The organism is Pseudomonas sp. 3B-A001-10F (genome assembly GCF_056313565.1).
Genome location: NZ_JBQYFW010000026.1, coordinates 1 through 56,291, shown reverse-complemented (window position 1 = coordinate 56,291; position 56,291 = coordinate 1). Strand labels below are relative to the sequence as shown.

Below are 56,291 nucleotides of genomic sequence, written 5' to 3'. Positions count from 1 at the left end.
ACGGTGCGAGGTGGTATCTATGTAATGCCTTGCCCTTGCGCTTTCTCCGTAGGCTGATTTTTTCAGCCTACGGTCAAGGAAGACGCGATGCCCCCTACCAATCCCCTGCTACAACGCTGGCAACTGCCGGCCTGGTCCGACGTAAAGGCCGAGCACCTGGCACCCGCCATCAATGCCATCGTGGCCGATAACCAGCGGATCATCGCCGAAGTGATCGCCACCCAGACCGACCACCCCAACTGGGATGATCTGGTGATAGCCGTCGCCGAAGCCGACGCACGGCTCGCTGAAACCATGGTTCTCATCGACGTGCTCTCGACGGTCAAAAGTGCTGATGTCGACTGGGTAGAGCAGAGCGCCCTGTGCAGTATTACTGCGGCACGCTATCGGGTGCAGAAGTCTGCCAACCTGGAGCTCTATCACACCTATCAACGTCTGCAGCAGAGTTCGATCGCCGACAGCTTCGATGACTTTCGCAAAGCGTCGTTAGCCAAGACCCTGCGCTCTTTTCGTCTGTCGGGCATCGAATTGCCCGCCGAACAGCGCCAGCGTTTAACCTCGATAAACCTCGACATCGAGCTTCAGGAGCAATTGTTCCAAATCAATCTGGAGCGCAGCAATGCCGCCTGGAGCAAGCAGATTGACCAATCGGCGACGCTCGACGGCCTGTCAGCCGCGTTCAAGGATCGGCTGGCGCTCAATGCGCGTCGAACGGGAAAAAGCGGCTGGTTGCTGACGCTGGATCGCAACACTTACGAATACATCATGAAAAATGCGCGAGACCGGAGTTTGCGCGAAGAGTATTTCCGCGCTTATTGCACCCGGGCCTCGGATCAAGGACCGCATGCTCTTCAGTTCGACAACGGTCCGGTTTTGCAAAAGTTACTCGGGTTACGCCATGAAAAAGCCAGGTTGCTGGGTTTCGAGAGCTTCGCCCAACTGCGGCTTGCAAATCACATGGCCACCTCACCCACTCAGGTCGAACATTTTTTAAAGCAACAGATCGAGCAAAATCGTGCCGCACTGGATCAGGACATGCAGGCGCTGCAAGCATTCGCCGCAACGCAGGGCGTCGCAGAACTGCAGGCCTGGGATTTCGAGTTTTTTGCTGAGCAATTACGCCAGCTACGCTCGGCGAGCACACTGAAAGGACTTCGCGAGTATTTCCCGCTAGATGAAACGCTACGCCGGTTCTGCCAGTTCAATGAATACCTGTTCGGTATCAAATTGGCCGAGCAACAAGACCTAAGCAATTGGCACGAGGAGGTGCGGCTGTTTGAAGTCAGCGAATACGATCAGGTGATGGGGTACATCTACTTTGATCCGTTTCATCGTGAGGACGGCCCCGACTTTGCCTTGACCAATACCGTGCGCAACCGACGAATCAATGCCGAGGGCCGGCCGGCCCTGCCGATTGCCATCCTTCACTGCAACTTCCCGCCCGCGACCAGCGAGTATCCCTGCCTGCTTTCACACAAGAACCTGCGCGTGCTATTCCACGAGTTCGGGCATTGCCTGCAACAGGTGCTGACCCGCTCGCCCCACCACAACCTGTCGGGGATCTCGCAACTGGCGCGCGATACAGGTGAGTTCGCCGGGCAACTGTTCGAGCAATTGAGCCTTTCAGAGGAACTGCTTCAGTGGCTGTCAGCACATTACAAAACCCGCGCGCCGCTAAGCCGCACACGGCTAACGTCAGCACTGGCCGCGATCGCGACGCACACCAGTCGCGATACCGCCACGCTGCTGCTTGAGTCTTTACTCGATCTTGAATTGCACCGTAGCGAGGAAAATGGCCGAAACGCGCAATCGTGCTTCGAAGCGGTGCTGCAAAAAATTCCGCAGCTGCAATTACCCGCCTATTGCCGCTTTGCCAACAGTTTCGATTATCTGGTGACCGGTTACGAAGCCTCGGTCTACGCCTACAAGTGGTCAGGCGTATTGGCCAGCAAAGCGTTCAAGCGCTTTGGGCGTGATGGGATATTCAATACGCAAACCGGCCGGGAACTGCGTGAAGCGTTCTTCTCCGGTGATTCGACTTCGCTGCTCAGCGCGCTGGAGACCTTTATGGGTCAGCCGGTGGCTGCTGATCTGGCAGCGCAACCGGACTGACGCGCCGATCACTCAATGTGGGCGGACTTGAACCAGCTTTTCATTGAACAGGTGGCGAAAGCACTGGTACTGCAATCGCCATTGACCAACGCCGTGCGCAATTTTTCGACATCCACCTGCGTCATGTAACGCACACCATCCTTGAAATGAATACTGTCGCCAAAACCGCCTTGGGTCATCTCGCTCAAGGCATCCTCTTTGCTCCACCCCTGAATCACCACTCGATACATCGCCGCCATCAGTCCGGTGCGGTCGGAACCGTGCTTGCAATGCATCAGCACCGGGCCATTGGCTTCGGCAGCCTGAATAGCCCGCAGGGTCTTGAGTACATCGGCGTCGTCAACGTGATTGGTGCGATAGGGAAGTTGCACCTGATGAATGTCGGGGTCAGACAACCAGTCGTCCGCTTCTGGCAGAAAGTTGATCACCGTGGCGACCTTGAGACTTTTCAGCAGCGGCACCGCGCCGTCATCCGGCAAGGCGCTGCGATAGAGCAATGGCGACAGCTGGAACAGGTTGTATTGCACTTCGACCGGTTGCGCCCACTCAGTCGGACGAACCGTCGATGCCGTCGCCGCCTGGGCCGGTATCCAGGGCAACAGTGCTAAAAAAGCTATACACAAAGCAGGAAAAAAACGCACTCGGGACATGCTGGTTTTACCGTGTCGGGATTCATCGATGAGGGGGAAACGCAGCTTCGGCGTTGCGCGGTCAAAGCCCTGTGAGGCGCCTGTCAAAGAAACGTGAATCCGCACGCTTTCCAGCACTGCCGTAAAGAAAACCAGTGTTTTTTCCGCTGAATCGGTTTATCCGGAAGCTTAGCCTGCTACCATTTGTCACATCATGTTGCAGACGCGTCCCCTTTTTCCGGGTCAGACCGGATCCGTCGCGACGAAAAATCCTCAAGCCGCTCGCAGAAGCGGCTGTCCTCTAATGCCTGATGAGGTGCACTCCAATGTCTGATGAAGATCGAGACAACCCGCGGCGTGAGTTTTTGCGCAAATCCCTGACCCTGATCCCGGTTGTCACCCTGGCCGGCACCGGTCTGGGCAGCAGCGTCCTGCAAGCAGCGCCTGAAGCGGCGCCGGATGCGCCCGCGCCGCAACCGGTTCACGCTGATGCCAGCGTCTACCAACCGAGTTATTTCACCGCCGAAGAGTGGGCGTTCATCAATGCCGCCGTTGCTCAACTGATCCCCAACGATACTCAAGGACCGGGCGCGCTCGAAGCCGGTGTGCCGGAATACATCGACCGCCAGATGAACACGCCGTACGCCGCCGGTGCGCTTTGGTACATGCAAGGCCCGTTCAATGCCGACGCCGCTCCGGAAATGGGTTGGCAGAGCAAACTGGTGCCCAAAGAGATCTATCGACTCGGCATCGCCGCCACGGATCAGTGGGCAAAATCCCTCAACGGTAAAGTATTTGCTGAGCAAGACAGCGCTACCCGAGACGATTTGCTCAAGCAACTCGAAGCTGGCAAGCCGCAATTCGATGCGGTTCCGGCAAAGATTTTCTTCAATCTGCTGCTGCAAAACACCAAGGAAGGGTTCTTCTGCGACCCGATCCACGGTGGCAACAAAGGCATGGTCGGCTGGACCATGATCGGCTTCCCCGGCGCCCGCGCCGATTTCATGGATTGGGTGGAACGTAACGAGCAATACCCCTTCCCGGCAGTTTCGATTCGCGGCGAGAGGGCGTAAGCATGGCAACGGTAATGAAGAAGGTTGACGCAGTGATCGTGGGTTTCGGCTGGACCGGCGCGATCATGGCCAAGGAGCTGACCGAAGCGGGTCTCAACGTGCTGGCGCTGGAGCGCGGGCCGATGCAGGACACCTACCCGGACGGCAACTATCCGCAGGTGATCGACGAACTCACCTACAGCGTGCGCAAAAAACTCTTTCAGGACATCTCCAAAGAGACCGTCACCATTCGTCATAGCGTCAACGACATCGCCCTGCCGAACCGCCAGTTGGGCGCGTTTCTGCCGGGCAATGGTGTTGGCGGCGCCGGACTGCACTGGTCGGGCGTGCACTTCCGGGTCGATCCGATCGAGTTGCGCATGCGTAGCCACTACGAAGAGCGCTACGGCAAAAGCTTTATCCCCAAGGACATGACCATCCAGGACTTCGGCGTCAGCTATGAAGAACTGGAGCCGTTCTTCGATTTCGCCGAAAAAGTCTTCGGCACCTCGGGCCAGGCCTGGACGGTGAAAGGCCAATTGGTCGGTCAGGGCAAGGGCGGCAACCCGTACGCGCCGGATCGCTCCAACCCGTTCCCGCTGGAAGCGCAGAAGAACACGGTGTCCGCGCAGCTGTTCGGCAAAGCGGCTACAGAAGTCGGCTATAAACCTTACAACCTGCCTTCGGCAAACACCTCCGGACCGTACACCAACCCGTACGGCGCGCAGATGGGCCCGTGCAACTTCTGCGGTTTTTGCAGCGGCTATGTCTGCTACATGTATTCCAAAGCCTCGCCGAACGTGAACATTCTGCCGGCGCTGAAACCGCTGCCTAATTTCGAATTGCGGCCTAACTCGCACGTACTGCGGGTCAACCTCGACAGCACGAAATCCAAGGCCACCGGCGTGACCTACATCGACGGTCAGGGTCGCGAGATCGAGCAACCGGCGGATCTGGTGATTCTCGGCGCGTTCCAGTTGCACAACGTGCGGCTGATGCTGCTGTCCGGGATCGGCAAGCCGTACGACCCGATCACTGGCGAAGGCGTGGTCGGGCGTAACTTCGCTTACCAGAACATGGCGACCATCAAGGCATTCTTCGACAAGGACACCCACACCAACAACTTCATCGGCGCCGGCGGCAACGGCGTGGCGCTGGACGACTTCAACGCCGACAACTTCGACCACGGCCCGCACGGCTTCGTCGGCGGCTCGCCGATGTGGGTCAACCAGGCTGGCAGCCGGCCGATTGCCGGCACTTCGAACCCGCCGGGCACACCGGCGTGGGGCAGTGCGTGGAAACGCGCGACCGCCGATTACTACACCCACCAGGTGTCGATGGACGCCCACGGCGCGCATCAGTCCTACCGTGGCAACTACCTCGATCTCGATCCGGTGTACCGCGATGCCTACGGTCTGCCGCTGCTGCGGATGACCTTCGACTGGCAGGAAAACGACATCAAGATGAACCGCTTCATGGTCGAGAAAATGGGCAAGGTCGCCGAAGCGATGGGCCCGAAAGCCATTGCGGTGATCGGCAAGAAAGTCGGCGACCACTTCAACACCGCGTCTTACCAGACCACGCACCTCAACGGTGGCGCGATCATGGGTACCGATCCGAAGAAGAGCGCGTTGAACCGTTACCTGCAGAGCTGGGACGTGCACAACGTCTTCGTTCCGGGCGCCTCGGCGTTCCCGCAGGGCCTGGGTTACAACCCGACCGGGCTGGTTGCCGCACTGACCTACTGGTCGGCGAAGGCGATCCGCGAGCAATACCTGAAAAACCCCGGCCCGCTGGTTCAGGCTTAAGGAGCGATGACCATGAAAAATCTCGTTATCGCGACTCTGGCGCTGCTCGGCAGCGCCGCAATCCATGCGGCTGAAGTTGATCAAAGTTTGATCAAAAAGGGCGAATACCTCGCCCGCGCCGGTGACTGCGTAGCCTGCCACACCGCCAAGGGCGGCAAACCGTTCGCCGGTGGCCTGCCAATGGAAACGCCGATCGGCACGATCTACTCGACCAACATCACCCCGGATAAAACCGGCGTCGGTGAATACAGCTTCGAAGACTTCGATCAGGCCGTACGCCATGGCGTCGCCAAAAACGGTAGTACGTTGTACCCGGCGATGCCGTATCCGTCCTACGCGCGTGTCAGCGAAACCGACATGCAAGCGCTGTACGCGTATTTCATGCACGGCGTAGAACCGGTGGCGCAGGAAAACAAGGCCAGCGACATTCCGTGGCCGTTGAGCATGCGCTGGCCGCTGATGGGCTGGCGCTGGATGTTTGCGCCGAAGGTCGAGGATTACAAATCGACGAGTGCCGACCCGGTGATCGATCGTGGCGCGTATCTGGTCGAAGGCCTCGGCCACTGTGGTGCCTGCCATACACCACGCGCGCTGACCATGCAGGAAAAATCCCTGAGTGCGGCCGACGGCACAACCTTCCTCGCCGGCAGTGCGCCGCTGGAAGGCTGGATCGCCAAGAGTCTGCGCGGCGATCACAAGGATGGCCTCGGCAGCTGGAACGAGGAACAACTGGTGCAGTTCCTCAAGACCGGGCGCAGCGACCGCAGCGCGGTGTTCGGCGGCATGAGCGACGTGGTCACCCACAGCATGCAATACATGACCGATGCCGACCTGACCGCGATTGCCCGCTACCTCAAATCACTGCCGGCCACTGATCCGAACGATCAACCGCATCAGTACGATGAAAAAGCCGCCAAAGCCTTGTGGAACGGTGACGACAGTCAGCGTGGTGCTGCGGTGTACATCGACAACTGCGCGGCGTGCCACCGCACCGATGGTCACGGCTACACCCGGGTGTTCCCGGCGCTGGCGGGCAATCCGGTGCTGCAATCGGAAGACCCGACTTCGTTGATTCACATTGTGCTCAAGGGCGGTACGTTGCCGGCGACGCACACGGCACCGTCGACGTTCACCATGCCGGGCTTTGCCTGGCGCCTGTCGGACCAGGAAGTGGCGGATGTGGTGAGTTTCATTCGTGGCAGTTGGGGCAACAAAGGCGCGCCGGTTGACGCTGAAGATGTAGCCAATCTACGCAAGAACGATATGCAAACGACTTCCGGGGATGATTTGGGGCAAGTCACCACGCATAACTGACGGACCTGATTGATACTCCGCTGGCACGGTTCGACTTTTCGTGCGGTGCCAGCGGACGGTCAACGCTTGGACTGAAAGCCTTTGAACTGCGCAAATGCATCGGCCAGTTGCAGATAGAGCTTCTCGTCATATTTGTCGATGTCGCCATCACCGTCAGCATCGACGGCGTCTTCGGAGATCACGTCATAACGACCATTGGCCTGCGACGACGAAGCAAAAAGCGCATAGTCGTAATCCATCATTTCGGTCGCGTCCTCGCTGTAGTGATAAAAAGCGATTTCCGGACTTGCATCCCGATCCATATCCGCGATTTCCAGCAGTATTCTGATAGCCATGGATGAAACCCTGCAGATTGATTGCGTGCTTGAGATTAGGTTTGGCGAGAATTCCGGTCTACTGTCAAAGCTGACAGGGTGTATGCCCAGCCAGTCCTTTACCGGCCACCTGCCATTTACCGTCTTTTCTTCTAAAACAATAAAGTCCTGCATGAGTCGTCATGCAGGACTTTATTTTCATTTGCTGTGAGACTCTTGAATTTTCAATTACGGATTAACGATACTTACATAAGCCCTGGCCAGTGCAATCAACTTCGCTTTGTCGTCGTTATCAATATCGCCATCACCGTCCACATCTTTCTTGTTGGTGCGAACAGTGAACGTTTTGCCACGGTCGCTGGACACCGCCACTACGTAGATCGAGTCGACCAGCGCCTCGGTAGGCAGTTCCTGTTCGGCGTTCCAGCCCAGTTCCTTTCGCGCCAGTTGCATCGAAACAATGGTGTTGGGTTCCGATGCATTGGGTTGCATCATTTGCACAAAGACACCGCGTTGATTGAGGTAAGACATGAATTAAATCCTTTTAATTTAGTTATCGAACAAGTGCCACTCGGAGTAGCCAAGGCTATCTTTGATAACTTGTCGCGACAATCGAACATATGTATCTCGGGTTGTACTTCAGCTCTGCACCTATATATAAATTTTGGAACTCAACAAGTATCCCATCGCTGAACGGTACTGGATCAACGTGGGCTCGCTCATGTACTGTATGCATATACAGATCAGGAGCCTGCCCAATGATCAACCCTCTTCCCCTGCGCGGTCGCGGCACCGCCAGCAACCCGCACAACCGCTTCGCGCCGAACCGTTCGGTGGCCGAGGATGACGGCTGGTATCAGGAGGTGCCGCTGACCCAAGGCACCGAGGTGATGATCGAAACCGCGAAAACCATCATTACCCGCAATACCTCTCCGGATCTGCCCTTCGACCGCTCGATCAATCCCTACCGTGGCTGCGAGCATGGCTGCATCTATTGCTACGCACGGCCCAGCCACGCTTATTGGGACATGTCGCCAGGGCTGGACTTCGAAACCAGGCTGATCGCCAAGACCAACGCCGCCCAAGTGCTGGAGGAACAGCTCGGGAAAAAAGGCTATCAATGTGCGCCGATCAACCTGGGCTCCAACACCGATCCGTATCAGCCGATCGAGCGCGAACACAAAATCACCCGGCAGACCCTCGAAGTGCTTCTGCGCTATCGACATCCCGTGACCATCGTCACCAAAGGCTCGCTGATTCTGCGCGATCTCGACCTGCTGACCGAGTTGGCCGAGCAACGCCTGGTCGCGGTGATGATCAGCCTGACCACGCTCGATGACGAGCTCAAACGGATCCTCGAACCGCGCGCTGCTGCCCCCAAAGCGCGATTGCGCGCCATTCGGGTCATGCGCGAAGCAGGCATACCGGTCGGCGTGCTGTGTTCGCCGATGATTCCGATGATCAACGACAGCGAGATCGAAAACCTGCTTAACGAAGCCCACGCGGCCGGAGCACAAAGCGCTGCCTATATGATGCTGCGCTTGCCGCTGGAGGTGGCGCCGCTGTTCGAGGAGTGGCTGGCGGCGCACTATCCGCAACGCGCCGCGCATGTGCTGAGCCTGATCCGCCAGAGTCGTGGCGGCGAGCTCTACGACAGCCGTTTCGGCGCACGCATGCGCGGCGAAGGGGTGTTCGCCGACCTGCTCGCGCAACGATTTGCCAAAGCCATCAAGCGTCTGGGCATCAATCACCGCGAAAGCTACAACCTCGATTGCACTGCCTTCTGTCCGCCGGGTCGCCAGATGTCGTTGATTTAGCGACAATTGGCCTATGGTTGAGGGGTTGGAATCCTTCCGCCGAAATCACTCAGTCACGTTTTTTGTGACCTGGAACACACGTGCTAGAGCGTTTGATTCAGTTTGAGTTAAGTTTCGGCGGCTACCTTGTTCATCGAGTGACTGACGGGTCGGGATGACCCGGATGTTTTAAACAGCCACTGGCTTCATACCGGAATACATGGGAACGACTCCCCTAATCCGCCAAAGAGGATGAATCATGAGTGACAAGGATAAACAGCCGTTGGCTGCGTCGGCGCAAACCCCTGAAGCGGAATCCGCCGATGCAGCGCTGCGACAGATCGTAGACGGCTTTTTGCATTTTCATCATGAGGTCTTTCCCCAGCAGGAAGAACTCTTCAAGAAACTCGCCACGGCCCAGGCGCCAAAGGCGATGTTCATCACCTGCGCCGACTCGCGCATCGTCCCTGAGCTGATCACCCAGAGCTCGCCGGGCGATCTGTTCGTGACCCGTAACGTCGGCAACGTTGTCCCGCCTTACGGCCAGATGAACGGCGGCGTTTCCACCGCGATCGAATACGCGGTGCTGGCGCTGGGCGTGCAGCACATCATCATCTGCGGCCACTCCGATTGCGGCGCCATGCGTGCGGTGCTCAATCCGGACAGCCTGGAAAAGATGCCGACAGTCAAAGCCTGGCTGCGCCACGCTGAAGTCGCGAAAACCATGGTGCACGATAACTGTCACTGCGCCGACGAAAAAGAAAGCATGCCGATCCTCACCGAGGAAAACGTCATCGCCCAATTGCAGCACTTGCGTACCCATCCTTCGGTAGCCTCGCGCATGGCGAACGGTCATCTGTTCATCCATGGCTGGGTCTACAACATCGAAACCAGCGAAATAAAAGCTTACGACGCGGATCAGGGACGTTTCCTGCCGCTCGATGGTAGCCATCCGATTCCGGTGGCGACGCCCAAAGCGCGCTTCTAAATCTTCCTAAACATCTGTGTGGTTTGACGCCGGCCGCTGTTTCAGCGGTTCGGCGAAGCCATGCCTGAAGAAAACTTCGGGAGAATCGCCATGCGTGCGGCTCAATTGAAAGCGGTGTTGCCACGGGAGTTGCTCGCTTCAGTGGTTGTGTTTCTGGTCGCGTTGCCGCTGTGCATGGGTATCGCGATTGCGTCAGGGTTGCCACCGGCCAAAGGTCTGATCACCGGGATCATCGGCGGTCTGGTGGTTGGCTGGCTGGCGGGTTCGCCGTTGCAGGTCAGCGGGCCGGCGGCGGGTCTGGCGGTGTTGGTGTTTGAACTGGTGCGCCAGCACGGTATTGAAATGCTGGGGCCGATTCTGCTGCTCGCCGGTTTCCTGCAACTGGTGGCCGGGCGCTTGAAACTCGGTTGCTGGTTTCGGGTCACGGCGCCAGCGGTGGTTTACGGGATGCTGGCGGGGATTGGCGTATTGATCGTGCTGTCGCAGGTGCATGTGATGCTCGATGCGTCACCGAAGCCTTCTGGCCTGGATAACCTTACGGCGTTCCCGGCGGCAGTGGCGCAGGCCTTGCCGTCGTTCGGCTGGCAGGCCGGACTCCTCGGTCTGTCGACGATTGCGGTGATGTGGCTATGGGAAAAATTTCGCCCGCATTCGCTACGTTTCGTGCCCGGTGCATTGCTCGGCGTGGGTCTGGCGACAGCTGCCAGTCTGCTGCTGGCGTTGCAGGTCAAACGTGTTGAAGTACCGGCGAATCTGGCCGAAGCCATTGATTGGCTGAAACCGGCGGACCTGCTCAGCCTGGCCGATCCTACGCTGCTGATCGCCGCGTTCGCCGTGGCGTTTATCGCCAGCGCCGAAACCCTGTTGTCCGCCGCTGCGGTGGATCGTATGCACAGCGGCGTGCGTTCGGACTTCGACCGTGAGCTGTCGGCGCAAGGTGTCGGCAACATGCTCTGCGGTCTGCTCGGGGCACTGCCGATGACCGGGGTGATTGTGCGCAGTTCGGCCAACGTCCAGGCCGGCGCGACCACGCGTTACTCGACGATCTTCCATGGTCTGTGGCTGCTGGCGTTCGTGCTGTTGCTGTCGAGTGTGCTGCAAAGCATTCCGGTGGCGAGTCTGGCGGGTGTGCTGGTGTACACCGGGTTCAAACTGGTCGATCTCAAAGCGTTTCGAGGTCTGGGTCGTTATGGGCGGATGCCGATGTTCACCTATGCGGCGACGGCGCTGTCGATCATCTTCACTGACCTGCTGACCGGGGTGTTGATCGGTTTCGGTCTGACGATGTTGAAACTGGCGTTCAAGGCTTCGCGATTGAAGATCAGCCTGATCGATCTGCCGCAGGACGGCGAGATGGAGTTGCGTCTGGTCGGCGCGGCGACATTCCTCAAAGTGCCGGCGTTGACGCAAGTGCTGGGCAGTATTCCGCAAGGCACCAAGGTGCATGTGCCGCTCAATAACCTGAGCTACATCGACCATTCGTGTCTGGAGTTGCTGGAGGAGTGGGGCCGGGCGAATGTGGCGAAGGGCTCGAAGCTGTTGATTGAGTCGCGCGGGTTGAAGCGCAGGCTTGAAGGCAGGGTGCGGACCAATACCGGAATCGGTGCGGCCGGCTAAAAAGGCCATGTTGCGATAAACCTTGTGGGAGCGAGCCTGCTCGCGAAGGCGATGTATCAGCCAACAGAGATGTTGAATGATCGACCGCATTCGCGAGCAGGCTCGCTCCCACATTGGATCTATGGCGTATGAGGATTACGCGGCAGGCTGGTCCAGTTCCAGGCCCACACCCAGGCGTCGGCTCATGCATGGCCAGCGTTTCCACGCGGCGCCGGTGTCCGGGCTGCTGAGTTTGTCGCGGTAGACCTCTACCGACTCCAAGGCAAAACTCTCGTCGTTGAGCATCTCGTCGATGGCGTGATGCACCGCTTCGTCCAGTTGGTTGGCAAATTCCTCACCGATCAATTGGTGAGCAATCAAGTTAGCGACCGTCATGTCCAAGGGGATCAGTGGCTGGCCGAAATGCTTGATGTACAGGTCGTTGACCTCTTCAACAAAACGGTGCGCCAGATAGGCTTCGTCGAGCAGGCTGTCCAGGCCAACGTGCCCGGCCATGATGGCTGGCGGCTGGAGGAAATACTGCTCGGCGATTTTCAGCACCGGTTTGATCTGCGATTCGATTCCCGCTTCCCTGGCAACTTCATTGGCTGCATCCAGCAGGTCTGGCACTTCATCAATGTAGGCGGCGACAAAACGCGTCAGCACACCGTTGGCGTCGGCTTCCGGCAATTGGATCGCCGGGTGTAAATGAGGCAGCTTGCTTTCCAGCTGACGGGTCAGCAGGCCGGTTTCTTTTTCGTGTTGTTGGGCTTTTTGGATCTGCTCGCGCAATGCGGCGGTGTTCATGAAAACTCCAGGAAACAAGGCAATGAAATAGGGAAGACATAACTTAGCTGGCTTACGAAAAATGCTAAGACGCATTTGTCATAATTATTTCATCCTTGATGCACCTGCGTTATATCGGTTTGCCACCACTCGTCTGCATCCTTCTCCATTCGTGCCCTTGAACGCAAGTGCCAGCTGTTTCAGCTGATTTACGTGCGCACATTGCAATTTCCCGTCGCTGTCTATACTCGCCATTGAATGGAGTTAGCTGATGACGCCCGACTGCACCCGCAGCAAGGCCCGGCGATTCAAGTTCGTAGTCTGATGCAGCCGCTCCCTTGCCGCAGGCGAAAGCCGGCGGGATAACAAGAACGATAAGGGGAACCCGCAATGATGCGACATCCACACGTCTGGATGGGCCTCCTGTTGTGGTCGATTTTCAGTCCGGCACACGCTGCCTGGACTGTGAATATGGCGCCTGGAGCGACTGAAATCAGTCACGCAGTATTCGACCTGCACATGACCATTTTCTGGATCTGTGTGGTGATCGGGATCATCGTCTTCGGCGCCATGTTCTGGTCGATGATGGTGCACCGCCGTTCTACCGGGCAGGTCGCCGCAAAATTCCACGAAAGCACTACCGTCGAAATTCTCTGGACCGTCGTACCGTTCCTGATTCTGGTGGCGATGGCCGTACCGGCGACCGCCACCTTGATCAAGATGTACGACACCAGTGAGCCGGATATCGATATCCAGATCACCGGTTACCAGTGGAAGTGGCACTACAAATACCTGGGCCAGGACGTCGAGTTCTTCAGCAACCTGGCCACCCCCGCCGAGCAGATCCACAACAAGGAAACCAAGAGCGAGCATTACTTGCTCGAGGTCGACAAGCCGTTGGTGCTGCCGACCGGCGCCAAAGTGCGCTTCCTCGTGACTTCCGCCGACGTCATTCACTCCTGGTGGGTGCCGGCCTTCGCGGTGAAACGCGATGCGATCCCGGGATTCGTCAACGAGGCGTGGACGCGCATCGACAAGCCCGGCATTTACCGTGGCCAGTGCGCCGAACTGTGCGGCAAGGATCACGGCTTCATGCCGATCGTGGTCGAGGTCAAGGACAAGGCCGACTACGACAAGTGGCTCGCCGAGCGCAAAGCCGAGGCCGCGCAGCTTAAAGAGCTGACCAGCAAGGAATGGACCCTCGACGAACTCAAGGAGCGCGGCGACAAGGTCTACCACACCACCTGCGTTGCCTGTCACCAGGCTGAAGGCCAAGGCCTGCCACCGATGTTCCCGGCGCTCAAAGGCTCGAAAATCGCCACCGGCCCGATCAAGGATCACCTGAGTATTGTCTTCCACGGCAAGCCCGGTACCGCCATGGCGGCGTTCGGCAAGCAGCTGTCGGAAGTCGATATCGCAGCGGTCGTGACCTACGAACGTAACGCCTGGGGCAACAACAAGGGCGACATGGTCACGCCAAAAGAAGTGCTGGAGCTGAAACAGGCGGAAAGCAAATGAGCCGGTCTATCGCGTACTTCGTGAACCGGCCGGGGCAACGCGCCCCGGCCCGCCCCGTCCACTCACGTAAAGGAGACCGGCCATGAGCGCTGTCATTGATGACCATGGTCATGCCGACCACGCCCACGGCCCCGCCAAAGGCCTGATGCGCTGGGTGCTGACCACCAACCACAAGGACATCGGCACGCTGTACCTGTGGTTTGCGTTCTCCATGTTCCTGCTCGGCGGCACGTTCGCGATGGTGATTCGCGCCGAACTGTTCCAGCCCGGATTGCAGATCGTCGAACCGGCGTTCTTCAACCAGATGACCACCATGCACGGTCTGGTGATGGTCTTCGGTGCGGTGATGCCGGCCTTCGTCGGCCTCGCCAACTGGATGATCCCGTTGATGATCGGCGCGCCGGACATGGCCCTGCCAAGGATGAACAACTTCAGTTTCTGGCTGTTGCCGGCTGCGTTCCTGATCCTCGTGTCGACCCTGTTCACCCCCGGTGGCGGGCCGAACTTCGGCTGGACGTTCTATGCGCCGCTGTCGACGACCTACGCGCCGGAAAGCGTGACCTTCTTCATCTTCGCCATCCACTTGATGGGGATCAGTTCGATCATGGGCGCGATCAACGTGGTCGCGACCATCCTCAACCTGCGCGCCCCCGGCATGACCCTGATGAAAATGCCGCTGTTCGTCTGGACCTGGCTGATCACCGCGTTCCTGCTGATCGCGGTAATGCCGGTGCTGGCCGGGTGCGTGACGATGATGCTGATGGACATCCACTTCGGCACCAGTTTTTTCAGTGCTGCCGGTGGCGGTGACCCGGTGCTGTTCCAGCATGTGTTCTGGTTCTTCGGGCATCCCGAGGTGTACATCATGATCCTGCCGGCCTTCGGCGCGGTCAGCTCGATCATTCCGACCTTCTCGCGCAAGCCGCTGTTCGGCTATACCTCGATGGTCTACGCCACGGCGAGCATTGCGTTCCTGTCGTTCATTGTCTGGGCGCACCACATGTTCGTGGTCGGCATTCCGCTGGTGGGCGAGCTGTTCTTCATGTACGCGACGCTGTTGATCGCGGTGCCAACCGGGGTGAAGGTGTTCAACTGGGCCAGCACCATGTGGCAAGGCTCGCTGACCTTCGAGACGCCGATGCTGTTTGCCGTGGCGTTCGTGATCCTGTTCTCCATCGGCGGTTTCTCCGGACTGATGCTGGCCATCGCCCCGGCGGACTTCCAGTATCAGGACACCTACTTTGTGGTCGCGCACTTCCACTATGTGCTGGTGCCGGGGGCGATCTTCGGGATCTTCGCCTCGACCTACTACTGGCTGCCGAAATGGACCGGTCACATGTACGACGAAACCCTCGGCAAGCTGCATTTCTGGCTGTCGTTCGTCGGCATGAACCTGACCTTCTTCCCGATGCACTTCGTCGGCCTTGCGGGGATGCCGCGGCGGATTCCGGACTACAACCTGCAGTTCGCCGACTTCAACATGGTCTCGTCGATTGGCGCGTTCATGTTCGGTGCCACGCAGATCTTCTTCCTGTTCATCGTGATCAAGACCATTCGCGGCGGTCCGCCAGCACCGGCCAAGCCTTGGGATGGTGCGGAAGGTCTGGAGTGGAGCGTGCCGTCACCGGCGCCTTATCACACCTTCACCACACCGCCGGAAGTGAAATGAAACGCCTGACTTTTGTAGGAGTGAGCCTGCTCACGATGGCGGTGTGTCAGGCACACCGCGGTGCACCCATCGCGAGCAGGCTCACTCCTACAGGGTTTGGTGGGGAGGCATGAACCATGGCTGATTCGATCTCGATGAAAAAACTCGTCACCCGCCTGCTCGGCGTGGTGGTGGCGATGTTTGTCTTCGGTTTTGCCTTGGTGCCGATCTACGACGTGATGTGCAAAGCCTTCGGCATCAACGGCAAGACCGCCGGGCAGTACGAGGGTGAGCAGGTGGTCGACACTTCGCGCCAGGTGCGTGTGCAGTTTCTGTCGACCAACAACGTCGACATGCCGTGGGACTTTTACCCCAAGCATGACGAACTCACCGCCAACCCCGGCGCGGTCAACGAGATGATCTTCATCGCGCGCAACCCCACCGACAAACCGATGAGTGCGCAAGCCGTGCCGAGCATCGCACCGAGCAGCGCCGCGGCATATTTCCACAAGACCGAATGCTTTTGCTTTACCCAGCAGGTGCTGCAGCCCGGTCAACAGATCGAGATGCCGGTGCGCTTCATTGTTGACCGCGACATGCCCAAGGATGTGAAGCACCTGACGCTGTCCTACACGCTGTTCGATATCACCGCCCGACATCCGCCGGTGGCTGTAAACACTGGCGGTTGAGCGTGCCCGATAAGGAGAACAATAAATGGCAACTCATGAGCATTATTACGTTCCGCCGCAAAGCAAATGGCCGATCATTGCCACCTTCGGCATGGCCATCACCGTTTATGGTCTGGCCGTCTGGTTCAACGATCTGAAGGCGACGCGCCCGGAATCCCACGGCCCGTACATCTTTTTCGTCGGCAGCCTGTTGCTGGCGTACATGCTGTTCGGCTGGTTCGGGGCGGTGATCAAGGAAAGCCGCGCGGGGCTTTACAGCGCGCAGCTGGATCGCTCGTTTCGCTGGGGCATGAGTTGGTTCATCTTCTCCGAGGTGATGTTCTTCGCTGCCTTCTTCGGCGCGCTGTTTTATGTGCGGCACGTTTCCGGACCAGCACTCGGCGGTGAAGGCACCAAAGGCATCGCGCACATGCTGTGGCCGAACTTCCAGTTCACCTGGCCGCTGCTGCACACGCCGGATCCGAAACTGTTCCCGCCGCCCAAGGACGTCATCAGCCCGTGGGGCCTGCCGCTGATCAACACAATCCTGCTGGTCAGCTCCAGTGTGACCATCACCATCGCTCACCATGCCTTGAAGAAGGGCCATCGCGGCGCGCTGAAAATCTGGCTGGCGATCACCGTGCTGCTCGGCTGCGCGTTTCTCGGTTTCCAGGCTGAGGAATACATTCACGCCTATCACGAACTGGGCCTGACCCTCGGTTCCGGTATTTATGGCGCGACGTTCTTCATGCTCACCGGTTTCCACGGCGCCCACGTGACCATCGGCACGATCATTCTGTTTGTGATGCTGATGCGCATCATGAAGGGCCACTTCGACAACGAGCACCAGTTCGGTTTCGAAGCGGCGAGCTGGTATTGGCACTTCGTCGACGTGGTGTGGATCGGGCTCTTTATCTTCGTTTACGTGCTCTGAGGACCAGAGCTACCAAGGCGCATGCGAGACCAGTTGGCCGCTGTAAAAGCCCCAGGCGATCAAGCCGACGGTGGCAGCGGCCAATGCCACCCGAACACTCAAGGCGATGACCAGGCGATTCGAGCTGCTGTCGTCCTTGACCAGGAAAAACAGGCCGCTGAACAGGCTGATCACCGTGGCAATCAGCATCAGGACGATGGCTGTTTTGAGCATGGGAAGAACTCCGGGGGACAGGCGATGCAGTTGAGTATAGCGATCGCAACGACTGACTTTGTGGCGCAGCCATGAAGCGCTTTCGCCCGGGCGTGATACCGACCGTGGTGGTGGCGTTGTTGCTGCCGTTGCTGGTTTCGCTAGGCTTCTGGCAATTGAGCCGGGGTGCCGAGAAAACCGCTCTGCTCACCAGCTACGCCGAACGCCGCGCGGCCGAACCGATGGCCAGCAGCGAACTGCTCAATAGCGCTGATCCGGCTTATCGCCGCGTGCATCTGCACGGTCAGTTCGATGCTGCGCACAGTTTGCTGCTGGATAACCGCCAGCGTAACGGCAAGGTCGGCGTCGAGTTGTTGCAACCCTTTCAGGATCAACGCACCGGATTGTGGCTGCTGATCAATCGCGGCTGGCTGCCGTGGCCGGATCGCCGCGTGCCCCCACAATTCACTACGCCCAGTGAAGCGTTGAATGTCGATGCCTGGGTCTACGTCGCCCCCGGCGCCACTTTTCAACTTCATGCCGATCCGGTCAGCAACACCTGGCCGCAAACCATCACTGCCGTCGAACCCGCCAAGCTGTGGAAAACCCTTGAGCGCGACGGCTTTACCTACGAATTACGCGCCGAACCCGGCCCGGCCAGCTACGAGGCCGATTGGCCGGTGGTCGCCATGGGCCCGGAAAAACACCTCGGTTACGCCGTGCAGTGGTTCGCCATGGCCACCGCCCTGCTCGGCCTCTACGTCTATTTTGGCTTGCACAACGCAAAGGAGAAACACCATGGGAACGGCCATGAATCCACCCAGCATGTCTGAGGCGAAACCTGCCGCCACCCGTCGTCGCGGGCGCATTCAGTTATTGCTGATTGTGCTTGGCGTGATCGGGCCGATGGTGCTCGCCACCGGCATGTACAAATTGCAGTTCTGGGTGCCAGAAGGTCGCAGCTATCACGGCGAACTGATCGGCAACGGCCAGACCCGCGCCGACCTCGGCGTGCAAGCGGAGGAAGAGCGCTGGCAGATACTGGTCACCGCACCGAAAGACTGCGCGGTGGACTGCCAGCAACTGGTGTATCTGGCGCGACAGATCCAGATCGGCCTCGGTCGCGATGCCGGCCGCGCAAGCCACGCCCTTGCTGCTGCGCAACCGGTGAGCGCTGATTACGACGCCAAGCTGAGCCGCGAATATCCGCAACTGCAACGCTACCCGCTGGACGCCGGTCTGTTCAGCAAGACAACCGGCGACAAAGCCACGCCGCAACTGTGGATCATCGACCCTCACGGCAATCTCGTACTGCGTTACGAGCCGAATGTAAAAGGCAAGGATCTGCTCAACGACCTGCGGCACCTGCTGAAACTGTCGAACATCGGATAAGGGCATCGTCATGGCCAAACCTGGATTTCGCCTCGCGCTGTTTGCCACCCTGCTGGCACTTATTGTGGTGCTGCTCGGCGCCTACACGCGCCTGACCCACGCCGGCCTCGGCTGTCCGGACTGGCCGGGCTGCTACGGGTTTATCAGCGTGCCGAAAAGCGAAGCCCAACTGGCCCATGCCGAACTGCATTACCCCGACTCGCCAGTGGAGGCGCACAAGGGCTGGAACGAGATGATCCACCGCTACTTCGCCGGCACCCTCGGCCTGCTCATTTCGATTCTGGCCGGACGCGCGTGGGTTAACCGTCGTCATCCGGGTCTGCCGTTGAAGCTGCCGTTGTTTCTGCTCGCGGTGGTGTTCGCGCAAGCGGCGTTCGGCATGTGGACGGTGACGCTCAAACTCTGGCCGCAAGTGGTCACCGGGCATTTGCTCGGCGGTTTTGCGACGTTGAGTTTGCTGTTTTTGCTGACCTTGCGACTGTCCGGCGTGCTGCCGGCACTGACCGTGCCCAAGCGTTTGCAGTATTGGGCGACAGCGGGATTGTTGTTGGTGATTGGCCAGATCGCGCTGGGTGGCTGGGTCAGTTCCAACTACGCGGCGGTGGCCTGCATCGATTTCCCGACCTGCCACGGGCAATGGCTGCCACCGGCAGATTTCGCCAATGGCTTTCACCTGACTCAACACATCGGCCCGAATTATCTCGGCGGACAACTCGACAGCGATGCACGTACGGCGATTCACCTGACTCATCGTATCGGCGCGCTGCTGGTGACGCTGGTGCTGCTCGGCCTCGCCTGGCAATTGAAAGTGGTTGGCATGACGCGGTTGGCCGGTCTTGTGTTGATCGCCCTCGCGGCGCAGATCACCCTCGGCATCAGCAACGTGCTGTTCCATCTGCCCCTGCCGGTGGCAGTCGCGCATAACGCTGGCGGCGCGGCGTTGCTGCTGACCATGGTGCTGGTCAATTACCACGCGCGCACCAGCCTGGTCCGGGTCAAACAACCGGTGCTCGCGCGCTGGCGCCTGAGCCCGCGCAAACACGCGGCCGCGCCTATCACCATAAAAGGAGAAACACCGTGGCGATTCTGATTGGCGAGCGCCCGCATCAGGCGATCTGGCGTGATTATCTGGAGCTGACCAAACCGAAAGTCGTGGTGCTGATGCTGATCACCTCGCTGGTTGGCATGTTCCTCGCGACCCGCGCCGGGGTGCCGTGGACGGTGCTGGTGTTCGGCAATCTGGGGATTGCCCTGTGTGCCGGTGGCGCGGCGGCGGTCAACCATGTGGTCGATCGGCGCATCGATGCGGTGATGGCGCGCACACACAAACGGCCATTGGCGGAAGGCCGGGTGTCGCCTGCGGCGGCGCTGACCTTTGCACTGGTGCTGGCGCTGCTCGGGCAGGCCTTGTTGCTGACCTTCACCAACCCGCTGACGGCTTGGCTGACCCTGGCTTCGCTGCTCGGTTACGCAGTGATCTACACCGGTTTCCTCAAACGCGCGACGCCGCAGAACATCGTCATCGGTGGCCTCGCCGGTGCTGCCCCGCCATTACTGGGCTGGACCGCAGCCACCGGCCACGTCAGCGCCGAACCGTTGTTGCTGGTGCTGATCATCTTCGCCTGGACCCCACCGCACTTCTGGGCGCTGGCGATTCATCGCAAGGAGGAATACGCCAAGGCCGACATCCCGATGCTGCCGGTCACCCACGGCGAGCACTACACCAAGGTGCACATTCTGCTCTACACCTTCGCGCTGCTGGCGGTGAGTCTGCTGCCTTACGTGATTCACATGAGCGGCATGCTCTACCTGATTTGCGCCCTCGCCCTCGGCGCAAGGTTTCTGCAATGGGCCGTGGTGCTGTACCGTGGCACTCGGCCGCACGCGGCGATCAACACCTTCAAGTACTCTATTTGGTACTTGTTTCTGCTGTTCATTGCCCTGCTCGTAGACCACTACTTACTGTTGAACCTATGACTCGAACCCAGAAAACCGTCTTCATCCTCGTCGCCGTGATCGCGCTGATCCTGGGACTTACCGTCAACAAAGTGCTGAGCGGCAAGGGCCAGGGCGACCCGACTGCGTTGATCGACGCCGGCATTATTCTGCTGCCGCAGAGCCGCAATCTGCCGGACGTGACGATGACCGATCAGGACGGCAAACCGGTGGCGATCAATGAGCTCAAGGGTAAGTGGAGTCTGCTGTTCTTCGGCTACACCTTCTGCCCGGACATCTGCCCGACCACACTGGCGCAACTGCGACAGATCAAGAGTGAACTGCCCAAGGACGCTGTGGACAAGTTGCAGATCGTGCTGGTCAGCGTTGACCCGAACCGCGATAACCCGAAGCAGTTGAAGCAGTATCTGGGCTACTTTGATCCGCAGTTCATTGGCCTGACGCCGAATTCGATCGAAGAGCTGCAGAAGGTGGCGAATGCGGTGAGTATTCCGTTTATTCCGGCGGATACGAGTAAGCCGAATTACACGGTGGACCATAGCGGCAATCTGGCGGTGATCGGGCCGGATGGCATGCAGCGTGGGTTTATTCGAGCGCCGTTGAACAATGCCAAATTGGTTGTGCAACTCCCGGTCATGCTTAACCGTAAGTGACAGTTTAAAAGCCAAGAGCCCCTCACCCTAACCCTCCCGAAACGTCGGACCGCCCAGAGGGAGAGGGGACTGAATGGGGGATGGTGAAGAAATACGCCGACCTGTAAGCGCTGTGCTGAATCCACAATCGCCAAGAACGTTCAGGTCGATGTGCTGTGTCGAATCCATGATCGACTGGATCTTTCAGGTCGATGTATGACGCCAGACACCTCGGTCGGCCCCCTCTCCCTCCGGGAGAGGGCTGGGGTGAGGGGCTGCTCCACAACAGCTCTAAAGCCAAACACCAGACACAAAAAAGGGGACGCACATGGCGTCCCCTTTTTCATTGCAGCCATCCAAATCAGAACGCTGGCAATACCGCGCCTTTGTACTTCTCGGTAATGAATTGCTTCACTTCCGGGCTGTGCAGCGCAGCAGCAAGTTTCTTCATCGCATCGCTGTCCTTGTTGTCCGCGCGGGACACAAGGATGTTCACGTACGGCGAGTCATTACCTTCAATCACCAGCGCATCCTTGGACGGATCGAGCTTGGCTTCCAGCGCGTAGTTGGTGTTGATCAGCGCCAGATCGACCTGGGTCAGCACGCGCGGGATGGTCGCGGCTTCCAGTTCACGGATCTTCAGGTCTTTCGGGTTGGTCGCGATGTCTTTGACGGTCGACAGGATGTTGGTCGGATCCTTCAGCGTGATCACGCCAGCCTTGGCCAGCAGCAACAGGGCACGGCCGCCGTTGGTGGCGTCGTTCGGGATCACCACGTTGGCACCGCTTGGCAGATCCTTCAGATCCTTGAGCTTGCTCGAGTAAGCGCCCAGCGGTTCCAGGTGCACACCGGTCACGGCGACCAGGCTGGTGCCTTTGGCCTTGTTGAACTCATCGAGGTACGGCTGGTGCTGGAAGAAGTTGGCGTCCAGACGCTTTTCCGCGACCTGTACGTTCGGCTGAATGTAGTCGGTGAAGACCTTGACCTTCAGATCCACGCCTTCTTTGGCCAGCGCCGGTTTCACGAACTCGAGGATTTCCGCGTGCGGCACTGGAGTGGCGGCAACGGTCAGGGTTTCGGCGTGGGCCGAGAATGCTGCAACGGCAGCAAAAGCAGCGATCAGTTTTTTCATTCAGCTAACTCCTTATGAGGCGCCCGTCTGGCGCCTGCCAGCGAATGGCCGGCTCATCTGTTCAATACAAAACCGCTTATTTGCGCGAGAAATGCACGACCAAACGGTCGCCCACCATCTGCAGCACTTGCACCAGAATCAACAGCAACACCACGGTGACGATCATCACGTCGGTCTGGAAACGCTGGTAGCCGAAGCGGATGGCCAGGTCACCCAGACCACCGGCGCCAACCACACCGGCCATTGCCGTGTAGGACACCAGTGTAATCGCCGTCACCGTAATCGCCGCGAAGATGCCCGGACGGGCCTCCAGCAGCAGGGCGTTCATGATGATCTGCCGCGTGGTCGCGCCCATCGACTGGGTCGCTTCGATGATGCCGCGATCGACTTCACGCAGCGCGGTTTCCACCAGACGCGCGAAGAACGGTGTGGCACCGACTACCAACGGCGGAATCGCACCGGCCACGCCCAGCGACGTGCCGGTGATCAGCACGGTGAACGGGATCATCACGATCAACAGAATAATGAACGGCAGCGAACGCAGGATGTTCACCGCCAGCGACATGAACGCGTAGAGGCCACGGTTTTCCAGCAACTGACGCGGGCTGCAGAGGAACAGCAACACGCCCAGCGGCAAGCCGAGCAACACGGTGAACAGCAGCGAACCACCGAGCATCAGCATGGTGTCACCGGTGGCCAGCCAGATTTCGTACCAGTCGATATTGGTGAAGAAACTGATCAGGTCTTCCATTAGCGCAATACCTCCATGTGAACGTCAGCGGCGGTGAAGCGGGCGAACGCCGCTTCCATGTCGCCACCGGTGACGGCGAGGGTCAATTGCCCGTAAGGAATGTCTTTGATGCGGTCGATACGACCGGCGAGGATGCTGTAGTCGACGCCGGTTTCCCGGGCGACGGTGCCGAGCAACGGCGCGTAGGTCGCTTCGCCCTGGAAGGTCAGACGCACGATACGGCCCGGCACGTGAGCGAAGTCATCACGTTGCTCGCTTTCGTCGATCTGCTCGCTTTCCTGAACGAAGCGCTTGGTGGTCGGGTGTTTTGGATGCAGGAACACATCGGCCACCGAACCTTGCTCGACGATCACGCCGGCGTCCATCACTGCCACCTGGTCGCAGACGCGACGGATCACATCCATCTCGTGGGTGATCAGGACGATGGTCAGTTTCAGCTCGCGGTTGATCTCGGCCAGCAGTTGCAGAACCGATGCGGTGGTCTGCGGGTCGAGGGCGCTGGTGGCCTCGTCGCACAGCAGAATTTTCGGCTTGGTTGCCAGTGCGCGAGCGATGCCGACGCGCTGCTTCTGGCCACCGGACAATTGCGCAGGATACTTCTTGGCATGGTCGGACAGCCCGACTCGCGCCAGCAACTCGGCGACGCGCTTGTCGATCTCGCTGCCCGACAGTTCGCCGGCCAGGGTCAGCGGCAACGCAACGTTGTCGGCCACGGTCTTGGAGGCGAGCAGGTTGAAGTGCTGGAAGATCATCCCGACTTGCTGACGGAAACGGCGCAGGCCGTTGGCGTCCAGCGCGGTGACTTCTTCGCCGTCGACGATGATCTTGCCGCCGCTGGAGTTCTCCAGGCGATTGATCAAACGCAGCAGGGTACTTTTGCCCGCGCCGGAATGACCGATCAGGCCGAACACTTGCCCGTTCTCGATAGAGAGACTGGTCGGGTGCAGCGCGGGAATATCCTTACCGGCGACGCGGTAAGTCTTATGGACGTTTTGAAACTCGATCACGTAGCGAACCTTGTGGGGCGCGTTAGAAAAGGATCAGCGGTTAGCCGGGCGCGCATTTTAGCCTGTCCGTATAGAGGTTCTTAGCATTTATTTCGCAATTAACCTTCGATTTGGCAATAACAAGATCAAAGGTCATAAAAAAGGAACGCCCCAAGTGCCTCATCAGTCACTAAGTAAGCGACTTGAAAACCCTGGGTGCCGTGCCCGGGAACCACTCAAGAGTCCCCGGCCAGCATCGGGGTCAACCGAGGAGTTTACGACTGATGAGCAAGAAGCCTACGACCGACAAAAGCCAGATGGCCGGAACCGATACCCCGGATCGTGCCAACACCAACGCCAAACTCGACAGCCTGGAGAAATTCCGCTCCGACGCCACTGGCCAGGCGCTGCGTACCAACCAAGGTGTGAAGATTGCCGACAACCAGAACACCCTCAAGGCCGGCCCGCGTGGGCCGTCGCTGCTTGAAGACTTCATCATGCGGGAAAAGATCACGCATTTTGACCATGAGCGGATCCCGGAACGCATCGTCCACGCACGCGGCACCGGGGCGCATGGTTTCTTTCAGGCCTACGAGAACCATTCGACGCTGACCAAGGCCGGGTTCCTACAGGATCCGGGGAAAAAGACACCGGTGTTCGTGCGCTTTTCCACGGTGCAGGGGCCGCGTGGCTCCGGCGACACCGTGCGTGACGTACGCGGTTTCGCGGTGAAGTTCTTCACCGATGAAGGCAACTTCGACCTGGTCGGCAACAACATGCCGGTGTTCTTTATTCAGGACGCGATCAAGTTTCCCGACTTCGTCCACGCGGTGAAACCCGAGCCGCACAATGAAATCCCCACTGGCGGTTCGGCGCACGATACCTTCTGGGATTTCGTTTCGCTGGTCCCGGAATCGGCGCACATGGTCATCTGGGCGATGTCTGACCGGGCGATCCCGAAAAGCCTGCGCAGCATGCAGGGCTTCGGCGTGCACACCTTCCGTCTGATCAACGCGGAGGGCAAATCGCGCTTCGTCAAATTCCACTGGCGCCCTACCGCCGGCACTTGTTCGCTGGTGTGGGACGAGGCGCAGAAGCTTGCCGGTAAAGACACCGACTACCACCGTCGCGACCTCTGGGAAGCGATCGAGATGGGCGATTACCCGGAATGGGAACTCGGCGTACAGATCATCGAGGAGGAAAACGAGCACGACTTCGATTTCGACATCCTCGACCCGACCAAGCTGATCCCCGAAGAAATCGTGCCGATCACGCCGCTCGGCAAAATGACCCTGAACCGCAACCCCGACAACTTCTTTGCCGAGACCGAGCAGGTCGCGTTCTGCCCTGGCCACATCGTGCCCGGCATCGACTTCTCCAATGACCCGCTGCTGCAAGGTCGGCTGTTTTCCTACACCGACACGCAAATCAGCCGACTCGGTGGGCCGAATTTTCACGAGTTGCCGATCAACCGGCCGGTGGCACCTTTCCACAATGGCCAGCGCGATGCGCAGCACCGCACGGTGATCGACAAGGGCCGCGCCTCGTATGAGCCGAACTCGATTGATGGTGGCTGGCCGAAAGAAACCCCGCCGGCCGCACAGGACGGTGGCTTTGAGAGCTATCCGGAACGCATCGACGCGAACAAGATCCGCCAGCGCAGCGAGTCGTTCAGCGATCACTTCTCTCAGGCAACGTTGTTCTTCAACAGCATGAGCGACCACGAGAAGGAGCACATCATCGCGGCCTATAGCTTCGAGCTGGGCAAGGTTGAACGCGAGTTCATCCGCGCGCGGGAGGTGAACGAGATTCTCGCCAACATCGATCTGGAACTGGCCAAGCGTGTGGCGGCTAATCTGGGCTTGCCGGCGCCTACCAAAGGCACAGTGGATGCGCGCAAGGTGTCTTTCGATCACTCGCCGTCATTGAGTCAGGCTAATTTGCTGCCAGAAAACATCAAAACCCGAAAAGTGGCGATTATTGCTGCCAACGGCGTCGATGGTGCGGCGATTGATGCAATGAAGAAGGCGTTGGCCGCTGAGGGTGCGCACGCCAAGTTGCTCGGCCCGACTTCTGCGCCGGTGAAAACCGCAGACGGCAAAACCCTGGCGGTGGATGCGTCGATGGAAGGCATGCCGTCGGTGATTTTTGACGCGGTGTTCGTGCCGGGTGGCGCGGCGTCGGTGAAGGCGTTGAGCGGCGACGGCGTGGCGTTGCATTACCTGCTGGAGGCGTACAAGCATCTGAAGGCGATTGCGTTGCACGGCGAGGCCAAGCAGTTGCAGGATCTGCTGAAACTGGAGGCGGATGACGGATTGCTGCAGGGCAAGGATGTGCCAGCGTTGACCAAGCCGTTCTTTGCGGCGATCGGGCAGCATCGGGTTTGGGCGCGGGAGCCTAAGGCGAAAGCCATTCCGGCTTAAGATCTTCGGGAATAGAAAGACCGCTTTCGCGAGCAGGCTCGCTCCCACAAGGGTTCTCCTATAAACACGAATTTTGTGTTCACTGGAGATCCCTGTGGGAGCGAGCCTGCTCGCGAAGCTTCTTAGGGTTTACGCGGGCTCAGAACCATCTGCGCCGGCACTGTGCGCACGGTCTGTTTCACGATCTTCAGATCAAAATCCGGGTTCAACTTCTTCACCCGCTTGGTCAGCAGAGTCGCCAGCCACGGATAGTCATCGGTGCGCGGTGCCTGAATGGTCACCCCACAGTCATAATTCACCACATCAGCGGCGATCGCATCGAGTTGACGACGAAGTTTGCGGCTATCGGTGATGTTCAGCGCAACCGTAGTGCTCTCAGCGGTCGGATCAATCACTTTGGCTTTCGGCTTGGCCTCGGCGGCCAGCAATGCAGCCTCAGCCTTTTCCAGCTCAGCCTTGCGCGCTTCAGTAATGGCACCGTTGACGCCACCGGTCAGCGCCGGCGCTTTCGGCATCAACGCGCGGGCACGGCTTAACGCCGTAGCGGCAGCATTCACATCGCCCTTCTGCAGCACGATCTGGCTGCGACGCAGATACGCTTCGGCCAATTGCCGCTGGTATTGCTCAAGGGATTGATCGTTGGGGGTTTCTTTCTGCAAAGCGGCCAACTGATCTTCGGCAGTGGCCAGCTCGCTGCTGGCCAGGCTTTGCTCCAGCTGTGCGATGGCCGTAGCTCGCGCATCGGGGACTTCGGCCACCGGCGGCGTGCTTTGGCAGGCGCCCAGTAGCACTGAAAATGCGACAAGGAGCAGATAACGGGAGGCGAACGGCTTCATTCCTGCGACTCTCTATTTGCGCAAAAAGCGGCCAAGTCTACACCCCACGACGGGGCAGAACAAAACTCAACAGAAACAGTGCGGCCGCCGTCACAACGATAGACGGCCCCGCCGGGGTGTCTTTGAACCACGACAGCGCCAGCCCGCCACACACGGCGAGCATGCCCAGCAGGCTTGCGCCCAGTGCCATCTGCTCCGGCGAGCGGGCGTGACGCTGTGCCGCAGCCGCCGGGATGATCAACAGTGAAGTAATCAGCAACACTCCGACGATTTTCATCGCCACCGCGATCACCACCGCGATCAACAGCATCAGCGCCATGCGCAGGCCCGCCACCGGCAGACCTTCAACCTTGGCCAGCTCTTCGTGCACGGTGATCGCCAGCAATGGCCGCCACAGTGTCACCAGCAATGCCAGTACAGCCGCGCTGCCACCGAGGATCCACGCCAGATCGGTCGGGCTGATCGCCAGCAGGTCGCCAAACAGATAGGCCATCAGGTCGATCCGCACTTCATGCATGAAGCTTAGTACCACCAAGCCGAGAGAGAGCGTGCTCGGTGCGAGAATTCCCAACAACGTGTCGGACGCCAGCGGTTGACGCTGTTGCAATGTGACCAGCAGCACCGCCAGCAACAGACAGCCTACGGTCACCGCAACGGTCGGGCTGACATCCAGCAGAAAGCCCAGCGCCACACCCAGCAACGCGGCGTGGGACAAGGTGTCGCCGAAATAGGCCATGCGCCGCCAGACCACAAACGAACCCAGCGGACCTGCAACGATCGCCAGCGCCAGACCTGCAAGCAGGGCATACAACAGAAAATCAGCCATGCTTGCAGTTGTCTCCGTGAACGTGAGGTTGGCCAATAACCGGCCCTTTGACCACCGAACCATGCAGGTCGTGAGCGTGGTCGTGATGGTGGTGATAAACCGCCAGGCTCTGCGCGTTCTTGCCGAACAGCTCGACGAACGCAGGATCGCCGCTGACCTGCTCGGGATGCCCGGAACAGCAGACATGACGGTTGAGGCAGACCACCTGGTCGGTGGTGCTCATCACCAGATGCAAATCGTGGGACACCATCAACACGCCGCAGCCATGGCGATCGCGCAGACGGGTGATCAGGCTGTACAACTCCGCTTGGCCGGCGACGTCGACACCCTGCACCGGTTCATCGAGCACCAGCAATTCCGGCTCGCGCAACAACGCGCGAGCGAGCAGCACGCGCTGCATTTCGCCGCCGGAAACGCTTTGCACCGGGCTATCGATGACGTGTTCGGCGCCGACTTCTTTCAGCGCAGCCAGCGCACGCGGGCGGTCAACGCCCGGAACCAGGCGCAGAAAGCGCAGCACCGACAACGGCAAGGTCGGATCGACGTGGAGTTTTTGCGGCATGTAACCGACGCGTAGCTTCGGCTTGCGCCAGACACTGCCGCTGTCAGGTTTCAGCAAGCCGAGCACGGCGCGCACCAGCGTGGTCTTGCCGGCGCCGTTGGGGCCGATCAGAGTGACGATCTGCCCCGGCTCGACGCTCAGCTCAATGTTGTCCAGCACAGCCTGCCCGGCAAACGTGACGGCGACCTGCTCCAGACGGATCAGCGCATTGCTCATCAAGCCCCCTGGCAACCGGAACACAGGCCGACGACTTCGACGGTCTGCGCTTCGACGATGAAACCAACGTCTTTGGCGCTGTTGATGATCGCGTCGCTGATCACTTTTTGCTCAAGCTCGATAGCAGCGTGGCAATCGCGGCAGATCAGGAATTGGCCCTGATGCGCGTGTTCCGGGTGTACGCAGCCAACGAAGGCGTTGAGCGAGGAGATGCGGTGTACCAGGCCGTTTTCCAGAAGGAAATCCAGCGCGCGGTACACGGTCGGCGGCGCGGCGCGGCGGCCGTCCTGCTCGCTCAACACGGCAAGAATGTCGTAGGCGCCCAGCGGTTTGTGGCTCTGCCACACCAATTCCAGCACCCGGCGGCGCAACGCGGTCAGGCGCAAGCCTTTCTGGGCGCACAAGGTATCGGCCTCGGACAAAGCACTGTGCACGCAATGAGAGTGGTCGTGGGGACGGCTGGCAATCGGTGTAATAGGCATGGGCGGCGACGAGTTTTGATAGAGACGTTATTATGTTACCCGTTCTCGCCTCCTTGAGTGGTCATCGTGTCCCGACTTTTTTCTGTTTTTGTGGCTTTTGTCGCCAGTTTTCTGCTGATCGGTTCGGCTCAGGCCGAGGTCAAAGTCCTCACCAGCATCAAACCGTTGCAGTTGATTGCAGCAGCCGTGCAGGACGGCGTGGCGATTCCCGAAGTGCTGCTGCCGCCGGGTGCTTCGCCACACAATTACGCCCTGCGGCCATCCGACGTACGGAAGGTGCAATCGGTGGATCTGCTCTACTGGATCGGCCCGGACATGGAAGGCTTTCTGCCGCGCGTGTTGAACGGTCGGACGCTGCCGAGCGTCGCGGTGCAGGATCTGCCAGGAATGAAACTGCGGCGTTTCGCTGAGGACAGCCACTCCCACGCCGAAGAGGCTGACGAGCATGATCACGATCACCGTCCTGGCACGCTCGATGCGCATTTGTGGTTGTCGCCGGTCAATGCGCGGGTGATTGCCGACAAGATGGCCGCTGACCTCAGCGCCGTTGATCCGGCGAATGCTGAGCGTTATCAGAGCAATGCCAAGGCGTTTGATGAGCGTCTGGACGCATTGGATCAGCGTTTGAAGAAGCGTCTGGCCAGCGTTGAAGGCAAGCCGTACTTCGTCTTTCACGAGGCGTTTGATTACTTTGAAGAGGCTTACGGCCTGAAGCATGCCGGCGTGTTCAGCGTGGCCGCCGAAGTGCAGCCGGGCGCGCAACATGTCGCGGCGATGCGCAAGCGCTTGCAGGAAGTCGGCAAGACGTGTGTGTTCAGTGAGCCGCCGTTGCGGCCGCGTTTGGCCGAAACCTTGGTTGCAGGTTTGCCGGTGAAACTGGCGGAGCTGGACGCGTTGGGCGGGTACACCCCGGCTACGGCTCAGGGCTATGAGCAAGTGCTGGAGAAGTTGGGTAACGATATGGCGGGCTGCCTGGAATCGCTTTAAGGCTGATTCGGCTTCGCCTCAATCGCGAGCAGGCTCACTCCTACAAGAGATCACCTAACCCCTGTAGGAGTGAGCCTGCTCGCGATGCTTTTAAAGGGCGAAAGGTAACGGTGTGTGAACCTGCTGCCGCTGCGCCAAGCGCTGCTCAAACTCCTTGGGATCGTGAATCAACACATCCTGCCCGGCAAACTGCTCCGCCGCGATCAACCGCGACAGCCAGAACCGCACGCAGGCCACGCGCAGCATGGTCGGCCACAACTCGGCCTCCGCCGCCGTAAACGGTCGCAGCGCCGCATAGGAACCAAGGAATGCGCGGGCTCGCGGCCCATCGATCAGACCGTCCTCGTCCGAACACCAGTCGTTCAACGCAATCGCCACGTCATACAGCATCGGCCCCGAGCAGGCGTTGTAGAAGTCGATCAGCCCGGTCAGGTGCGTGCCTTCGAACATAGCGTTGTCGCGAAACAGGTCGGCGTGAATGTTGGCCCGAGGCAGCGCGAGGATCTTCTCTTTGCGCTCGGTGATTTCATCCAGCGCCTTTTGCAGCAAGGCACGCGGCTCATCGCTCAGGTGCGAGAGCAACTCGTTGCCCTCCTCCAGCATCCAGTCGAGGCCACGATCAGTCTTGCGCTTGATCATGCGCTCGCCCTGGGTCGCCAGATGCAGATGCGCCTGCAACTCGCCGACCTGCGCGCAATGCTGAGCATTGGCGACTTTGATGTGCTTGCCGGACAGCCGCGGTTGCAGCAGCGCCGGTTTGCCCTTCAGCTCACGCAATGCCACGCCGTCAGTGGTGCGCAGCGCGTACGGCACCGGCAGATCGGCTTCGTGGAGCACATCGAGCAGGTCGATGAAAAACGGCATCTCCTGCACCGGGCCGCGCTCGACCAGAGTCAGGACGAATTCGCCCTGCTCCAGGCTGATAAAGAAATTGGTGTTTTCGCTGCCGGCGGCGATCCCCTGGAAATCAAGCAGACGGCCAAGCCCGTAAGGGGCGAGAAAGGTTTCCAGCTCGGGCCGAGCCAGGGGAGTGAACACAGACATGGTCAAAAACTGCTCAGTTCAGGCGTCGCGGTCAGGCGACGCCGATTAAAAGTCGGGAAACTTACTTCCAGGTAAAGATTTCCCACGACGGAATCAGCATATCCGGCTGGTCGGAGCGAATGTAGTTCGCGTCCGTACCATCGGCGCGCACCAGGAAATACGGTTTGCCACCCTTCGGAGTGACCTTGATCGCATAGACGAAACCACTGCGACTGTATTCCTGGATAACCTTGTCGCCTTCCGTGTGCGTGTTGATAGTAACTTCCGGCTCCGACGCGGGCGCATCATCCGCCGCCATCGCGGCCAACGGTGAGGCAGCAATCAGACCGACCAGCAGCAAGCGATTTAACGTACGCATGATAACCTTGTCCCTTTGTCGTCAACGGTCCCGCTATTCTAGCGCCGGACCCGCCGAAAAGGTTGATCCTGCTCATGAGCCAAGCCCCCCTCGTCCTGGTGGACGGTTCGTCTTACCTGTACCGCGCGTTTCACGCGCTGCCACCACTGACCACCTCCAAAGGCCTGCCGACCGGTGCGGTCAAAGGCGTGCTGAACATGCTCAAGAGTCTGCGCAAGCAGTACCCGGACAGCCCGTTCGCCGTGGTGTTCGACGCCAAGGGCGGGACATTTCGCGATGAAATGTACGCCGAATACAAAGCCAATCGCCCGAGCATGCCCGACGACATGCGCGTGCAGATCGAGCCGCTGCACCAGAGCGTGATCGCCCTCGGTTTCCCGCTGCTGTGCGTGGAAGGCGTCGAGGCTGACGATGTGATCGGCACCCTGGCGCGCAGCAGCGCGGCGGCGGATCGCCCGGTGATCATCTCCACCGGCGACAAGGACATGGCGCAACTGGTCGATGGCCACATTACTTTGGTCAACACCATGTCCGGTAGCTCGATGGACGTGGAGGGCGTTAAGGAGAAATTCGGCGTCGCTCCGGAGCAGATCATCGATTATCTGGCGCTGATGGGCGATTCGTCCGACAACATTCCGGGCGTTCCCGGCATCGGCCCGAAGACTGCGTCCGGCCTGTTGGTCGGCGTCAACGGCGGCCTCACCGAACTGTACGCCAATCTCGACATCGTCCCGACCCTGCCGATTCGCGGCGCGAAAACCCTGCCGGCCAAGCTCGAAGAGCACAAGGAGATGGCGTTCCTCTCCTATCAACTGGCGACCATCAAGGTCGACGTGCCGCTGGACGTCGAACTCGATGATCTGCAGATGGGCGCCGAAGACCCGGCCAAGCTCTACGAACTGTACTCGCTGCTGGAATTCAAAAGCTGGATCAACGATCTCGATCGCGACGCCAAACGTCTGGAACTGAGCGCAGCCAGCGAACCTTCGCTGGCCGGCGATCTGTTCAGCGCACCAGCGGAAGAAGCGCCTGCCGCTCCCGCCGAAGCTGCGTACGAAACCATTCTCGATCAGGCACGGTTTGACGTCTGGCTGGAAAAACTCAACAACGCCAAGCTGTTCGCCTTCGACACCGAAACCACCGGCATCGACGCGCAGCAGGCGCAACTGGTCGGCCTGTCGTTCGCCGTGCAGGCCAACGAAGCCGCGTACATTCCGCTGACCCACTCCTACATCGGCGTGCCGGAACAGCTGGATCGCGACACCGTGCTGCGCGCACTCAAGCCGATTCTCGAAGACCCGAGCAAGCTCAAGGTCGGCCAGCACGCCAAGTTCGATATGAATATTCTGGCCAACTGCGCCATCGGCGGCGATCAGAGCCAAGGCATCAACGTGCGCGGCATCGCCTTCGACACAATGCTTGAGTCCTACGTGCTCAACTCCACCGCCACCCGCCACGACATGGACAGCCTCGCGCAGAAGTACCTGGATCACACCACCGTGAGTTTCCAGGACATCGCCGGCAAAGGTGCCAAGCAGCTGACCTTTGACCAGATTGCGCTGGAACAGGCCGGGCCGTACGCCGCTGAAGACGCTGATATCACCCTGCGCCTGCACCAGACGCTGTTCGAAAAACTCAGCGCGATCCCGAGTCTGGCCAGCGTTTTGACCGATATCGAGATTCCGCTGGTGCCCGTTCTCGCCCGCATCGAGCGCCAAGGCGCGTTCGTTGACGCTGAGTTGCTCGGCATTCAGAGCATCGAACTGGGCAACAAAATGGTCGCGCTGGAGCGCGAAGCGTTCGAGATCGCCGGGGAAGAATTCAATCTTGGCTCGCCGAAGCAACTGGGCGTGATTCTTTACGAGAAACTCGGCCTGCCGGTACTGAAGAAGACCGCCAAGGGTCAGCCGTCCACTGCTGAAGAAGTGTTGGCGAAACTCGCTGAAGACGATCACCGCTTGCCGAAGGTGCTGATGGAGCACCGCTCGATGAGCAAGCTGAAAAGCACCTACACCGATCGCCTGCCGGAGCAGATCAATCCGCGCACCGGGCGTGTCCACACCTCGTATCATCAGGCTGTGGCGTCGACCGGTCGCTTGTCCTCCAGCGATCCAAACCTGCAGAACATCCCGGTGCGCACCGCTGAAGGTCGACGCATTCGTCAGGCGTTCGTCGCGCCAAAGGGCTACAAACTGCTGGCGGCGGACTATTCGCAGATCGAACTGCGGATCATGGCGCACCTGTCCAAGGACGAAGGCCTGATGAATGCCTTCCGCAACAATCTGGACGTGCACACCGCCACCGCTGCCGAAGTGTTCAAGGTCGAACTCAACGAAGTGACCTCCGCCCAGCGCCGTGGCGCCAAGGCGATCAACTTTGGCCTGATCTACGGCATGGGCGCGCAGAAGCTCGGCAAGGACATCGGCGTCGATACCAAGACCGCCAAGGCTTACATCGATACCTACTTCGCCCGTTATCCGGGGGTTCGCGAATACATGGATCGCACCCGCGCGCAGGCAGCGGATCAGGGTTATGTCGAGACGTTTTTCGGTCGTCGTCTGTACCTGCCGGAGATCAACTCTAACAAGCCGCAGGAACGCGCCGCTGCCGAGCGCACAGCGATCAACGCGCCGATGCAGGGCACGGCTGCCGACATCATCAAGAAAGCCATGGTGGCGGTGGATAACTGGCTGGCGACATCCGGGCTGGACGCCAAAGTCATCCTGCAGGTGCACGATGAACTGGTGCTGGAGGTTCGTGAGGATCTGGTCGAACAAGTCAGTGCCGAGATTCGCGTGCACATGAGCGAGGCGGCGAAACTGGATGTGCCGCTGCTGGTCGAAGTGGGTGTGGGCAACAATTGGGATGAGGCTCACTAAGGCTTTTGAACACGGTTTGCCGCGACCTTTTGTCGCGGCAACGCCAGTAAAACCTGCTTATTTCGAAAAGCGCTTGGGATTATTCCAAAGCTTTTTGAAAAAAATCTGAACTAATCTGGAAGGACACCACTCAGAGTTACTGAATGGCTGGTGAAGCCCTTCGATGCTCCTATGTTGTGTTAAGTGTTGGCAGATATCTGAACCCCGCCCTAGCGGTTCGGAACTTAAACCCCGGAATTTCTCCCTCCCCAATGAAATCCGGGGCTTTTTTTGCCCAAAAATCGGCTGTAGCGCGGCCATGCTGCGTTAAAGGCGCTACTCAAAATGCTCATTTAGATCCCCTAAACTCCGCTTTTGAGCATCACCTTTGCCTTGCCTGACCACACTACAACCAATTTTTCCCAATCCCGACTTACTCGGCTGCCGCCTCGGCGCTTTTGTCTGCCAGTTCCATCCAGCCGGCCAGTACAGTGTAGGCCTCTTCCAGGCCCATGCGTTTTGGCGCGGAGAACAGCTGGATGGTGACCAGGTCGCCCCAACCCTTGCGGATTTCCGACTGCACTTTGAGCAGGGTGTTCTTGGCTGCGCCGTAGGTCAGTTTGTCGGCCTTGGTCAGCAGGATGTGCATCGGCATGCCGGCCGCAACGGCCCAGTCGAGCATCAGCAGGTCGAAGTCGGTCATTGGATGACGGATGTCCATCATCAGAATCAAACCCTTCAAACTCTCGCGGCCACCGAGGTAAGCCTCAAGGTGACGCTGCCAGTGCATCTTCAGCGGGATCGGTACTTTTGCGTAACCGTAGCCCGGCAGGTCGACCAGACGGCGATCTTCGTCTAGCTTGAAGAAGTTCAACAGCTGTGTGCGACCCGGGGTTTTCGAGGTACGCGCCAGGCTGGCGTGAGTCAAAGTGTTCAGCGCGCTGGATTTGCCGGCGTTGGAACGACCGGCGAACGCTACTTCGAAGCCTTCGTCGTCAGGGCATTGATCGACTTTGGCGGCACTGAGCATGAACGTGGACTGTTGGCACAGGCCGAGGATGGGATTCTTGAGTTGCATGGGATTTCCGATGTGGGCGGCGCCGGGATTGGGCGCGGAACGCGGTGTCGCTTCCGTTTCAGTGACGCCAGTATATAATGCCGCAGATTTTGTGTGTGCTTTGTCCCAGCGTAGGATGAAGTTCACGAGAGCGACAGACCTTGATTGCGCATTAGAACGCAGAACGCTCTCAACCCTGAAAAGGTCGTTTTATGACGAAATGGCTGCTGGCTGCCGGAGTCTTGATGCCGCTTTACAGCGCACAGGCTACACAGGATCCGGAAGCTGTGTACAACCGTGTTTGTGGTGCCTGTCATTCCGGCCAACTACCCATGGCGCCCGAAAGAGGCGATCAGGAAGCTTGGACGCCGAGGTTGGCGAAAGGTATGGAGACGCTGGTGCAACACGTGACCCAGGGTTTCAAGGCGATGCCGCCGCGTGGTTTGTGCATGGACTGCAGTGCCGAGGATTACCAAGCCATCATCCTGTGGATGAGCGAGTAAACCCGGTCCATAACTTAACCCTTAGCCGTAGTTGGATTAGCTGATGAACAAATTGATCGTGAGTCTGCTGTTGACCGTGGGAATCTCAGGCTTCGCCCATGCTGCCGGTGATGCCGCAGCAGGCCAGGCAAAAGCCGCCGTATGCGGAGCCTGTCATGGCCCGGACGGGAACAGCATGGCGCCAAACTTTCCGAAACTGGCCGGTCAAGGTGAACGCTACCTGACCAAGCAACTGCACGACATCAAGTCGGGCAAACGCACCGTTCTGGAAATGACCGGCTTGCTGACCAACCTGAGCGATCAGGACCTGGCCGACATCGCCGCCTACTTCGCCAGCCAGAAAGGCAGCGTCGGCGCCGCCGATCCGAAGATCGTCGCTCGCGGTGAAGCGCTGTTCCGTGGCGGCAACCTGGCCAAGGGCCTGCCAGCCTGCACTGGCTGCCATTCGCCGAATGGCGCTGGCAACGCCGCCGCCGGGTTCCCGCAACTGGGTGGCCAACACGCTCAATACATCGCCAAGCAGCTGACCGATTTCCGCAAGGAAGAAGGTGGCCGCACCAACGACGGCGACACCATGACCATGCAGACCATCGCCAAGCGCCTGAGCGACGAAGATATTGCTGCGGTCTCCAGCTACATTCAAGGTCTGCACTAAGAGCATTTGGCAGCGATAGATCTCGTGCAACGTTAACGCTCGATTAATCCGTCGCAGCAAGTATAAAAAGGGTGGCTTTGGCCGCCCTTTTTTGTGGCCGCTGCCGTTACACTACAGAACTCATGCCCGCCAGGATCTGTCTGAAAACAGGTCGCGCGAGGCGACCCAAATTGTCCAGGAGTAAAGCATGCGTAATCTGATCATCAGCGCCGCCCTCGTCGCTGCCAGCCTGTTCGGCGTGACCGCTCAAGCCGCCGAAGCCCCAGCCGCCCCTTACGTGGAACTGGCCAACCCGGTACCGGTTGCAGAGCCTGGCAAGATCGAAGTGGTCGAGCTGTTCTGGTACGGCTGCCCGCACTGCTACGCGTTTGAACCGGTGATCAACCCGTGGGTTGAAAAACTGCCATCCGACGTCAACTTCGTGCGTATCCCGGCGATGTTCGGCGGCCCGTGGGACGCTCACGGCCAGATGTTCCTGACCCTGGAAGCGATGGGTGTCGAGCACAAGGTTCACAACGCCGTGTTCAACGCAATCCAGAAAGAACACAAGAAGCTGACCGACAAGAACGACATGGCTGACTTCCTCGCCACTCAAGGCGTGGACAAGGACAAGTTCCTCGCCACCTTCGACTCGTTCGCCATCAAAGGCCAGATCGTCAAGGCCCGTGAACTGGCCAAGAAGTACGAAATCACTGGCGTGCCAACCATGATCGTCAACGGCAAGTACCGCTTTGACATCGGCTCTGCCGGTGGTGCCGAGCAGGCGCTGAAACTGGCTGACCAACTGGTTGCCAAAGAGCGAGCGGCAACCAAGGCTGATGTCAACTAAGCGCGGCAACCGCCATGCGCCGCTGGAAGTCTGAACGCATCGTTGGCCTGCATGATCCGCAGGTCAACGAGCATCACCTGGAGTCCACGGGCCTGCCCGCAGACCAGCGTCTGCGTTTGCTCAGTTTCAATATCCAGGTGGGCATCAGCACCGAGCGTTATCGGCATTACCTGACCCGTAGCTGGCAGCACCTGCTGCCGCACAACGGCCGCTCAGGCAATCTGCAAAAGATCGGCGACCTGCTCGGCGACTTCGATCTGGTCGCGCTGCAGGAAGCCGATGGCGGCAGCCTGCGTTCGGGCTACGTCAATCAGGTCGAACATCTGGCGCAGCTCGGCGCCTTCCCTTATTGGTATCAACAACTCAATCGCAACCTCGGTCGACTGGCCCAGCACAGCAATGGCGTGCTCAGTCGCCTGAAACCGTGGGCGATCGAGGATCACCCGCTGCCCGGTCCGAAAGGTCGCGGCGCGATTCTGCTGCGCTTCGGCGAAGGTCCGGAGGCGTTAGTGGTGGTGATGATGCATCTGGCCCTTGGCGCGCGAACCCGCAGCCTGCAACTGGCCTATATTCGTGAGCTGATCGGTGGCTATAAACACCAGGTGTTGATGGGCGACATGAACACCCATGCCAGCGATCTGCTGCAACATTCTCCGTTACGCGATCTCGGCCTGCTGGCCCCGCAGGTGGAAGCGACATTCCCCAGCTGGCGTCCTCAGCGTTGCCTTGATCATATTTTGCTCAGCCCGACCCTGACCCTGGAAAAGGTCGAAGTGCTGGCACAACCAATTTCCGATCACCTGCCGGTCGCGGTAGAGATTCGTCTGCCGGGTTCGCTCACGGCCGATGCATTGCCCGCGTTGAGTCCTGCCCCTCGCGGAACCCCTGAATGAGCGACGACGCCCAGCGCTGGAAAGAGAAGTACCTCAAAAGCATCGAACAGCAAGACAAGCTTGAACGGCGCTGGGCCGCCAGGCTCGACTTGCTGCGGCGCGGTCTGGTGCGCAGCACGCTAGCGGCTGAAGGCACCGACAAAGTCGTCGATCAGTGCATGAAAGAGATGCGCGACGTGGTGCGCACCGACGACATGGACGCCGGCCTCGCCGCCCTGTTGCCGCGCTTGGAAAAAGCCGTGCTCGATTCCGAGCAGCGCCGCGAAACCCGCATCGATCAAGTCAGTACCGCGCTGACATCGCTGGTCACTCAGTTGCAGGCTTTGCCGTTGCCGCGTGAAGTCGCTCAGCCACTGAAGAAATTCGCCAAACAACTGGATAGCCGCGTCGGTTCGGCGCGGGAAATGCCCCTGTTGCTGAGTGAACTCAGCGGCTTGCAGGGCAAGGCTTTGAGTCAGCTGGAAACGCCAGCCGAACCGGGACGCCCAGGATTGTTGCAGCGTTTGTTTGGTAGCCGTGACAGCGAAGAAGCGCTAGCGACACAATCCCCCGCGCAGGTTCCAGCCTCGCCGCCAGAGCAACCACTGGCTGCACCGTCAACCACAGCGGAAACCGCACAGCTCGCGCCTGTCGCGGCGGCTGAGCCGGTACCGGCAGCGCCTGCCAGCGAAGCACTTGCGCCTGTTGTCGAACCACCCACGCCAGCCGCTCCAGCCCAGTTGGAACCGGCAAATGTAGTGGCCTTCGTACCGCCAACGGTCATCAGCGAAGTTATCAGTGAACCGCTCGAACCGGAGGCAGAGCGCTTCAAGCCGGAGCCTGTTTTCGCCCCCGCTTCAGCGCCGGCTCAAGCGCCGATCACCGCTGAGGCGGTCAATCCTGATGAACTGATCCACCCCGGTGATCCATCACCACCGATCATCGACAGCCTGCCCCTGCCCGAACCGATTGCTCAGGCGCTGGCCGCCATTGACCCGGAACAGCCCGAGCACGACATCCTGTTCGCCCTGCCGGACACCCCGGAGCCGTCTTACAGTTCCGTGGCCAAGCACATCGAAGACACCCTGATCGGGCTGCTCGACGACCTGACTCTGCCGGAACGCCACCGCCCGCAAGCCGAAGCCATGCGTGAGCGGCTAAAACACGGTTTGAACTGGTATGAACTGATCCCGATTCTCGACGATCTTGCAACGTTGATGCTGGCGATCACCGATAGCGGCCAGCACGAATTCGAAGCCTATCTGCAACAACTCAATGAACGCCTCGAAGCGTTTCAGAGCAATCTGCAAGCCGCCAGCGAGGGCCATGCCGACAACAGCTCGGCGGCGAAAGCCATGGACACGCAGATCCGTGAGCAAGTCGACGGCCTGCAGACCAGCGTGCAGGAAGCGGCGGATCTGGAAGACCTCAAGCACGTGCTGGAAAACCATCTTGAAGGCCTGCTCGGCACCATGGACCAGCACCAGAAGCAGCGCGACGCCCGCGAGCAGGAAGTCGCCACGCGGCTGAAAAGCCTGTCCGAACGCGTGGCGCATATGGAGCAGGAAGCCCAGGGTTTCCGCGAACATCTTGAAGTACAACGGCAGAAAGCACTGATCGACCCGCTCACCGGCCTGCCGAACCGCGCCGCGTGGAGCGAACGCCTTGAGCATGAAATCAAGCAGTGGCAACAGCACGGCAACACGCTGAGCCTGGCCATGCTCGACCTCGATCATTTCAAGCGGATCAATGACAACTACGGCCATCTGGCCGGCGACAAGGTGCTGAAAATCATCGCCACCGTACTGCGCAAGCGTCTGCGCGGCGGCGATTTCATCGCCCGTTTCGGCGGTGAGGAATTCGTTCTTTTGATGCCGGCGACGCCGCCAGCGGTCGGCGCAAAACTGCTGGAAACCCTGCGCGCCGCTATCGAAGCCTGCCCGTTCCACTTCAAGGGTGAACGAGTGACCATCACCCTCTCCATGGGACTGGCGACATTCCGTGCCGGAGAACACAGCGATCTTGTATTGAAAAGAGCCGATCAGGCGTTGTACCGGGCGAAAAATGCGGGGCGCAACAGGGTCGAGCTGGGCTGAGCAAATTGTTCCATTTTGTTTAAATCCGCCCACTGACCGTCAAGACGCAAGGCAGTACGTTACACTGTTGCATTACTGTCTTGCGTGTACTGTCCTCTGCCATGAAATTCTTTGCCCTCCTCGCGTCGCTGCTCGTTCTGGCCGGTTGTGCCAGCGCCCCGCGTTACGACACTAGCCATCCTTCAGCCAATTACGACAGCCGTATCCAGTTCGTGATCGTCCACTACACCTCGGCGTCGCTGGAACGCTCGCTGCAACTGCTGACCCATGGCGAAGTCAGCAGCCATTACCTGATCGGCGACGACAAGAGCGGCACCATCTACAAGCTGATGGAGGAAAACCAGCGCGCCTGGCACGCCGGCGAAAGCCAATGGCAGGGCCGTACCTGGCTTAACTCAAGCTCGATCGGTATCGAAATCGTCAATCCGGGCTTCAAGGACACCCCGACCGGCCGTCTGTGGTATCCGTACAGCGAAGCGCAGATTCAATCGTTGATCGTCCTGCTCAAGGACATCAGCAAGCGCAACGGCATCAGCCCGCGCCACATCATTGGCCATAGCGACATCGCGCCATTGCGCAAACTCGATCCGGGCCCGTTGTTCCCGTGGAAACGTCTCGCCGCCGAAGGCTTGGGCGTATGGCCGAACGAACAGGCAGTAGCGCGCCAGCAAATGCTGTTCAACAGCAGCGAACTGCCGAGCATCAGCTGGTTCCAGGCACAGTTGGCGCACTTGGGTTATGACACACCGCAGACCGGTGAGCTGGACGTTGCCACACGCCACGTCCTCGCCGCCTTCCAGATGCACTTCCGCCCTTCGCGCTTCGACGGCACGCCGGATGCACAAACGGCAGCGTTGTTGCTGGTACTCAATCAGACAAAATAATGACGCCCGCCCGACGGTCAGGGCGAAATTGCAATCAGCAGCTATAACTCATTGGTAATTCTTCGGATATTCCATGATGGTTGCTACCCGAGAGACGCTGCGTAGCTGGTTTTATCGCCCCTGGTTTTTGGCGATGATCGCGGCTGTCCTCAGTGCCAGCCTGCTGATCGCCGGCGGTATGTTCGTGGCGATGCGTCAGGTCGAGCAAAACGAAAGCCAGCAAATGAACGCACAAGGCGAACGTTTTCTGGCCCGCCTCGAACAATTGTTTGGCCAGTTGCGTGAAAGTCTCGATGACCTGGAAGCGCAGCCCTTGCGCAGTTGTGACGATGAAATGATCGCCACCCTGCAGCAAGTTACCTTCAACTATCGCTTCGTCTATGAAGCGGCTTACATGGACGCCTCGCGGATCTGCTCCAACCGTCCGCGCCAGGAAGGTCTGTCAGTGGTCCGCGCGCCAGATATCAAAGGCCCGACCTACAGCTATTGGCTGAACACCACCACCGAACCTGATGAAAACCGCGCGGCGCTGATGCTGGGGCGCGGCAATTTCCGCGTGGCCACCTCGCGCGGGCATCTGACCGACATGGTCGATTTGTCCCCCGGTAGCAGCCTGCTGGTGGTGCTCGATCATGGCACCCGTGCTATCCCGGTGCTTGGCACGGCGCAAGCCTGGCCACCCACGGAACACTGGCCACCGAAAAGTCGCGATGCCCTGCAAGTTACGCAAACCCGGCTGATCTACCGCATGCCCACGGATAATCCGGAGTATCAGTTGGTGCTGATCACACCCAGAACCGGCATGCACATTCCGGCTGTCTGGTGGTGGATCATCCCGGCGTGTCTGCTGCTCGGCGCCTTTGTCGGATTTTTCGTGTTCTTACTGGTGCGCCAGCGTCAGTCTCTGGATGCCGAACTACACGGTGCAATTCGCCGTGGCGAGCTGCAGGTGCTCTATCAACCGATCTTCGACCTCGACAGCCGCAACTGCGTCGGTGCCGAGGCCCTGCTGCGCTGGCGCCGCCCCGACGGTACGCTGACCAGCCCTGACCTGTTCATCCCCATGGCAGAAAACACCGGGCAGATCCGGCAGATGACCGACTTCGTCCTGCAGCGCCTGCTGGAGCAACTGGGCCAGTTGCTGCGCGCCAATCCGCAGCTATACATCTCGGTCAACCTGGCAGCCTGCGACGTGATGGTGCCGCGCATCGGCCAGGTCATGGCGCGGCTGCTCACCCTGCATCGCGTGGCGGCGCGGCAGATTGCCTTCGAGGTCACCGAGCGTGGCTTGATTGATGTGGTAGTGGCGCGGGAAAACCTGCAAGCCTTGCGCAACGTTGGCCATCAGGTGTTGATCGACGACTTCGGCACCGGCTATTGCAGTCTCGCCTACTTGCAAACCTTGCCAGTGGACTGCTTGAAGATCGACAAAGCATTCATTGATGCACTGGGCCATGACGCGGCCAGCAGCGGCGTCGCCCCGCACATCATTCACATGGCTCAGGCGCTGGATTTGAAAGTGATTGCCGAAGGCATCGAGCTCGAATCCCAAGCGCAACTGCTCAGCAGCGAGGGCGTGAAGTTCGGTCAGGGCTGGTTGTTCGCCCATGCGCTAAGCGCGGTGCAATTCATCGAACTGATCACCCGTGGCCGGCGCCTTGCCGGTCGACGCATGGATGATGAAGCCTAGACAGCGAGCGCCATATAAAACTGCGTGCCCTGCCCCGGCCGTGAGTAAACGCCCATACGACCACCATGCAACTGGACGATTTCCTTGCACAACGCCAGGCCCAAACCGGCACCGCCCTTCTTGCGCCCTACCTGCACGAAAGGTTCGAAGATCCGCCCCTGCTGGCCGTAGGCAATGCCTTCGCCGTTGTCTTCGACGCTGATAATCAGCCGCTCGCCATGCCGACGTGCCTGCAAGCGGATCTGACCGTCGCGGGCGGTATGGCGCAAGGCGTTGTCGATCAGGTTATCCAGCACGCGATCGAGCTGTGCCTGATCGGCCTGCAAACGTGGCAACGGTCCCTGCACTTCGACATGCAGGGCGATGCCCTTGGCCGCCGCCGAATCGGCAAAGCGCAGTTGCGCCTGCTCCAGCAAATCCTCGATGGAGCATGGTGCCAGCGTGAGTTTCTGCAGGCCGTTCTGATAACGCGAGAAGTTGAGCAAGTCGTTTATCAACTGCATCAAGCGCTGCATCTCTTCGTTCACGGTGTCGAGCAAATCGGCTTCACGCGATTCCGGGGCGTACTTCGCTCGTTCGCGGAACAGCCCGAAGGCCATGTGCATGCCGGTGACCGGCGTGCGCAGCTCATGGGAAGCGCGCAAGACGAATTCGCTGCGCACCCGCTCGAAGGCGCGTTGCTCGGTCACGTCATGCAAGACCATCACCGCGCCAAGGATATGCCCCTGCGTGTGGCTGACCGGCGTCAGGCTGTAGGTCAGCAAACGAGATTCGCCGTCGACCTCGATGCTCAGGTCTTCCGGTGCGCGCTCAAGCGAGCCACCGCGCAACACCAGTTGCAACTGCGCATCCAGCTCCGGCCGCTCCAGCGCGGTGCCCAAGCCTTGGCCGAGGCGATCATCGTCCCAACCCAACTGGCGCTGAGCCACCGGATTGAGGTGTTCCAAATGCCCCTGGCGGTCGATCATCAGCAAGCCGTCGTCGATACTGTCGAGCACCGCTTGCAGCCGCTGCTGACCGGCGAACAATTCGTCGACGTTGGTCGCCTGATGTTCCCGCAGGGCCTCAGCCATCAGGCCGAAACGCTTGGTCAGCAGGTTCATTTCCATCGCGGAGGAAATCGGCAGGGTCACTTCAAAATTGCCTTGGCCGATATTGTCCGCCGCCTGCGCCAGCGCCTCGATCGGCGCGCCGAAACGCCGGGCAATCCCGTGGGCCGTGATGAAGCCGATGATCAACACCGCCAGCCCGACAAATCCCAGCAGACCGGCGATCAACAATGCCCGGTCGCGCGCTTGATGCTGAACCGCGTTAATGTTGTCCAGTGCATGCTTGTGTTCAGTGATCAAACCGTTGCGCAGCGTGTTGAAGCGCTCTCTGAGGTTGGCGTTGCTGCTCAACGCAGTCGCCGGATCACGGGACACATCAAAGGCCTGAAGAAAACTCAGGTAATCAGCCTTGGCCTGACTGAAACCATACTGGCGGCCATCGCCAATGTGCTCTTGGGCGATACCGTCATCAAGCAACTTGAGATACTGCTGCTTGGACGCCTCGAACGCGACCGCATCGGGTTCTTCGGCGAGCATGAGGACCAGTTGATCACCCAGGGTTTGTCGCAGCTTGAGGCCCAGATCGAGAGTGACGAAGTTGTTACGCAGCGTCGTTTCCTGCGAGCCAGCCATTTGCATCACGCTGACCAGCCCGAGCAACAGCCCGAGCAAGGCCACGGTGATGAGCGCGGAAATGCTCAAGAACAAACGGGTCCGCAACTTCATCGCCAATTTCATCGTCGGGCGCTCACAGGTTGTACTGCTTGCGCTTGCGATACAGGGTCGAGGCATCGATGCCGAGCGTTTTCGCCGCCTGGTCCAAGGTGCCGGCGGTGGCGAGGACGGCGCCGATGTGGGCCTTCTCCAACTCGTCGAGACTCAACGCGGCACCGACTCGTGGCGCGTTGTTGGCCGGTTGTTCGGCCATGCCCAGGTGGCTGATCTCCACGCGTTCCTGCGGGCAGATGATGCTCGCCCGCTCGACCACGTTGCGCAACTCGCGAATGTTGCCCGGCCAGCGATAGCCCATCAGTGCCTCGCGAGCCTCGTCGCTGAAGCCGCGTGCCGGACGCGCATACTCTTTGACGAAGCGCGCGAGGAAGCGGTCGGCCAACGTCAGGATGTCCTCGGCACGCTCGCGCAGAGGCGGCAGATGCAGAGTAATGACGTTGAGGCGATAGAGCAGGTCTTCACGGAATCGGCCGTCACGGACCATGTCTTCCAGATTGAGGTTGGTTGCGGCGAGGATGCGCACATCCGCGCGACGAGTCACCGGATCCCCTACCCGCTCATATTCTTTGTCCTGAATGAAACGCAGCAATTTTGGTTGCAATGTCAGCGGAAAATCGCCGATCTCGTCGAGAAACAGCGTACCGCCGTCGGCCTGATTGACTCGGCCCAGTGTACTTTCGCTGGCACCGGTAAATGCGCCTCGACTGTGGCCAAACAGCTCGCTTTCCATCAGTTCAGCGGTCAACGACGGGCAGTTGATGGTCACGCAGGATTTTTTCTCGCGCTTGCTCCAGCCGTGAATCGCTCGGGCCAGCTCACCTTTACCGGTGCCGGACTCGCCGAGGATCAGAATGTTGGCGTCGGTGCCGGCGACCTGACGTGCAGTTTCCAGTACGACTTTCATTGCCGGGCTGTGGGAATCAAGACCGTCCTTCGGTTTGCGGATCTCGCCTTCGAGGGCTTCGAGGCGCGCCGACAGTTGGCGCACTTCCAGTTGCTTGGCGGTGGCCAGACGCAGCTGATCCGGGCTGCACGGTTTGACCAGATAGTCGGCGGCGCCGGCCTGGATCGCGTCGACGGCGGTATCGACAGCCGAATGCGCGGTGACAATCACCACTCGCATCCATGGTGCCTGAATGCGCATCTGCGCCAGTACGTCGAGGCCGTTGTCTTCACCCAGACGTAAATCAAGGAAGCACAGGTCGAAGACCTGGCGTTGCAGCAAGGCGTCGGCCTGAGCCGCGCTGTTGGCTGTGGCAACCGTATAGCCTTCATCTTCGAGGCAATAACGGAAAGTACGCAGGATGGCGGATTCGTCGTCCACCAGCAGAATGCGGCCTTGATGCTCAGTGGCAGATTCCATTTTTCCTACGCTCCATAGTGATTGGTCTTGGGTTAGTCCCGGAAAAATCGGGCAAGTTGCATGGTTGATTCTGAACGATGCCAGCCATAGGAGGGTAGCTCTCTCCTGCCTTTACGGCCAATACGTTGATTTTGTTGGTTTTTTAAACAAATGCCGATTTGCAGGGCATTCCCTGCGTACTTTTCTGACATCTGCGCCCTGCTCTCAATTCCATAAGAATGAAATCTCCTACGAAAAAATCGTGCATTGCGCACGATCCCAGATGACCCATCGTGCAGGATGCGTCGCGAACGTTTTTTACTAAGATCATAACTAATTGATTTTATTGAATATTTTTCAATTAAAAAACTGGCATGCAGGCTGCAATACCTCATTCAGCCCGGGCAGAAATGAACTGCCCCAACCGAATAAGAGTGAGGAACCCAGGATGACTCGCCAACGTGCCGCCCAAGTGCGTATCTCGCCACTGCATATTCAGCAAGGTCTGTTTGGCGTACTGGCGCTGTTGATCACCCTGATCGCCTGTCAGCAATACCTGCGCTGGGAAAACAGCCAGCAGGTTGAGCCGCTGATTTCGATCCAGCACAACACGCAAACGCACTTCAGCGCCGTCAGCAGCAGCCAGGCCGAGAGCGCCTCGATGCGCATGATGGAGGTCGATCAGGCGCAGCCGCTGGATCAACTGCCACGTGAAGAGCGTTGGGTTTTCTAAAGAACAGATGAATTCGGGCGCACAGCGCCAGAACACGTAACACCCCTAAATAGAGAAGTAAGGAGAATCACCATGTTGAGCTGGGCAATTACATTCTTGATCATTGCCATCATCGCTGCAGTACTGGGCTTCGGTGGTATCGCGGGCACCGCCACGGGTATCGCCAAGATTCTCTTTGTCGTGTTCCTGGTGATGTTCATCGCTTCCTTCTTCTTTGGCCGTCGCGGCCGAGGTTAACGATGACTGTGTTAAAGACACTGGCAGCCGCCCTGCTTCTGGGCGGTAGTGCCATGGCGATGGCGGCCAATGACGGCCAGACGCGGGTCAACGAACTGTTGAGTTCCGACCCGCAGTATCGCGAAACCTGGGAAGGCGTGGTGAAGAAGGAAGAACGCCTGCCGGAATGGGTGATGAACCTGTCCGGCACGCCTGACCAGCAGATGAATGCCGTGACTGAAGATGGCGACCAGTATCTGGTCGGCCCCCTCTGCGAATCTGCAGACAAGTGCCTCAACCACCGTTTGATCGTCGCCTTCAGTTTCGACAAGAAAGACGCTTACGCCATGCTCGTTGATGTGCCCGAAGGACTGCCGGCCGACAAGTCGCCAACGCGACATGCAACCTATCGCTTCCTCGGCAAACCCGATCAAGGCATGCAGGATCTTTTGATGGAAACCCTGAAGAAAGATCCGAAGTGGTACTGATTTGAACATGAAGGCAGCAGCCCTGCTGCCTTCCATTGCGCCCACCTGAGGAAGGCAGGCGCATGACCAAGGGGCCGGGATGTTCTGACTGTTGCAGGGTCGGAGTGACCTACGGGGACAGGGAGTGCCTGCGCAAGGGCCGGGTCAGGGTAAAAGCTGCGCCGCAGGTTCGCCGACCCGTAGTGGCTCGACGGACTTGCGCTGAGCTTTCCAACACGCAAAACATTGATCCAGAGCGTCCAGCTCATCCTTTTTATCGCTGACACTGCGCGCGAAAACATTACGCGGTGTTTCATGGCGACCGTATATCGACAAAGAGACCACTTAAACAGTAGGACTTCTAGTCTTCCTGCGTAGGCTTTTTCCTAATTATTTCGTCGATTTTTCTCGTTCAAAAAATAACCAACCTAGGCTGTGATGACCGGTTCACGGCACTTATGCCGGCCGAAATGTCACAATCGAACCGGTTGGGACGCCAGTTTCATTTAAAAAAGCTCATGCCGATTCGGCATAGGGTAGGCGTTTACGGCATTAGACGGCGCAACCTTGCATCGGAATAGTTGCGCCTTTTTTCGCCTGCCGAAGAGCCGTAACTACGCGCTTCGGGGCACCTTATACGGAGGCAGATGCACAGACTTTTCCGCTAAAGAGCGTTCCAGTTCCTGCATGTGCCTGAGTCAAACGCAAGTAAGGGTAAAGATAATGAAGAAGGCAAAAATCAGCCTCGCCTGGCAGATCCTCATCGGTCTTGTTCTAGGGATTGCAATTGGTGCGTTGCTCAATCACTTCAGTGCCGAGAAGGCTTGGTGGATCAGCAACGTCCTGCAACCGGCAGGCGATATCTTTATCCGTCTGATCAAGATGATCGTGATCCCGATCGTCATCTCTTCCCTGATCGTCGGCATCGCCGGCGTGGGCGACGCCAAGAAACTCGGGCGGATTGGCCTGAAGACGATCATTTATTTCGAAATCGTCACCACCATCGCCATCGTTGTCGGCCTGCTGCTGGCCAACCTGTTCCACCCGGGGACCGGCATCGACATGAGCACCCTGGGCACGGTGGACATCTCGAAGTACCAGGCGACCGCCGCCGAAGTGCAGCATGAACACGCGTTCATCGAGACCATCCTCAACCTGATCCCGTCGAACATCTTCGCGGCCATGGCCCGCGGCGAAATGCTGCCGATCATCTTCTTCTCCGTGCTGTTCGGTCTCGGTCTGTCGAGCCTGCAATCGGACCTGCGCGAGCCGCTGGTGAAGATGTTCCAGGGCGTCTCGGAAAGCATGTTCAAAGTCACCCACATGATCATGAACTATGCGCCGATCGGCGTGTTCGCACTGATCGCGGTGACCGTGGCCAACTTCGGCTTCGCCTCGCTGCTGCCGCTGGCGAAACTGGTGATCCTGGTTTACGTCGCCATCGCCTTCTTTGCCTTCGTGGTGCTGGGTCTGATCGCCAAGCTGTTCGGCTTCTCTGTGATCAAGCTGATGCGCATCTTCAAGGATGAGCTGGTGCTGGCCTACTCCACCGCGTCTTCGGAAACCGTGCTGCCACGCGTGATCGAGAAGATGGAAGCCTACGGCGCACCGAAAGCCATCTGCAGCTTCGTGGTACCGACCGGTTATTCGTTCAACCTCGACGGTTCGACCCTGTACCAGTCGATCGCCGCCATCTTTATTGCCCAGCTGTACGGCATCGACCTGTCGATCAGCCAGCAACTGTTGCTGGTCCTGACCCTGATGGTCACCTCCAAAGGCATCGCCGGTGTACCGGGCGTGTCCTTCGTGGTGCTGCTGGCGACACTGGGCAGTGTCGGCATTCCGCTGGAAGGCTTGGCGTTCATCGCCGGTGTCGACCGCATCATGGACATGGCGCGTACCGCTCTGAACGTGATTGGTAACGCCCTGGCGGTACTGGTTATCGCACGCTGGGAAGGCATGTACGACGATGCCAAGGGCCAGCGCTACTGGAACTCCCTGCCACACTGGCGCAGCAAGGAAAAACTGCCAGCGGGCGAAATCTCCAAGCCGTAACGCAAAACCCTGTGGGAGCGAGCTTGCTCGCGAAGAGGCCGGCACATTCAACCATTATGTTGATTGACACACCGCCTTCGCGAGCAAGCTCGCTCCCACAGTGATGGATGCAAGGCTTACCAACGAACCCCGGAGAAATCCGGGGTTTGTCGTTTCTGGTGACCCCGCTATCATTCGCGGCATTCTTCGGGGGATTTGACTGATGCTTAATGGCCTGTGGCTTGGCTTCTTCATCGTGGCAGCCGTATCGGCGCTGGCGCAGTGGCTGATCGGCGGCAACGCCGGGATCTTCGCGGCGATGGTGGAAAGCATTTTCGCCATGGCCAAGCTCTCGGTCGAAGTCATGGTGCTGCTGTTCGGCACCCTCACCCTGTGGCTGGGCTTTCTGCGCATTGCCGAGAAGGCCGGCATCGTCGAATGGTTGGCCAAGGTCCTCGGCCCGCTGTTTCTAAGGCTGATGCCGGAAGTCCCACCCGGTCACCCTGCCCTTGGCCTGATCACCCTGAACTTCGCCGCCAACGGCTTGGGCCTCGACAATGCCGCGACGCCCATCGGCCTGAAAGCCATGAAGGCGCTGCAAGAGCTCAATCCCAGCGCCACCATCGCCAGTAACGCGCAAATCCTCTTCCTGGTGCTCAACGCCTCCTCCCTGACCCTGCTGCCGGTGACGATCTTCATGTACCGCGCCCAGCAAGGAGCGCCAGATCCGACGCTGGTGTTCCTGCCGATCCTGCTGGCGACCAGTTGCTCGACGATCGTCGGCTTCCTCTCGGTGGCGTTCATGCAGCGCCTGCGGATCTGGGATCCGGTGGTGCTGGCCTATCTGGTACCGGGTGCGCTGTTGTTGGGTGGCTTCATGGCGTTGCTCGGCACCCTTTCGGCGACGGCTTTGGCGGGATTGTCGTCGATCCTCGGCAATCTCACGCTGTTTGGATTGATCATGCTGTTCTTGCTGATCGGCGCGTTAAAGAAAGTGAAGGTCTACGAGGCGTTTGTAGAAGGCGCCAAAGAGGGCTTCGACGTCGCGAAGAACCTGCTGCCGTATCTGGTGGCGATGCTCTGTGCGGTCGGCGTACTGCGTGCGTCCGGGGCGCTGGACTTCGGTCTGGACGGCATTCGTCATCTGGTCGAGTGGGCGGGTTGGGACACGCGGTTTGTCGATGCGTTGCCGACGGCGATGGTCAAGCCGTTCTCCGGCAGCGCAGCGCGGGCCATGCTGATCGAGACGATGAAGACCTCGGGCGTCGACAGCTTCCCGGCGCTGGTCGCGGCGACCGTGCAGGGTAGTACCGAGACGACGTTCTATGTGCTGGCAGTGTATTTCGGCGCGGTGGGCATTCAGCGCGCGCGGCATGCGGTGGGGTGTGCGTTGCTGGCGGAGTTCGCTGGTGTGATTGGCGCCATTGCCGTCTGCTACTGGTTCTTCGGCTAACCACTAATCCCATTGTGGGAGCGAGCTTGCTCGCGAATGCGTCCGGTCAGTCAACATCATCGCTGAATGACCCACCGCCTTCGCGAGCAGGCTCGCTCCCACAGGGGTTGTGTGTCGGGCTTAAGGTTTTGGGGGGGCCAGTTTCTGGCCTTGTTCGACAGCCCAAGCGACGACTTTCGCGGTCAGGCGATCACTGGCCTGGCCAAACCCGGCCACCACCGCCGGCACCTGCACATCGCTCAACGGCTGGCGCTCTTCAAAGCGGCGACTGGCCAGAATGCGCTGGTCATAACCGCGCACCAGCAACGCATCGACGCGCACCACAACGCTGGCCTGTGAGCCTTGGTATTCGGTCTGAAACGCCTGCAAACTCCCGCCCAATTCCAGATCCGCCGCAAAGTTGCTGTCATCGGTACTAAGCAACGTCACCCGACCATCACGCTGAAACCCATCGAGCAAGCGATTACGCACCAGCACCGGCGCCGGATCACTCCAGCGCGAGCCCTTGTAACTGCTGATCACGTCGCCCTGCGGAATCACCGCAATCGTCGGCCGGTTCAACGCCTCACTGGCCTGCAACTTGTTCAGCCGCAACGACCAAGACTGAGTCGCCGCTGAACTGGCCGAGGCGGGCGCCTGTGCGGCCGGCAGGCGATAGACATCCGACGGCTCGGACTGGGGCAGAATCGAACAGGCGCTGATCAGCGTGAAGCCGGCGAGGAGGGCAAGTCGAGTCAGCTTCATGGCGTGAATTCCTTGTTCTTGTCACGGCCCAGCAGGTAGCCGCTGGGGTTGGCCTCAAGGCGTTGGGAGATGGCGCGCAGCGAGGTCAGCGTCTCGCGCAGTTCGCGGATCGCCGGGGCCAGGCCATTAAGGCCCTGCATGCCGTTGTCGAGGGAGTTTTCGTTTTTGTTCAGCAGGGTGCTGATCGTCGCGGTGCTTTGCTCCAGCGACTTCATGGCTTGTTCGGCACTGCCCAATGCCTGTTTGCCCTGATCGTTGATCAAGCCGTTGGCATTGCGCATTAGCAGCGAGGTCTGTTCGAGCATGCTGCCGGCCTGTTTGCCGACGGTCGCCAATTGCTGCATGGCTTGCTTGATGTCACCGCGCTGATCGTTGATGGTGCCGGTGGTCTGCTCCAGATGGGCGAGGGTTTTGCTCACACGCTCGACGTTCTCGGCAGAAAACATCTGGTTGGCGTTCTGCAGCAGCGCAGTGATGCCGGTCATCAAATCGTTGCTGTCATTGAGCAAGCGCGAAATAGGCGAGGGCGAGGCGACGATGGTCGGCAGGTTGCCGTCATGCCCACGCAGTTTCGGGCTCTCGGGCGTCCCACCGCTGAGCTGGATGATCGACGTACCGGTGATCCCGGCCAGCGCCAGTTTGGCCTGGGTGTCTTCCTTGACCGGGGTGTCACCGGCCAGACGAATCCGCGCCAGCACGCGCCGCGGATCCTTTGGATCAAGGCGCAGGTTGATCACATCGCCGACCTTGATCCCGCTGTACTGCACCGGGCTGCCTTTGGACAAGCCACTGACCGCTTCGCTGAAGACAATCTCGTAGTCCTTGAACTCGGTGTCGACGCTGGACTTGGCCAGGAACAGACCGAAGAGCAGGGCACCTGCCACCACGATCACCGTGAACAGGCCGATCAACACATGATGCGCTCGGGTTTCCATGTCAGACCTCGTTGAGCAATTTGGCGGCGTCCAGCGCCGAGCGGCCGCGCGGGCCGTGGAAGTATTCGTGAATCCACGCGTCGTCGGTTTCCGAGACAACGTCGATGGGTCCTGCGACCAGTACTTTCTTCTGCGCCAGCACCGCCACGCGGTCGGTGATGGTGTAAAGCGTGTCGAGGTCGTGGGTCACCAGAAACACGCTGAGGCCGAGTGCATCGCGCAGGGTCAGGATCAATTGATCGAATTGCGCCGCGCCAATCGGATCGAGGCCGGCAGTGGGTTCATCGAGAAACAGAATGTCCGGATCCAGCGCCAGCGCCCGGGCCAACGCCGCACGCTTGATCATGCCGCCGGACAGCGACGCCGGGTATTTGTCCGCCGCTGAAAGCGGCAGCCCGGCCAGCGCCAGCTTCACCGCCGCCAGGTGCTCGGCGTCGTTGCGGCTTAGGCCGGCGTGCTCGATGAGGGGCAGGGCGACGTTCTCGGTGACGGTCAGCGAGGAGAACAGCGCACCTTTCTGAAACAACACACCAAAGCGTCGCTCGACCAGCGAGCGCTCGTGCTCGGACAGGCTCGGCAGGTTCTTGCCGAACACTTTGACCATGCCTTCGCTGGGCCGGCGCAGGCCGACGATACTGCGCAGCAACACCGATTTGCCGCTGCCGGAACCGCCGACCACGGCGAGGATTTCGCCTTTGTACAAATCCAGGTCGAGGTTCTCGTGCACACTCTGGCTGCCAAAGCGATTGCACAGACCACGAACCTCGATCACCGCCTCCGAGGGCGCGCGGGGTAGACGACTCACCAGCCCATCTCCATGAAGAACAGCGCAGCCACCGCGTCGAGCACGATCACCACGAAAATCGATTGCACCACGGCAGACGTGGTGTGCGCTCCAACCGACTCGGCGCTGCCACTGACCTTGAAACCTTCCAGACAACCAATCGCGGCAATCAGGAAAGCGAAGATCGGGGCTTTGACCAGGCCCACCAGAAAATGCTGGATGCCGATGTCCGATTGCAGCAACGACAGAAACATCGCCGGCGAAATATCCAGCGACACCGCACAGACCACGCCGCCGCCGATTATCCCGCAGAGCATCGCCAGGAAGGTCAGCATCGGCAACGCCACCAGCATCGCCAGCACGCGCGGCACCACCAGCAGCTCCATCGGATCAAGGCCGAGGGTGCGAATCGCATCGATTTCCTCGTTGGCCTTCATCGAGCCGATCTGCGCAGTGAAGGCACTGGCAGTGCGCCCGGCCATGAGGATCGCCGTGAGCAGCACACCGAACTCGCGCAGGAACGAGAAGCCCACCAGGTCCACGGTAAAAATCGTCGCACCGAAACTGGCCAGCACCGTGGCGCCGAGAAACGCCACCACCGCACCCACCAGAAATGTCAGCAATGCCACGATCGGCGCGGCATCGAGGCCGGTCTGCTCGATGTGCGCGATCATTGGTGTGATGCGCCAGCGCTTGGGCCGTAACAGGTTGCGAGCGATGGTTTCCATGATCAGGCCGACGAAACCGAGCAGTTGCAGAGTGTCCTGCCAGACGGTGTCGACGGCGCGACCAATGCGCGTCAGCAGTTGCACACTGACGCTGATTTCCGGCTCTTTGATCGGCACGCAGAAATCGGTCATCGAGCAGTACACGGTTTGCAGCAGCGCGCGGTCGGCGGAGGTCAGGGTGCAATCGGGGTGTTCGGCGGATTTGCCCAGGCGTTCGGAGCCGAGCAGTTCGACCAGCAACGAAGCGCCAGCGGTGTCGAGGGCGCCGAGGCTGTTGAGGTCGATCGGGGTGTTGGCATCGTACTGACCGTGGAGCTTTTCGCTCAGTTGCTTGAGCTCGGCGTAATGGGCAAGCGTCCAGTCCCCCGTGACCCGCAGGCGCGCAGGGGTTATCGACGTGTCCAGTTGAGCATTACCGCTGATCGAGCTGCTGGTCATAAGCTCCGTGCTTGTTCGGCCTTTATGCGAACTAACGTAATAGCACGAACCGGATTACTTTTCTTTGATCGCTGTGCTGTCCGTGACTTCGAAACGCAGCACGCCGATCACCTGGCCATCCTCGGTCAGCACGCGCACCTGCCACTTGCCCGCCGGGTTGCCGGGGAAATTCTGTTTGTGCGTCCACGCGCGATAGCCTTCCTTACGCCCGCCGTGGATATCGAGGGCGATGCGGTCGACCTCTTTGCCGTTGAATTGCCAGACGTGATAAATCCGCTCATCGAGCCCGCGCGGCGCATTGATCGCGGTGTAGGCGTACAGGCCATCGCCACGAATCTGCTCGGCACTGACCGTGTCGAGGCTGGCGCCGGGGGTGCGGTCCTGCATTTGCGTGCTGATCGCCACGTCGGTCATCCACAGCGTCGCCGGCGGCACCCACGAACGCAGCGCCCAACCCACGCCACCGATGCCGACCGTGATGCACAGGATCGCCAAGGCATTGCGCAGCGTGCGGATCGGGAAGATCGACGCCAGACTCGGGAACGACAACAACACGGCAATGCCAAGCGCCCACTTGAAGCTTTGCGCGGTGGTCAGGTGCATGATCACCGGCAACGCGGTGAGCAGGGCGGCGAACAGGGTCAGCGTGTGCAGCGCGAGAAACGCCCAGCGCCGTGGCGCCAGCCATTTGTAATAGAGCGGATCGACGATGGAAATCAGTGCCGCGACGCTGAGCAGACCGGTGAAAAACAGCTGTCCGCTATTCCACGTCGTGGTGATGAAAAAGAACGGCAGGACGAAAAACAGGCTTTCCTGATGGATCATCTGCGTCGCGTAACGCAGCAGCGGCTGGGGAATCTCGCGTTTGAACACGCGGGTGAAGAGGCCGGTGAGGGTGTTTTCCAGCATCAGCCAGATCCAGCTGAGCAGCATGATCACGGTGATCCAGCTCGCCAGGCCCTGCTGACGATCGACCATGATGAAACTGCCGACCCCGGAGATGAACCCGCCAAGCGCAATGACCCCGGGATAGCGCTTCATCAGTTCGAGAATGCGCTGGATCAGGAGCTGTATTTTTGGCATTTGGGCAGTTCACGACTTGAGGGGAAAAAACCTCGACAGAGTAGCGCCCGTCGGGCGCTGTGGCGAGGCTGCCGGTCACTTAAAACCAACACATTCCCCTGTAGGAGTGAGCCTGCTCGCGATAGCGGTCGTTCTGTCACTATCTCTTCGTCTGGTAGACCGCTATCGCGA

The 56,291-nt window shown here is 59.5% G+C and carries 53 protein-coding genes; 31 read left to right on the top strand and 22 right to left on the bottom strand.

The window, feature by feature from the left end:
• The first annotated feature begins 87 nt into the window (after nt 1-87).
• Nucleotides 88-2,112: a M3 family metallopeptidase gene (locus AC0ZWN_RS21280; protein WP_095125102.1), complete on the top strand. Its 2,025-nt coding sequence runs from the start codon at nt 88-90 to the stop codon at nt 2,110-2,112.
• Nucleotides 2,113-2,120: 8 nt separating this feature from the next.
• Here the strand turns inward: AC0ZWN_RS21280 and AC0ZWN_RS21275 are convergent, their stop codons facing one another.
• Nucleotides 2,121-2,762, bottom strand: coding sequence for a phosphatase domain-containing protein (locus tag AC0ZWN_RS21275; RefSeq protein ID WP_095049523.1), 642 nt, complete (start codon nt 2,760-2,762; stop codon nt 2,121-2,123).
• 305 nt (nt 2,763-3,067) lie between these two features.
• Between AC0ZWN_RS21275 and AC0ZWN_RS21270 the strand changes: the two genes are divergently transcribed.
• From AC0ZWN_RS21270 to AC0ZWN_RS21260, 3 genes are read left to right on the top strand one after another with little or no spacing between them, the layout of a single operon-like run.
• Nucleotides 3,068-3,814 (top strand): gluconate 2-dehydrogenase subunit 3 family protein, encoded by a 747-nt coding sequence (locus AC0ZWN_RS21270; protein WP_476336411.1) that lies wholly within the window; start codon nt 3,068-3,070, stop codon nt 3,812-3,814.
• 2 nt (nt 3,815-3,816) lie between these two features.
• Nucleotides 3,817-5,601: a GMC family oxidoreductase gene (locus AC0ZWN_RS21265; RefSeq protein ID WP_102902580.1), complete on the top strand. Its 1,785-nt coding sequence runs from the start codon at nt 3,817-3,819 to the stop codon at nt 5,599-5,601.
• Nucleotides 5,602-5,613: 12 nt separating this feature from the next.
• Nucleotides 5,614-6,915 (top strand): c-type cytochrome, encoded by a 1,302-nt coding sequence (locus AC0ZWN_RS21260; RefSeq protein WP_476336409.1) that lies wholly within the window; start codon nt 5,614-5,616, stop codon nt 6,913-6,915.
• Between the two features lie 59 nt (nt 6,916-6,974).
• Here AC0ZWN_RS21260 and AC0ZWN_RS21255 read toward each other — a convergent pair whose 3' ends face one another.
• Entirely contained in the window at nt 6,975-7,250 is a 276-nt protein-coding gene (locus AC0ZWN_RS21255) for a hypothetical protein (protein WP_476336407.1), read from the bottom strand.
• Between the two features lie 207 nt (nt 7,251-7,457).
• Entirely contained in the window at nt 7,458-7,760 is a 303-nt protein-coding gene (locus tag AC0ZWN_RS21250; RefSeq protein ID WP_460130476.1) for a hypothetical protein, read from the bottom strand.
• Nucleotides 7,761-7,987: 227 nt separating this feature from the next.
• Here AC0ZWN_RS21250 and AC0ZWN_RS21245 point away from each other — a divergent pair, with 227 nt between their 5' ends.
• The 3 genes from AC0ZWN_RS21245 (at nt 7,988) to AC0ZWN_RS21235 (ending at nt 11,630) form a co-directional block, all read left to right on the top strand.
• Nucleotides 7,988-9,046, top strand: coding sequence for a PA0069 family radical SAM protein (locus AC0ZWN_RS21245; RefSeq protein WP_476336406.1), 1,059 nt, complete (start codon nt 7,988-7,990; stop codon nt 9,044-9,046).
• Between the two features lie 238 nt (nt 9,047-9,284).
• Nucleotides 9,285-10,013: a carbonic anhydrase gene (locus tag AC0ZWN_RS21240; RefSeq protein ID WP_064116616.1), complete on the top strand. Its 729-nt coding sequence runs from the start codon at nt 9,285-9,287 to the stop codon at nt 10,011-10,013.
• Nucleotides 10,014-10,103: 90 nt separating this feature from the next.
• Nucleotides 10,104-11,630, top strand: a complete 1,527-nt coding sequence (locus AC0ZWN_RS21235) for a SulP family inorganic anion transporter (RefSeq protein ID WP_476336405.1) — start codon at nt 10,104-10,106, stop codon at nt 11,628-11,630.
• A gap of 135 nt (nt 11,631-11,765) precedes the next feature.
• Here AC0ZWN_RS21235 and AC0ZWN_RS21230 read toward each other — a convergent pair whose 3' ends face one another.
• Nucleotides 11,766-12,416 carry a hypothetical protein gene (locus AC0ZWN_RS21230; protein WP_476336404.1) on the bottom strand — a complete coding sequence of 217 codons (651 nt, stop codon included), beginning with the start codon at nt 12,414-12,416 and terminating at the stop codon, nt 11,766-11,768.
• Between the two features lie 369 nt (nt 12,417-12,785).
• Between AC0ZWN_RS21230 and coxB the strand changes: the two genes are divergently transcribed.
• The 4 genes from coxB (at nt 12,786) to AC0ZWN_RS21210 (ending at nt 17,163) form a co-directional block, all read left to right on the top strand.
• The gene (coxB, locus tag AC0ZWN_RS21225; protein WP_095049531.1) at nt 12,786-13,913 is read left to right on the top strand and encodes a cytochrome c oxidase subunit II; all 1,128 of its coding nucleotides are present in this window, start codon (nt 12,786-12,788) and stop codon (nt 13,911-13,913) included.
• An 82-nt stretch (nt 13,914-13,995) separates the two neighbouring features.
• Nucleotides 13,996-15,582 (top strand): cytochrome c oxidase subunit I, encoded by a 1,587-nt coding sequence (gene ctaD, locus AC0ZWN_RS21220; RefSeq protein WP_007911725.1) that lies wholly within the window; start codon nt 13,996-13,998, stop codon nt 15,580-15,582.
• A gap of 116 nt (nt 15,583-15,698) precedes the next feature.
• Nucleotides 15,699-16,250: a cytochrome c oxidase assembly protein gene (locus AC0ZWN_RS21215; RefSeq protein ID WP_456024753.1), complete on the top strand. Its 552-nt coding sequence runs from the start codon at nt 15,699-15,701 to the stop codon at nt 16,248-16,250.
• Nucleotides 16,251-16,275: 25 nt separating this feature from the next.
• The gene (locus AC0ZWN_RS21210; RefSeq protein WP_095049532.1) at nt 16,276-17,163 is read left to right on the top strand and encodes a cytochrome c oxidase subunit 3; all 888 of its coding nucleotides are present in this window, start codon (nt 16,276-16,278) and stop codon (nt 17,161-17,163) included.
• A gap of 9 nt (nt 17,164-17,172) precedes the next feature.
• Here the strand turns inward: AC0ZWN_RS21210 and AC0ZWN_RS21205 are convergent, their stop codons facing one another.
• Nucleotides 17,173-17,376, bottom strand: a complete 204-nt coding sequence (locus AC0ZWN_RS21205; protein ID WP_007911731.1) for a twin transmembrane helix small protein — start codon at nt 17,374-17,376, stop codon at nt 17,173-17,175.
• 71 nt (nt 17,377-17,447) lie between these two features.
• Between AC0ZWN_RS21205 and AC0ZWN_RS21200 the strand changes: the two genes are divergently transcribed.
• The 5 genes from AC0ZWN_RS21200 to AC0ZWN_RS21180 are packed head-to-tail and all read left to right on the top strand — an operon-like array spanning nt 17,448 to nt 21,356.
• Entirely contained in the window at nt 17,448-18,188 is a 741-nt protein-coding gene (locus tag AC0ZWN_RS21200; protein WP_476336401.1) for an SURF1 family protein, read from the top strand.
• A complete protein-coding gene (locus tag AC0ZWN_RS21195; RefSeq protein ID WP_476336399.1) occupies nt 18,154-18,747 on the top strand; it encodes a hypothetical protein in 594 nt (197 codons plus the stop codon). The genes AC0ZWN_RS21200 and AC0ZWN_RS21195 overlap by 35 nt, the downstream gene beginning before the upstream one ends.
• A gap of 10 nt (nt 18,748-18,757) precedes the next feature.
• Nucleotides 18,758-19,837, top strand: a complete 1,080-nt coding sequence (locus AC0ZWN_RS21190; protein ID WP_016986459.1) for a COX15/CtaA family protein — start codon at nt 18,758-18,760, stop codon at nt 19,835-19,837.
• A complete protein-coding gene (gene cyoE / locus AC0ZWN_RS21185) occupies nt 19,825-20,724 on the top strand; it encodes a heme o synthase (RefSeq protein ID WP_077575206.1) in 900 nt (299 codons plus the stop codon). Before AC0ZWN_RS21190 ends, cyoE begins: the two co-directional genes overlap by 13 nt.
• A complete protein-coding gene (locus AC0ZWN_RS21180) occupies nt 20,721-21,356 on the top strand; it encodes an SCO family protein (RefSeq protein ID WP_476336398.1) in 636 nt (211 codons plus the stop codon). The genes cyoE and AC0ZWN_RS21180 overlap by 4 nt, the downstream gene beginning before the upstream one ends.
• A gap of 340 nt (nt 21,357-21,696) precedes the next feature.
• Here the strand turns inward: AC0ZWN_RS21180 and AC0ZWN_RS21175 are convergent, their stop codons facing one another.
• The 3 genes from AC0ZWN_RS21175 to AC0ZWN_RS21165 form a co-directional block, all read right to left on the bottom strand.
• A complete protein-coding gene (locus AC0ZWN_RS21175; protein ID WP_476336397.1) occupies nt 21,697-22,467 on the bottom strand; it encodes a MetQ/NlpA family ABC transporter substrate-binding protein in 771 nt (256 codons plus the stop codon).
• Between the two features lie 76 nt (nt 22,468-22,543).
• Nucleotides 22,544-23,218 (bottom strand): methionine ABC transporter permease, encoded by a 675-nt coding sequence (locus AC0ZWN_RS21170; protein WP_476336395.1) that lies wholly within the window; start codon nt 23,216-23,218, stop codon nt 22,544-22,546.
• On the bottom strand, nt 23,218-24,225 hold the full coding sequence (locus AC0ZWN_RS21165; RefSeq protein ID WP_016986453.1) for a methionine ABC transporter ATP-binding protein: 1,008 nt from the start codon (nt 24,223-24,225) through the stop codon (nt 23,218-23,220). The genes AC0ZWN_RS21170 and AC0ZWN_RS21165 overlap by 1 nt, the downstream gene beginning before the upstream one ends.
• Before the next feature lie 260 nt (nt 24,226-24,485).
• On the opposite strand from AC0ZWN_RS21165, the gene katE reads away from it, so the two are divergent.
• Nucleotides 24,486-26,627 (top strand): catalase HPII, encoded by a 2,142-nt coding sequence (katE, locus tag AC0ZWN_RS21160; protein WP_476336431.1) that lies wholly within the window; start codon nt 24,486-24,488, stop codon nt 26,625-26,627.
• Nucleotides 26,628-26,749: 122 nt separating this feature from the next.
• Here the strand turns inward: katE and AC0ZWN_RS21155 are convergent, their stop codons facing one another.
• From AC0ZWN_RS21155 to AC0ZWN_RS21140, 4 genes are read right to left on the bottom strand one after another with little or no spacing between them, the layout of a single operon-like run.
• Entirely contained in the window at nt 26,750-27,463 is a 714-nt protein-coding gene (locus AC0ZWN_RS21155; RefSeq protein ID WP_476336394.1) for a PA5502 family lipoprotein, read from the bottom strand.
• Between the two features lie 37 nt (nt 27,464-27,500).
• The gene (gene znuB, locus AC0ZWN_RS21150; protein ID WP_093429502.1) at nt 27,501-28,289 is read right to left on the bottom strand and encodes a zinc ABC transporter permease subunit ZnuB; all 789 of its coding nucleotides are present in this window, start codon (nt 28,287-28,289) and stop codon (nt 27,501-27,503) included.
• Nucleotides 28,282-29,067, bottom strand: a complete 786-nt coding sequence (gene znuC / locus AC0ZWN_RS21145) for a zinc ABC transporter ATP-binding protein ZnuC (protein WP_007911759.1) — start codon at nt 29,065-29,067, stop codon at nt 28,282-28,284. The genes znuB and znuC overlap by 8 nt, the downstream gene beginning before the upstream one ends.
• Nucleotides 29,067-29,549: a Fur family transcriptional regulator gene (locus AC0ZWN_RS21140; RefSeq protein WP_007911760.1), complete on the bottom strand. Its 483-nt coding sequence runs from the start codon at nt 29,547-29,549 to the stop codon at nt 29,067-29,069. Before AC0ZWN_RS21140 ends, znuC begins: the two co-directional genes overlap by 1 nt.
• Nucleotides 29,550-29,615: 66 nt before the next feature.
• Here AC0ZWN_RS21140 and AC0ZWN_RS21135 point away from each other — a divergent pair, with 66 nt between their 5' ends.
• Nucleotides 29,616-30,536 (top strand): zinc ABC transporter substrate-binding protein, encoded by a 921-nt coding sequence (locus tag AC0ZWN_RS21135; RefSeq protein ID WP_476336392.1) that lies wholly within the window; start codon nt 29,616-29,618, stop codon nt 30,534-30,536.
• A gap of 90 nt (nt 30,537-30,626) precedes the next feature.
• Here AC0ZWN_RS21135 and AC0ZWN_RS21130 read toward each other — a convergent pair whose 3' ends face one another.
• A complete protein-coding gene (locus AC0ZWN_RS21130) occupies nt 30,627-31,580 on the bottom strand; it encodes a homoserine kinase (protein WP_476336390.1) in 954 nt (317 codons plus the stop codon).
• A gap of 61 nt (nt 31,581-31,641) precedes the next feature.
• Complete coding sequence (locus tag AC0ZWN_RS21125; protein ID WP_008081231.1) at nt 31,642-31,938, bottom strand: DUF2782 domain-containing protein; 297 nt, start codon at nt 31,936-31,938, stop codon at nt 31,642-31,644.
• Between the two features lie 74 nt (nt 31,939-32,012).
• Between AC0ZWN_RS21125 and polA the strand changes: the two genes are divergently transcribed.
• On the top strand, nt 32,013-34,817 hold the full coding sequence (gene polA, locus AC0ZWN_RS21120; RefSeq protein ID WP_476336388.1) for a DNA polymerase I: 2,805 nt from the start codon (nt 32,013-32,015) through the stop codon (nt 34,815-34,817).
• Nucleotides 34,818-35,229: 412 nt separating this feature from the next.
• Here the strand turns inward: polA and yihA are convergent, their stop codons facing one another.
• Nucleotides 35,230-35,874, bottom strand: a complete 645-nt coding sequence (yihA, locus tag AC0ZWN_RS21115; protein ID WP_099757622.1) for a ribosome biogenesis GTP-binding protein YihA/YsxC — start codon at nt 35,872-35,874, stop codon at nt 35,230-35,232.
• A 191-nt stretch (nt 35,875-36,065) separates the two neighbouring features.
• Between yihA and AC0ZWN_RS21110 the strand changes: the two genes are divergently transcribed.
• The 7 genes from AC0ZWN_RS21110 to AC0ZWN_RS21080 all read left to right on the top strand — a co-directional run bounded on the left by AC0ZWN_RS21110 (nt 36,066) and on the right by AC0ZWN_RS21080 (nt 43,382).
• Complete coding sequence (locus AC0ZWN_RS21110; RefSeq protein WP_034152239.1) at nt 36,066-36,356, top strand: c-type cytochrome; 291 nt, start codon at nt 36,066-36,068, stop codon at nt 36,354-36,356.
• 43 nt (nt 36,357-36,399) lie between these two features.
• Nucleotides 36,400-37,011 carry a c-type cytochrome gene (locus AC0ZWN_RS21105; protein ID WP_476336386.1) on the top strand — a complete coding sequence of 204 codons (612 nt, stop codon included), beginning with the start codon at nt 36,400-36,402 and terminating at the stop codon, nt 37,009-37,011.
• Between the two features lie 187 nt (nt 37,012-37,198).
• Nucleotides 37,199-37,840 carry a thiol:disulfide interchange protein DsbA/DsbL gene (locus tag AC0ZWN_RS21100; RefSeq protein WP_476336385.1) on the top strand — a complete coding sequence of 214 codons (642 nt, stop codon included), beginning with the start codon at nt 37,199-37,201 and terminating at the stop codon, nt 37,838-37,840.
• 14 nt (nt 37,841-37,854) lie between these two features.
• Nucleotides 37,855-38,733: an endonuclease/exonuclease/phosphatase family protein gene (locus AC0ZWN_RS21095; protein WP_093429507.1), complete on the top strand. Its 879-nt coding sequence runs from the start codon at nt 37,855-37,857 to the stop codon at nt 38,731-38,733.
• Nucleotides 38,730-40,808: a diguanylate cyclase gene (locus AC0ZWN_RS21090; RefSeq protein WP_476336383.1), complete on the top strand. Its 2,079-nt coding sequence runs from the start codon at nt 38,730-38,732 to the stop codon at nt 40,806-40,808. The genes AC0ZWN_RS21095 and AC0ZWN_RS21090 overlap by 4 nt, the downstream gene beginning before the upstream one ends.
• Nucleotides 40,809-40,909: 101 nt before the next feature.
• The gene (locus AC0ZWN_RS21085) at nt 40,910-41,692 is read left to right on the top strand and encodes an N-acetylmuramoyl-L-alanine amidase (protein ID WP_093429509.1); all 783 of its coding nucleotides are present in this window, start codon (nt 40,910-40,912) and stop codon (nt 41,690-41,692) included.
• A gap of 76 nt (nt 41,693-41,768) precedes the next feature.
• On the top strand, nt 41,769-43,382 hold the full coding sequence (locus tag AC0ZWN_RS21080; protein ID WP_175559542.1) for an EAL domain-containing protein: 1,614 nt from the start codon (nt 41,769-41,771) through the stop codon (nt 43,380-43,382).
• On the opposite strand, the gene AC0ZWN_RS21075 is transcribed toward AC0ZWN_RS21080, so the two are convergent.
• Together AC0ZWN_RS21075 and algB are read right to left on the bottom strand one after the other, a co-directional pair.
• Complete coding sequence (locus AC0ZWN_RS21075; protein ID WP_476336382.1) at nt 43,379-45,169, bottom strand: KinB sensor domain-containing domain; 1,791 nt, start codon at nt 45,167-45,169, stop codon at nt 43,379-43,381. The genes AC0ZWN_RS21080 and AC0ZWN_RS21075 overlap by 4 nt on opposite strands.
• A gap of 10 nt (nt 45,170-45,179) precedes the next feature.
• The gene (gene algB / locus AC0ZWN_RS21070) at nt 45,180-46,526 is read right to left on the bottom strand and encodes a sigma-54-dependent response regulator transcription factor AlgB (RefSeq protein WP_257356677.1); all 1,347 of its coding nucleotides are present in this window, start codon (nt 46,524-46,526) and stop codon (nt 45,180-45,182) included.
• Nucleotides 46,527-46,953: 427 nt separating this feature from the next.
• On the opposite strand from algB, the gene AC0ZWN_RS21065 reads away from it, so the two are divergent.
• The 5 genes from AC0ZWN_RS21065 to AC0ZWN_RS21045 all read left to right on the top strand — a co-directional run bounded on the left by AC0ZWN_RS21065 (nt 46,954) and on the right by AC0ZWN_RS21045 (nt 51,408).
• Nucleotides 46,954-47,238, top strand: coding sequence for a hypothetical protein (locus AC0ZWN_RS21065; protein WP_476336381.1), 285 nt, complete (start codon nt 46,954-46,956; stop codon nt 47,236-47,238).
• Nucleotides 47,239-47,310: 72 nt separating this feature from the next.
• The gene (locus tag AC0ZWN_RS21060; protein ID WP_003177151.1) at nt 47,311-47,475 is read left to right on the top strand and encodes a DUF1328 domain-containing protein; all 165 of its coding nucleotides are present in this window, start codon (nt 47,311-47,313) and stop codon (nt 47,473-47,475) included.
• A 2-nt stretch (nt 47,476-47,477) separates the two neighbouring features.
• Nucleotides 47,478-47,942, top strand: a complete 465-nt coding sequence (locus AC0ZWN_RS21055; RefSeq protein ID WP_476336379.1) for an inhibitor of vertebrate lysozyme family protein — start codon at nt 47,478-47,480, stop codon at nt 47,940-47,942.
• Nucleotides 47,943-48,644: 702 nt separating this feature from the next.
• Complete coding sequence (gene gltP / locus AC0ZWN_RS21050; protein ID WP_093429514.1) at nt 48,645-49,976, top strand: glutamate/aspartate:proton symporter GltP; 1,332 nt, start codon at nt 48,645-48,647, stop codon at nt 49,974-49,976.
• 202 nt (nt 49,977-50,178) lie between these two features.
• On the top strand, nt 50,179-51,408 hold the full coding sequence (locus AC0ZWN_RS21045) for a nucleoside recognition domain-containing protein (RefSeq protein ID WP_476336377.1): 1,230 nt from the start codon (nt 50,179-50,181) through the stop codon (nt 51,406-51,408).
• 120 nt (nt 51,409-51,528) lie between these two features.
• Here the strand turns inward: AC0ZWN_RS21045 and AC0ZWN_RS21040 are convergent, their stop codons facing one another.
• Genes AC0ZWN_RS21040 through AC0ZWN_RS21020 form a run of 5 tightly spaced genes read right to left on the bottom strand, consistent with a single transcriptional unit; the run spans nt 51,529 to nt 56,120 of the window.
• A complete protein-coding gene (locus AC0ZWN_RS21040) occupies nt 51,529-52,152 on the bottom strand; it encodes an ABC-type transport auxiliary lipoprotein family protein (RefSeq protein WP_476336376.1) in 624 nt (207 codons plus the stop codon).
• Nucleotides 52,149-53,087, bottom strand: a complete 939-nt coding sequence (locus AC0ZWN_RS21035) for an MlaD family protein (RefSeq protein ID WP_476336375.1) — start codon at nt 53,085-53,087, stop codon at nt 52,149-52,151. The genes AC0ZWN_RS21040 and AC0ZWN_RS21035 overlap by 4 nt, the downstream gene beginning before the upstream one ends.
• Before the next feature lies 1 nt (nt 53,088).
• On the bottom strand, nt 53,089-53,892 hold the full coding sequence (locus AC0ZWN_RS21030) for an ABC transporter ATP-binding protein (RefSeq protein WP_007911797.1): 804 nt from the start codon (nt 53,890-53,892) through the stop codon (nt 53,089-53,091).
• Nucleotides 53,889-55,037: an ABC transporter permease gene (locus AC0ZWN_RS21025; RefSeq protein ID WP_093429519.1), complete on the bottom strand. Its 1,149-nt coding sequence runs from the start codon at nt 55,035-55,037 to the stop codon at nt 53,889-53,891. The genes AC0ZWN_RS21030 and AC0ZWN_RS21025 overlap by 4 nt, the downstream gene beginning before the upstream one ends.
• A 54-nt stretch (nt 55,038-55,091) precedes the next feature.
• On the bottom strand, nt 55,092-56,120 hold the full coding sequence (locus AC0ZWN_RS21020) for a DUF5924 family protein (protein ID WP_095049553.1): 1,029 nt from the start codon (nt 56,118-56,120) through the stop codon (nt 55,092-55,094).
• Between the last annotated feature and the right edge of the window lie 171 nt (nt 56,121-56,291).

Bases quoted from the DNA above. Each gene is read 5' to 3' on its own strand.
- AC0ZWN_RS21280 (WP_095125102.1), top strand. From the start codon at position 88: ATGCCCCCTACCAATCCCCTGCTACAACGCTGGCAACTGCCGGCCTGG.
- AC0ZWN_RS21275 (WP_095049523.1), bottom strand. From the start codon at position 2,762: ATGTCCCGAGTGCGTTTTTTTCCTGCTTTGTGTATAGCTTTTTTAGCA.
- AC0ZWN_RS21270 (WP_476336411.1), top strand. From the start codon at position 3,068: ATGTCTGATGAAGATCGAGACAACCCGCGGCGTGAGTTTTTGCGCAAA.
- AC0ZWN_RS21265 (WP_102902580.1), top strand. From the start codon at position 3,817: ATGGCAACGGTAATGAAGAAGGTTGACGCAGTGATCGTGGGTTTCGGC.
- AC0ZWN_RS21260 (WP_476336409.1), top strand. From the start codon at position 5,614: ATGAAAAATCTCGTTATCGCGACTCTGGCGCTGCTCGGCAGCGCCGCA.
- AC0ZWN_RS21255 (WP_476336407.1), bottom strand. From the start codon at position 7,250: ATGGCTATCAGAATACTGCTGGAAATCGCGGATATGGATCGGGATGCA.
- AC0ZWN_RS21250 (WP_460130476.1), bottom strand. From the start codon at position 7,760: ATGTCTTACCTCAATCAACGCGGTGTCTTTGTGCAAATGATGCAACCC.
- AC0ZWN_RS21245 (WP_476336406.1), top strand. From the start codon at position 7,988: ATGATCAACCCTCTTCCCCTGCGCGGTCGCGGCACCGCCAGCAACCCG.
- AC0ZWN_RS21240 (WP_064116616.1), top strand. From the start codon at position 9,285: ATGAGTGACAAGGATAAACAGCCGTTGGCTGCGTCGGCGCAAACCCCT.
- AC0ZWN_RS21235 (WP_476336405.1), top strand. From the start codon at position 10,104: ATGCGTGCGGCTCAATTGAAAGCGGTGTTGCCACGGGAGTTGCTCGCT.
- AC0ZWN_RS21230 (WP_476336404.1), bottom strand. From the start codon at position 12,416: ATGAACACCGCCGCATTGCGCGAGCAGATCCAAAAAGCCCAACAACAC.
- coxB (WP_095049531.1), top strand. From the start codon at position 12,786: ATGATGCGACATCCACACGTCTGGATGGGCCTCCTGTTGTGGTCGATT.
- ctaD (WP_007911725.1), top strand. From the start codon at position 13,996: ATGAGCGCTGTCATTGATGACCATGGTCATGCCGACCACGCCCACGGC.
- AC0ZWN_RS21215 (WP_456024753.1), top strand. From the start codon at position 15,699: ATGGCTGATTCGATCTCGATGAAAAAACTCGTCACCCGCCTGCTCGGC.
- AC0ZWN_RS21210 (WP_095049532.1), top strand. From the start codon at position 16,276: ATGGCAACTCATGAGCATTATTACGTTCCGCCGCAAAGCAAATGGCCG.
- AC0ZWN_RS21205 (WP_007911731.1), bottom strand. From the start codon at position 17,376: ATGCTCAAAACAGCCATCGTCCTGATGCTGATTGCCACGGTGATCAGC.
- AC0ZWN_RS21200 (WP_476336401.1), top strand. From the start codon at position 17,448: ATGAAGCGCTTTCGCCCGGGCGTGATACCGACCGTGGTGGTGGCGTTG.
- AC0ZWN_RS21195 (WP_476336399.1), top strand. From the start codon at position 18,154: ATGGGAACGGCCATGAATCCACCCAGCATGTCTGAGGCGAAACCTGCC.
- AC0ZWN_RS21190 (WP_016986459.1), top strand. From the start codon at position 18,758: ATGGCCAAACCTGGATTTCGCCTCGCGCTGTTTGCCACCCTGCTGGCA.
- AC0ZWN_RS21180 (WP_476336398.1), top strand. From the start codon at position 20,721: ATGACTCGAACCCAGAAAACCGTCTTCATCCTCGTCGCCGTGATCGCG.
- AC0ZWN_RS21175 (WP_476336397.1), bottom strand. From the start codon at position 22,467: ATGAAAAAACTGATCGCTGCTTTTGCTGCCGTTGCAGCATTCTCGGCC.
- AC0ZWN_RS21170 (WP_476336395.1), bottom strand. From the start codon at position 23,218: ATGGAAGACCTGATCAGTTTCTTCACCAATATCGACTGGTACGAAATC.
- AC0ZWN_RS21155 (WP_476336394.1), bottom strand. From the start codon at position 27,463: ATGAAGCCGTTCGCCTCCCGTTATCTGCTCCTTGTCGCATTTTCAGTG.
- znuB (WP_093429502.1), bottom strand. From the start codon at position 28,289: ATGGCTGATTTTCTGTTGTATGCCCTGCTTGCAGGTCTGGCGCTGGCG.
- znuC (WP_007911759.1), bottom strand. From the start codon at position 29,067: ATGAGCAATGCGCTGATCCGTCTGGAGCAGGTCGCCGTCACGTTTGCC.
- AC0ZWN_RS21140 (WP_007911760.1), bottom strand. From the start codon at position 29,549: ATGCCTATTACACCGATTGCCAGCCGTCCCCACGACCACTCTCATTGC.
- AC0ZWN_RS21130 (WP_476336390.1), bottom strand. From the start codon at position 31,580: ATGTCTGTGTTCACTCCCCTGGCTCGGCCCGAGCTGGAAACCTTTCTC.
- AC0ZWN_RS21125 (WP_008081231.1), bottom strand. From the start codon at position 31,938: ATGCGTACGTTAAATCGCTTGCTGCTGGTCGGTCTGATTGCTGCCTCA.
- polA (WP_476336388.1), top strand. From the start codon at position 32,013: ATGAGCCAAGCCCCCCTCGTCCTGGTGGACGGTTCGTCTTACCTGTAC.
- yihA (WP_099757622.1), bottom strand. From the start codon at position 35,874: ATGCAACTCAAGAATCCCATCCTCGGCCTGTGCCAACAGTCCACGTTC.
- AC0ZWN_RS21110 (WP_034152239.1), top strand. From the start codon at position 36,066: ATGACGAAATGGCTGCTGGCTGCCGGAGTCTTGATGCCGCTTTACAGC.
- AC0ZWN_RS21105 (WP_476336386.1), top strand. From the start codon at position 36,400: ATGAACAAATTGATCGTGAGTCTGCTGTTGACCGTGGGAATCTCAGGC.
- AC0ZWN_RS21100 (WP_476336385.1), top strand. From the start codon at position 37,199: ATGCGTAATCTGATCATCAGCGCCGCCCTCGTCGCTGCCAGCCTGTTC.
- AC0ZWN_RS21095 (WP_093429507.1), top strand. From the start codon at position 37,855: ATGCGCCGCTGGAAGTCTGAACGCATCGTTGGCCTGCATGATCCGCAG.
- AC0ZWN_RS21090 (WP_476336383.1), top strand. From the start codon at position 38,730: ATGAGCGACGACGCCCAGCGCTGGAAAGAGAAGTACCTCAAAAGCATC.
- AC0ZWN_RS21085 (WP_093429509.1), top strand. From the start codon at position 40,910: ATGAAATTCTTTGCCCTCCTCGCGTCGCTGCTCGTTCTGGCCGGTTGT.
- AC0ZWN_RS21080 (WP_175559542.1), top strand. From the start codon at position 41,769: ATGGTTGCTACCCGAGAGACGCTGCGTAGCTGGTTTTATCGCCCCTGG.
- AC0ZWN_RS21075 (WP_476336382.1), bottom strand. From the start codon at position 45,169: ATGAAATTGGCGATGAAGTTGCGGACCCGTTTGTTCTTGAGCATTTCC.
- algB (WP_257356677.1), bottom strand. From the start codon at position 46,526: ATGGAATCTGCCACTGAGCATCAAGGCCGCATTCTGCTGGTGGACGAC.
- AC0ZWN_RS21065 (WP_476336381.1), top strand. From the start codon at position 46,954: ATGACTCGCCAACGTGCCGCCCAAGTGCGTATCTCGCCACTGCATATT.
- AC0ZWN_RS21060 (WP_003177151.1), top strand. From the start codon at position 47,311: ATGTTGAGCTGGGCAATTACATTCTTGATCATTGCCATCATCGCTGCA.
- AC0ZWN_RS21055 (WP_476336379.1), top strand. From the start codon at position 47,478: ATGACTGTGTTAAAGACACTGGCAGCCGCCCTGCTTCTGGGCGGTAGT.
- gltP (WP_093429514.1), top strand. From the start codon at position 48,645: ATGAAGAAGGCAAAAATCAGCCTCGCCTGGCAGATCCTCATCGGTCTT.
- AC0ZWN_RS21045 (WP_476336377.1), top strand. From the start codon at position 50,179: ATGCTTAATGGCCTGTGGCTTGGCTTCTTCATCGTGGCAGCCGTATCG.
- AC0ZWN_RS21040 (WP_476336376.1), bottom strand. From the start codon at position 52,152: ATGAAGCTGACTCGACTTGCCCTCCTCGCCGGCTTCACGCTGATCAGC.
- AC0ZWN_RS21035 (WP_476336375.1), bottom strand. From the start codon at position 53,087: ATGGAAACCCGAGCGCATCATGTGTTGATCGGCCTGTTCACGGTGATC.
- AC0ZWN_RS21025 (WP_093429519.1), bottom strand. From the start codon at position 55,037: ATGACCAGCAGCTCGATCAGCGGTAATGCTCAACTGGACACGTCGATA.
- AC0ZWN_RS21020 (WP_095049553.1), bottom strand. From the start codon at position 56,120: ATGCCAAAAATACAGCTCCTGATCCAGCGCATTCTCGAACTGATGAAG.